The sequence below is a fragment of the Bradyrhizobium ontarionense genome, assembly GCF_021088345.1.
Taxonomy (GTDB): Bacteria; Pseudomonadota; Alphaproteobacteria; order Rhizobiales; family Xanthobacteraceae; genus Bradyrhizobium; species Bradyrhizobium ontarionense.
Genome location: NZ_CP088156.1, coordinates 1 through 57,671, shown reverse-complemented (window position 1 = coordinate 57,671; position 57,671 = coordinate 1). Strand labels below are relative to the sequence as shown.

General features: G+C 63.0%; 38 protein-coding genes, 2 tRNA genes and 3 rRNA genes. 14 read left to right on the top strand and 29 right to left on the bottom strand.

Annotated features, from left to right (window positions below; all coding sequences use genetic code 11):
* The first annotated feature begins 404 nt into the window (after nt 1-404).
* Nucleotides 405-2,765, top strand: coding sequence for a polysaccharide biosynthesis tyrosine autokinase (locus tag LQG66_RS00215; RefSeq protein WP_231322079.1), 2,361 nt, complete (start codon nt 405-407; stop codon nt 2,763-2,765).
* Between the two features lie 29 nt (nt 2,766-2,794).
* On the opposite strand, the gene LQG66_RS00210 is transcribed toward LQG66_RS00215, so the two are convergent.
* The 3 genes from LQG66_RS00210 to LQG66_RS00200 all read right to left on the bottom strand — a co-directional run bounded on the left by LQG66_RS00210 (nt 2,795) and on the right by LQG66_RS00200 (nt 5,672).
* Nucleotides 2,795-3,007 (bottom strand): hypothetical protein, encoded by a 213-nt coding sequence (locus tag LQG66_RS00210; RefSeq protein WP_231322077.1) that lies wholly within the window; start codon nt 3,005-3,007, stop codon nt 2,795-2,797.
* A 167-nt stretch (nt 3,008-3,174) separates the two neighbouring features.
* The gene (opgC, locus tag LQG66_RS00205) at nt 3,175-4,206 is read right to left on the bottom strand and encodes an OpgC domain-containing protein (RefSeq protein ID WP_231322073.1); all 1,032 of its coding nucleotides are present in this window, start codon (nt 4,204-4,206) and stop codon (nt 3,175-3,177) included.
* A 260-nt stretch (nt 4,207-4,466) separates the two neighbouring features.
* Nucleotides 4,467-5,672 (bottom strand): WecB/TagA/CpsF family glycosyltransferase, encoded by a 1,206-nt coding sequence (locus LQG66_RS00200; RefSeq protein WP_231322071.1) that lies wholly within the window; start codon nt 5,670-5,672, stop codon nt 4,467-4,469.
* A gap of 211 nt (nt 5,673-5,883) precedes the next feature.
* Here LQG66_RS00200 and LQG66_RS00195 point away from each other — a divergent pair, with 211 nt between their 5' ends.
* On the top strand, nt 5,884-7,353 hold the full coding sequence (locus LQG66_RS00195; RefSeq protein WP_231327640.1) for an O-antigen ligase family protein: 1,470 nt from the start codon (nt 5,884-5,886) through the stop codon (nt 7,351-7,353).
* Between the two features lie 43 nt (nt 7,354-7,396).
* Here the strand turns inward: LQG66_RS00195 and LQG66_RS00190 are convergent, their stop codons facing one another.
* On the bottom strand, nt 7,397-9,454 hold the full coding sequence (locus LQG66_RS00190; protein ID WP_231322068.1) for a right-handed parallel beta-helix repeat-containing protein: 2,058 nt from the start codon (nt 9,452-9,454) through the stop codon (nt 7,397-7,399).
* A gap of 141 nt (nt 9,455-9,595) precedes the next feature.
* On the opposite strand from LQG66_RS00190, the gene LQG66_RS00185 reads away from it, so the two are divergent.
* The 4 genes from LQG66_RS00185 (at nt 9,596) to LQG66_RS00170 (ending at nt 15,137) form a co-directional block, all read left to right on the top strand.
* Nucleotides 9,596-10,546, top strand: a complete 951-nt coding sequence (locus LQG66_RS00185) for a glycosyltransferase family 2 protein (RefSeq protein ID WP_231322066.1) — start codon at nt 9,596-9,598, stop codon at nt 10,544-10,546.
* Between the two features lie 70 nt (nt 10,547-10,616).
* Complete coding sequence (locus LQG66_RS00180) at nt 10,617-13,115, top strand: acyltransferase family protein (protein ID WP_231322064.1); 2,499 nt, start codon at nt 10,617-10,619, stop codon at nt 13,113-13,115.
* Between the two features lie 25 nt (nt 13,116-13,140).
* Nucleotides 13,141-14,346, top strand: coding sequence for an NAD(P)-binding domain-containing protein (locus LQG66_RS00175; protein ID WP_231322061.1), 1,206 nt, complete (start codon nt 13,141-13,143; stop codon nt 14,344-14,346).
* A complete protein-coding gene (locus tag LQG66_RS00170) occupies nt 14,343-15,137 on the top strand; it encodes an alpha/beta fold hydrolase (RefSeq protein ID WP_231322059.1) in 795 nt (264 codons plus the stop codon). The genes LQG66_RS00175 and LQG66_RS00170 overlap by 4 nt, the downstream gene beginning before the upstream one ends.
* 82 nt (nt 15,138-15,219) lie before the next feature.
* Here LQG66_RS00170 and asnB read toward each other — a convergent pair whose 3' ends face one another.
* The 11 genes from asnB to LQG66_RS00115 form a co-directional block, all read right to left on the bottom strand.
* The gene (gene asnB, locus LQG66_RS00165; protein WP_256460597.1) at nt 15,220-17,160 is read right to left on the bottom strand and encodes an asparagine synthase (glutamine-hydrolyzing); all 1,941 of its coding nucleotides are present in this window, start codon (nt 17,158-17,160) and stop codon (nt 15,220-15,222) included.
* Between the two features lie 28 nt (nt 17,161-17,188).
* The gene (locus LQG66_RS00160; RefSeq protein WP_231327639.1) at nt 17,189-17,803 is read right to left on the bottom strand and encodes a hypothetical protein; all 615 of its coding nucleotides are present in this window, start codon (nt 17,801-17,803) and stop codon (nt 17,189-17,191) included.
* 47 nt (nt 17,804-17,850) lie between these two features.
* Entirely contained in the window at nt 17,851-18,882 is a 1,032-nt protein-coding gene (locus LQG66_RS00155) for an NAD-dependent epimerase/dehydratase family protein (RefSeq protein ID WP_231322054.1), read from the bottom strand.
* Complete coding sequence (locus tag LQG66_RS00150) at nt 18,879-19,937, bottom strand: Gfo/Idh/MocA family protein (RefSeq protein WP_231322051.1); 1,059 nt, start codon at nt 19,935-19,937, stop codon at nt 18,879-18,881. The genes LQG66_RS00155 and LQG66_RS00150 overlap by 4 nt, the downstream gene beginning before the upstream one ends.
* The gene (locus LQG66_RS00145; protein WP_425601320.1) at nt 19,934-21,238 is read right to left on the bottom strand and encodes a glycosyltransferase family 4 protein; all 1,305 of its coding nucleotides are present in this window, start codon (nt 21,236-21,238) and stop codon (nt 19,934-19,936) included. The genes LQG66_RS00150 and LQG66_RS00145 overlap by 4 nt, the downstream gene beginning before the upstream one ends.
* Before the next feature lie 141 nt (nt 21,239-21,379).
* Nucleotides 21,380-22,879 carry a lipopolysaccharide biosynthesis protein gene (locus LQG66_RS00140; RefSeq protein ID WP_231322047.1) on the bottom strand — a complete coding sequence of 500 codons (1,500 nt, stop codon included), beginning with the start codon at nt 22,877-22,879 and terminating at the stop codon, nt 21,380-21,382.
* A 205-nt stretch (nt 22,880-23,084) separates the two neighbouring features.
* Nucleotides 23,085-24,233, bottom strand: coding sequence for a glycosyltransferase (locus tag LQG66_RS00135; protein WP_231322044.1), 1,149 nt, complete (start codon nt 24,231-24,233; stop codon nt 23,085-23,087).
* Between the two features lie 11 nt (nt 24,234-24,244).
* Nucleotides 24,245-25,627, bottom strand: coding sequence for a DUF4910 domain-containing protein (locus LQG66_RS00130; RefSeq protein WP_231322042.1), 1,383 nt, complete (start codon nt 25,625-25,627; stop codon nt 24,245-24,247).
* Between the two features lie 14 nt (nt 25,628-25,641).
* The gene (locus LQG66_RS00125) at nt 25,642-26,184 is read right to left on the bottom strand and encodes a dTDP-4-dehydrorhamnose 3,5-epimerase family protein (RefSeq protein WP_231322040.1); all 543 of its coding nucleotides are present in this window, start codon (nt 26,182-26,184) and stop codon (nt 25,642-25,644) included.
* A gap of 114 nt (nt 26,185-26,298) precedes the next feature.
* Nucleotides 26,299-27,561, bottom strand: a complete 1,263-nt coding sequence (locus LQG66_RS00120; RefSeq protein WP_231322038.1) for a class I SAM-dependent methyltransferase — start codon at nt 27,559-27,561, stop codon at nt 26,299-26,301.
* Nucleotides 27,562-27,621: 60 nt separating this feature from the next.
* A complete protein-coding gene (locus tag LQG66_RS00115; RefSeq protein WP_231322036.1) occupies nt 27,622-28,659 on the bottom strand; it encodes an NAD-dependent epimerase/dehydratase family protein in 1,038 nt (345 codons plus the stop codon).
* Between the two features lie 381 nt (nt 28,660-29,040).
* On the opposite strand from LQG66_RS00115, the gene LQG66_RS00110 reads away from it, so the two are divergent.
* Nucleotides 29,041-30,135 carry a hypothetical protein gene (locus tag LQG66_RS00110; protein ID WP_231322034.1) on the top strand — a complete coding sequence of 365 codons (1,095 nt, stop codon included), beginning with the start codon at nt 29,041-29,043 and terminating at the stop codon, nt 30,133-30,135.
* A 215-nt stretch (nt 30,136-30,350) separates the two neighbouring features.
* Here the strand turns inward: LQG66_RS00110 and LQG66_RS00105 are convergent, their stop codons facing one another.
* A complete protein-coding gene (locus LQG66_RS00105; protein WP_231322030.1) occupies nt 30,351-31,004 on the bottom strand; it encodes a PIG-L deacetylase family protein in 654 nt (217 codons plus the stop codon).
* Nucleotides 31,001-31,798 carry a glucose-1-phosphate cytidylyltransferase gene (locus tag LQG66_RS00100; protein ID WP_231322028.1) on the bottom strand — a complete coding sequence of 266 codons (798 nt, stop codon included), beginning with the start codon at nt 31,796-31,798 and terminating at the stop codon, nt 31,001-31,003. Before LQG66_RS00100 ends, LQG66_RS00105 begins: the two co-directional genes overlap by 4 nt.
* Before the next feature lie 414 nt (nt 31,799-32,212).
* Here LQG66_RS00100 and LQG66_RS00095 point away from each other — a divergent pair, with 414 nt between their 5' ends.
* Nucleotides 32,213-33,673, top strand: coding sequence for an undecaprenyl-phosphate glucose phosphotransferase (locus LQG66_RS00095; RefSeq protein WP_231322025.1), 1,461 nt, complete (start codon nt 32,213-32,215; stop codon nt 33,671-33,673).
* Between the two features lie 196 nt (nt 33,674-33,869).
* Here the strand turns inward: LQG66_RS00095 and LQG66_RS00090 are convergent, their stop codons facing one another.
* The 3 genes from LQG66_RS00090 to LQG66_RS00080 form a co-directional block, all read right to left on the bottom strand.
* Nucleotides 33,870-34,253, bottom strand: a complete 384-nt coding sequence (locus tag LQG66_RS00090) for an H-NS histone family protein (protein ID WP_231322022.1) — start codon at nt 34,251-34,253, stop codon at nt 33,870-33,872.
* A 782-nt stretch (nt 34,254-35,035) separates the two neighbouring features.
* Nucleotides 35,036-35,344, bottom strand: a complete 309-nt coding sequence (locus LQG66_RS00085) for a hypothetical protein (RefSeq protein ID WP_231322019.1) — start codon at nt 35,342-35,344, stop codon at nt 35,036-35,038.
* Between the two features lie 474 nt (nt 35,345-35,818).
* Complete coding sequence (locus LQG66_RS00080) at nt 35,819-36,097, bottom strand: hypothetical protein (protein ID WP_425601273.1); 279 nt, start codon at nt 36,095-36,097, stop codon at nt 35,819-35,821.
* A 580-nt stretch (nt 36,098-36,677) separates the two neighbouring features.
* On the opposite strand from LQG66_RS00080, the gene LQG66_RS00075 reads away from it, so the two are divergent.
* Nucleotides 36,678-37,982 (top strand): polysaccharide biosynthesis/export family protein, encoded by a 1,305-nt coding sequence (locus LQG66_RS00075; protein WP_231322017.1) that lies wholly within the window; start codon nt 36,678-36,680, stop codon nt 37,980-37,982.
* Nucleotides 37,983-38,201: 219 nt separating this feature from the next.
* On the opposite strand, the gene LQG66_RS00070 is transcribed toward LQG66_RS00075, so the two are convergent.
* From LQG66_RS00070 to LQG66_RS00060, 3 genes are read right to left on the bottom strand one after another with little or no spacing between them, the layout of a single operon-like run.
* Nucleotides 38,202-41,282: an efflux RND transporter permease subunit gene (locus LQG66_RS00070; RefSeq protein WP_231322015.1), complete on the bottom strand. Its 3,081-nt coding sequence runs from the start codon at nt 41,280-41,282 to the stop codon at nt 38,202-38,204.
* Nucleotides 41,279-44,452 carry an efflux RND transporter permease subunit gene (locus LQG66_RS00065; RefSeq protein WP_231322012.1) on the bottom strand — a complete coding sequence of 1,058 codons (3,174 nt, stop codon included), beginning with the start codon at nt 44,450-44,452 and terminating at the stop codon, nt 41,279-41,281. The genes LQG66_RS00070 and LQG66_RS00065 overlap by 4 nt, the downstream gene beginning before the upstream one ends.
* A 4-nt stretch (nt 44,453-44,456) precedes the next feature.
* Nucleotides 44,457-45,734 (bottom strand): efflux RND transporter periplasmic adaptor subunit, encoded by a 1,278-nt coding sequence (locus LQG66_RS00060; RefSeq protein ID WP_231322010.1) that lies wholly within the window; start codon nt 45,732-45,734, stop codon nt 44,457-44,459.
* 336 nt (nt 45,735-46,070) lie between these two features.
* Here LQG66_RS00060 and LQG66_RS00055 point away from each other — a divergent pair, with 336 nt between their 5' ends.
* The 3 genes from LQG66_RS00055 (at nt 46,071) to LQG66_RS00045 (ending at nt 48,266) form a co-directional block, all read left to right on the top strand.
* Nucleotides 46,071-46,373, top strand: coding sequence for a hypothetical protein (locus tag LQG66_RS00055; protein ID WP_231322008.1), 303 nt, complete (start codon nt 46,071-46,073; stop codon nt 46,371-46,373).
* 115 nt (nt 46,374-46,488) lie between these two features.
* The gene (locus LQG66_RS00050; RefSeq protein ID WP_231322006.1) at nt 46,489-47,376 is read left to right on the top strand and encodes a sterol desaturase family protein; all 888 of its coding nucleotides are present in this window, start codon (nt 46,489-46,491) and stop codon (nt 47,374-47,376) included.
* Nucleotides 47,367-48,266: a CE1 family esterase gene (locus LQG66_RS00045; protein WP_425601272.1), complete on the top strand. Its 900-nt coding sequence runs from the start codon at nt 47,367-47,369 to the stop codon at nt 48,264-48,266. Before LQG66_RS00050 ends, LQG66_RS00045 begins: the two co-directional genes overlap by 10 nt.
* Nucleotides 48,267-48,326: 60 nt before the next feature.
* On the opposite strand, the gene LQG66_RS00040 is transcribed toward LQG66_RS00045, so the two are convergent.
* Nucleotides 48,327-48,725, bottom strand: a complete 399-nt coding sequence (locus LQG66_RS00040) for a DOPA 4,5-dioxygenase family protein (RefSeq protein WP_231322000.1) — start codon at nt 48,723-48,725, stop codon at nt 48,327-48,329.
* 197 nt (nt 48,726-48,922) lie between these two features.
* Here LQG66_RS00040 and LQG66_RS00035 point away from each other — a divergent pair, with 197 nt between their 5' ends.
* Together LQG66_RS00035 and LQG66_RS00030 are read left to right on the top strand one after the other, a co-directional pair.
* Complete coding sequence (locus LQG66_RS00035; RefSeq protein WP_231321997.1) at nt 48,923-51,010, top strand: toll/interleukin-1 receptor domain-containing protein; 2,088 nt, start codon at nt 48,923-48,925, stop codon at nt 51,008-51,010.
* A gap of 12 nt (nt 51,011-51,022) precedes the next feature.
* Nucleotides 51,023-51,757, top strand: coding sequence for a hypothetical protein (locus LQG66_RS00030; RefSeq protein WP_231321994.1), 735 nt, complete (start codon nt 51,023-51,025; stop codon nt 51,755-51,757).
* A 108-nt stretch (nt 51,758-51,865) separates the two neighbouring features.
* Here LQG66_RS00030 and rrf read toward each other — a convergent pair.
* The 5 genes from rrf to LQG66_RS00005 all read right to left on the bottom strand — a co-directional run bounded on the left by rrf (nt 51,866) and on the right by LQG66_RS00005 (nt 57,450).
* Nucleotides 51,866-51,980: ribosomal RNA gene (rrf, locus tag LQG66_RS00025) — 5S ribosomal RNA — on the bottom strand.
* A gap of 103 nt (nt 51,981-52,083) precedes the next feature.
* Nucleotides 52,084-54,972: ribosomal RNA gene (locus tag LQG66_RS00020) — 23S ribosomal RNA — on the bottom strand.
* 535 nt (nt 54,973-55,507) lie between these two features.
* A tRNA-Ala gene (locus LQG66_RS00015) sits at nt 55,508-55,583 on the bottom strand.
* An 82-nt stretch (nt 55,584-55,665) separates the two neighbouring features.
* A tRNA-Ile gene (locus tag LQG66_RS00010) sits at nt 55,666-55,742 on the bottom strand.
* Between the two features lie 219 nt (nt 55,743-55,961).
* Nucleotides 55,962-57,450 (bottom strand): 16S ribosomal RNA (locus tag LQG66_RS00005).
* Together the 16S, 23S and 5S rRNA genes with 2 tRNA genes alongside form the textbook arrangement of a ribosomal RNA operon.
* Nucleotides 57,451-57,671: the final 221 nt, after the last annotated feature.

Below are 57,671 nucleotides of genomic sequence, written 5' to 3'. Positions count from 1 at the left end.
CTGTTACACACCGTTACGAGACGGCCAACCTTCGAGACCGAGCCACATCGACGGTGCATCCGGGGCAGGACAACGAACCGAGGCGCCCAAGTCTTGGCGCCCAAGTCTTGGCGCCCGAGTCACGGTGCCCAAGTCACGGTGCCCGGCTCATGGCGCCCGGGTTACGGCGCCGCCATCCCGACCGACCGGGGCGATGGCCGCGAGACGGAGACGGCCGCCGGGCCGAAACCTTGCTCGTTCATCCACGATATTTAATTCACGGAGACACTTGCTGCAAAAAATTAAATTTAATATAAATTAAATGACCTGCGCTCCAGACCATTTATGGCCCAGAAAATCATATCCTCGTTTTGGCAGCCCGCCGGACGGCCTCGTGCGTCCGCAACCAGTGAAGTTTCATAACCATGCTGCACAACCCAAACACGAGCACGCTTGCCTACAGCCCTCAACAGGACCACGGTTGGGAGCGTAACGGCCCCGGCCCGTTCAATCTGGCGCTCGGCTTTCTGCGAAGACGCTATCTGGTGATTGCGATCACCACGGTGCTCTCGCTTGCGGCCAGCTTTGTTCTTCTGAAGATCGCACCGCCATCCTATACGGCGGACGTGAAGATCATTCTCGGCAACATGAAGGCCCCGGTCGTTCAGCCGCAATCGTCCTCGGACGAGACGCCGCTCGACATGGAATCCCAGATCGAGATCCTGAAATCGAAGACGATTGCAAGCTCGGTCATCAGCAGGCTCAGCCTCGCCGATGACCCCGATTTCAACGGCAAGGCCAGCCCGCTTCACAATGCGCTGGAGGCTGTCCGCAGGCTCGTGAGCGCGGCGCCGACCGAGTCGGACGCTCCGTCGACGGACGATCTGCTCGAAGAGTTCCAGCGCCGGATGCAGGCCTACAGGATCGGTACCAGCGCCGTCGTTGCAGTCGAGTTCAGCGCCAGTGACGCGAAACGAGCGGCGATGATCGCCAACGCGATCGTCAAGGAATACTTCGATCAGCAGTTGAAGGCGGACACCAACGAGCACCGAACCGTAACGGCCTGGCTGCATGAGCGCCTGCAGGATCTGGGCAACGACGCGACCGCAGCCGAGCGCGCGGTGAACGACCTGAAAAGCAGACACAACATCATCTCGGCCGACGGCAAGTTCATGGACCAACAGCAGGTCACCGAGCTCACCAACCGGCTGGTGGCAGCCCGCACCCACACGGCCTCGCTCATGACCCGGCTGAACCGCTTCGACGAAATGCTTGTCCAGAGCAATGTCGACGCTCCGCTGGAGAGCATCGGGACCGTTTCGGACTTTTCTCCGGCCGAGCTCAGCGGCAATCTCAACCCGCCCGACGGCCTGTCGCTGAGCAACTCGAACAGCACGCAGATCATCAACAGCCTGCGCCAGCAATATCTCGAAAACGCCAAGCGGGAATATGAATATTCCGCCAAATACGGCAACGACCATCTGGCGGTGATCAATATCCGGGCCACGATGAAGAGCATCCGCCAGGCGATCCTCGACGAAGTGCGGCGCCTCGCCGACGTCGCCCGGCACGATTACGCCGAAGCCAAGCAACAGCAGCAGGAAGTCGAAAAGCAGTTGGCGCAGGCTGTGGCACAGTCCCACGATACGCGGGCCGCGGAGGTCAGCATCCGCGAACTCGAGACCAGCGCCAAAGGATATCGCGCCCTTTATGACGGCTTCCTGCAGCGCTATATGGGCTCCGTCCAGCAGGACTCATTTCCGATTGCGAAGGCGCGCGTCATCTCGCCGGCGACACCGCCGAAAAAGAAGACCAAGCCGAAATCCATCCTGCTGATGGCGGTCGGCCTGTTCGGCGGACTTGCGCTGGGCGGCGGACTTGGACTGTTGGCGGAAATGAGAGACCGCAGCTTTCGAACGACGTCCCAGGTCGAAGACCGTCTGCGTCTCCCCTGCCTCTCGGTCGTCCCCCTCCTCAAGGAGGGCGAAGTGACCCGGGTCACCCGGGAAGCGGCCCGCGCCACGGCAAAGCCTGGCGGGGACTGTCCTCAACGCACGCTGTCGAGGAGCGCCGGGACGTGCTGGGCGGCGACGGCCATGCCGTCATCCCGTTTCGCGGAATCGATCCGCTCGCTGAAAGTTGCGATCGATCAGGATCCGAGCCGAACGTCGCGCAAGGTCTTCGGACTGACGTCCGCGCTGCCGAACGAGGGCAAATCGATGATAGCGGCGTCGCTCGCCCAGCTCATCGCGAACACGGGCAAACGGGTCATCGTGGTCGACTGTGACCTGAGGAATCCGTCGCTTTCGGCCGCTCTTGCCCCCGAGGCCGGCGGAAGCATCATCGACATCCTGACAGGCGTGCGGTCCCTCCAAGACACCGTCTGGACCGACCCGGTGTCGGGACTGCATTTCCTGCCCGGAAAGGGTGCCGCACAATCCGATACGAGCGACGTTTTGTCCAATGACCGGACGAGAAAGCTGTTCGAGCAGCTGCGCGAAGCCTACGACTACGTCATCGTCGATCTCCCGCCGCTTGCGCCCGTGGTCGACGCGCGCGCCATCTCGGCACTGCTCGACAGCTTCGTCCTCGTGGTGGAATGGGGACGCACGACCGCCGAGGTCGTGGAGCATGCGCTGAACACCGCGCCGAACGTCTACGACGCCCTTCTCGGCGTCGTGCTCAACAAGACCGACATGAAGGCCCTGAAGCGCTACGCCTATCATTTCGGCGACTACTACAACCACGAATACTATGCCCGTTACGGCAGCGTCATGGCCGAGTAGGTCGTCTTCGGGTGCTCGCCTCGAAAAGATCAGCGCTGATGCTCGGGCCGGATCGAAGGATGCGCGATCCCTGCGCGCTCCAGTGCGCTGCGCAGATACATGCCGGCGAGATAGCCGACCTGAACGGCGACCAGACCTGCAGCCAGGTACAGCGCGGCTGACAACCCGCCGGTTATCGAAGCAGCAAGGCATTCGACGAGATTGATCGCGACCAGGGCCAGCAGCGTGCGAACAGTGAACATCGCACCTGCAACCACTCCGGCACCAAGATGAAGCGCTATCACCCACATCGATCCTTGCCTCCTCGGCGGTTCGAGAGGCTATCCGGTATTGGTTAGCGGAGAGCTAAGCCGGTCGGAACGATTCAAGCAAGCGCAGCGGGGCAACACTCCGTCCGGGATAAGGCCGCCTATCGGCTACCGAGCGGGTGCAACACCGGATCCCGACGCTGCCAGTGCGCCCGATAGAGCCAGAGCATCATTGTCACCAGGACCACGTCGAGGAGACCCGCCACGGTCTGACCGTAGACCTGCGGGTGAATTCCCCCCATCAGGAGCGCCAACTTGACCGATTGGCGCACGACTTCCGATCCCAGGAACGCGACCAGCGAATTCTGGCCCACATTGAGGATGAGTGCGACCGCCGGCCAGTGCCTGGTGTTCGCGAATGCGGCCCACAACAGCGCCAACAGCAGCGGCAGCGTCCAAAGCAGGTTGACGAGCTTGTCGAACCGATAGGGATACTTTTCCCCGTTGCTGGGAAACCCGAGGTAGCCGTCGAGCAACAGTCCGAAGACGAAGATCGCGCCTATCACGGTGTAGAACGGCCGGCCGATCAGACGGTTGGATCGATGCAGGTCTCCGAGCCAGGTGCCCAGGATGAGAAACAGCTGCGCCTGCAACGAGAACAGCAACAGAATCGCTGCCGGATTCTCGAACGCGAGAGCCTTCGTATTGGCGAACCAGGTGCAGACCACAAAGATCGAGGCCGACAGCGCCAGCACCACGAGCCTATTCCGCTTGAAGGCCGGGAGAATCAACGGCAGCAGCAGGAACGTCAGCCCATAGAACTTCAGGATGGTGATAGCAGTCGGCTCGGACTGGAACGTCAGGACGTCCAAGATCGCCTGCCCCACCGGTTCGCGCTTCTTGCCGAGCACCGCCATGCCGATCGCGACCGGGACCGAGACGACGAAATAGGCGGCGAGGACTCTCAGCCCGCGGACAAGCAGAGGCCGATAGCTGTCCTTGTGGAGATAGACGAACCCGACCATGAACCCCGAAATCGCGATGAACAATTCAGCGAAGGGATTGAACTTCGTGAACAGGTCGATGGAATCCGGAAATACATTCGCGGTGTGATGGTAGAAGACGAACAGCATCGAGCAGCTTCGATAGAAGTCGATCAGGACTTCGCGCCGTTTTTGGCCTGAAGCGTCCAACGCTGATTCTCCGAACACCAACCGCTTTGTGAAAAGTGGTCAGCCGAAAAGCGGGGTTTCGCCAATCAGCCCGCCGGGCCCTTCCAAATTGGAAGCGTGCCGGGACAGACGAACCGCCGGAACATTTCGCCAACGATGGCTCGGCGCCGTCGTAGCGCTGTGAGCAGCGGTGACGGACGCCGCGGCTGCACGGATCGACAAAGCGATGGCTCTGAAAGAGGCGCGAGCTGGCCGGCCTTCGTCGGTGCAGAAGCCGAAGATCATTGCAGCTCCAGTCCGCCGAAGCGGAATATTCTCGCCATCAGCGGCGAGACGCCCACGAATGTCGCAACACAGCCTTGCGCTTCCAATTGCTTCCTCAGCATCAGCAGCAATCCAAGGAAGCGCGCGTCGATGGCGCAGACGTTGGATAAATCGAGCACGATCCGTTTGTGCGACGCGGCCGCTGTACGGAAGACCGGAACGGCCCTGTGCACGTGCCGCGCATCGGCCGGCCCTGAAAGGCTGAGCGTAACCGCCCGCGAACCGTAGTCCTGCGTGATGGTCAGGGCTTCCCCCCGTTCATGCGTCCGCCGCATCCACCAGGTCCAGAGCACGAACGGCAGCACGTGGGTGAGCAGCAGGCGCAACATCGCCGTCCCATCGTTCCAGTACCGCCGCCAAAGATAGGGCTCCTCCTTGATGCGCCACAGCCACTCAAATCCCAGCTTTCGCAGAATTGGAGGAGCGCGCTTGACCGTACCGGCCTGGAAGTTGAGCGCGGCGCCCAGGTGAGCGCGAACCGGAATCTGGAGGCGCTGATGATTACGCTGGAGCCATGATTGGCCTTTCAGGCTGCTCAGCGAAGCAACCAGAAAGTCGGCGCCACTCGCATTGATTTCTTCGATGATGTGATCGCGGCTCAATTCCTCGGCCGAGCAGTAACCGGGGTTCGACCAGCCGACGCATCTCAGCCCGCCGTCCAGCCTGTTCAGAGTCCCGGCGGCTCGCTCGGCGGCACCTTCCGGGCCCCCGAACAGAAAGACTCCCAGCGAATGCGCCGAACCGACATCGGATTTCAGGGCCTCGAAGATATCAGCGCCTGCCGTCCGGCTCTTGATCGGGATCCCGATGAGCCGGGCGATCCAGACGACCGGCATGCCATCGACGGTGCAGAGGTCGCTGAGGATCAGCGACTCCCTGAAGCTCCTGTTGGATTGGCTCGCGACCAGAAAATTGAGATTGGGAGTAGAAATGAGAAGACGTGTCTTGCGCCGCGCGGCGTCCCGGATGCGGTGCAGGACGCCGCGCATTCCGATGGCGTCGATCGGTATGCCGAGGACACAGTAGACATCGCGAGACAGATCGTCGGGAACCGCCACTTCGGCCCTTGGCGCTTCGACCTCGGATCGGTCGCGGCCAGCGCCGGAGCGGCCCGTGCGATAATATGAGCGTCCAGCCTCCTGCAATTCCTGCGTGGTCAGCATCGACAGCTCTCCCTCAATCTGCCCCGCCGCACGAGGCTGCCGGGTCGCGGACGCCTGCCGCGGCTCCCGCCTGACCAGAAGGGGCGGCTCAAATTACGCTATTTAATTTAAATCATATGATTTATTTAATACGGTTTATTTGTGGATAAGCGAACATATTTACGGCGACTGGCAGCCGCGCGTACCGTTAAGCGCTTTTATTTAATTGAACATGCGGGTAGGATTTATCCGGCTAGAGCCGGACCGGCTCGCCGAAGGTTCAATTCTGATATTTGAAACAGAGCCGCGAATGCCCGGAATTCCAGCGACGACTTTCACATCCGCCGAGCCGCGGAGTTCTGCGGGGACGTTCGACATCTGCGCGCTGATCCCGGTGCTGGCATTTGCCTATTCGTCCGTCATTCAGCCGCTGATCTATTTCAGTTTTCCGCCGTCTCCTGGGCTGCAGGGTCTGCTGGAAAGTCGCACGGAGAACCGGGTTTTTTGGCCGGCCCTGGCCGCCGTCACCCTCGCCGTGGTGGCACAACGTATGTCCCGCAGTCGCCGGCCGGCTTTCCCGCCGAATATCATCGGCCTCGGCGCCTATTTCGCGTTCGCCGGCGCCAGCGCCGCGTGGGCGCTCAAACCCGAATTCACCATCGTCCGCTTCGTGCAGGAAGCGATGGTGCTCACGGCCGTCGTGCTGCCCGCTCTGTTGTCGCGCCCGAGCGCGGACATCCTGCGCGGGGTCTTCCTATGTTTCGCAGTCGGCGTGATCCTGAATGTCCTCTTGATACCCGGCGGATACGCAACGCTCGCGCAGTATGGCGCGACGCTGGTCGACATCGGCTACCAGGGCTATTTCTCGGGCAAGAACCTGCTGGGGGAGTTTGCTGCGATCGCATTTCTGCTGTCCGTGCACGAATTGCTCCATGCCGGTCACCGTCGTGCGCTGGGGATCATCGTGGCCGTTGCGGCGGTGGTCCTGATCTTCCACAGCAACTCCAAGACCGCGCTGGGTCTCGCGCTCGTTGCGCCGGTTCTGGCCGCCCTGACACTGCTGATCGCGAAGACATCCCGGATGGCTCCGGTGCTGATTCTGGCAGCAATGGTTCTCTGCTACTACCTGTTCTGCCAGCTCGCCGGCTTCAGCACCAGCCGCATCGCCTATCTGCTGACCGGGGATTCCAGTTTCACGGGTCGCACGACGATATGGAGCTTCTCGGAAACCGAGATCGCGCAAAGGCCGCTCCTGGGATGGGGGTATCAGAGCTTCTGGCTCGTCGGAGCGGATGCGCCGAGCGTGACCGAGGCGCCCGGCTGGGTGAAGGGCATGCCGAACTCGCACAACGGCTATTACGACGCAATTCTGGAACTGGGCTATGTCGGCCTCGCCTTCCTGGTCGTCTTTCTCGTCACCACCGTTCATGTCATCGGGCGCGTGATGAACTACGACTACAAGCGCGCGTGGATCCTGCTGTCCGTCGCCCTGTTTGTCATGATCTACAATTTCCTCGAGACGTTGTGGCTGCGCGCCTTCGACGTGTCCTGGGTCGTCTTTGTGCTCGTCACCGTCGAGGCTGCCCGATATTGGCGCAGGTCGCAGCTGAGCATGCCCACCTATCAACCGGCGCCCACGAGACCCGTCCGTTTTGGCCGCTCACGATCGACGTGGCGCCCTCGCCTGGGCGTCCGGTTCTGACCGGCACCACCGTCTAAATTCAACGCTTTCGGCCGCAACGGGTCTATTGCGTAGCGCCCGGCGCCGCGGCAAACGGCGTACCTGCGTCGAGCCTGGCTTTGGCCGGCAGCATATGCAGCTTTGTGTCGCCCGCGGGATCGACCCAGGGCCATTGATAGTGGCCGAAGAAGCCGGGCTTGGCGGTCAGATAGAGCGAGGCCGGAAGCGGCTGCGCCTGCAGGCGCTCCGTCCACACCAGCTTGTTGGTCAGATAGTCGAAGTTGCCGCCGCGAATGACCGTTTCCAGCGTCTTCCGATCCGGCGTCATTGTCCATCGCTCGGGATCATAGCCAAGCATCCAGACGTTGCCCACGCCACCATTGCCCCACATCGCGGCATTCATCCCCATGGATGGATCGTCGTAGTTCCAGCCGCTCATCCGTCCCGGGCGTCCCAGCACGTTTCCGACGAACGAATCCCACCACGATCCATACGCCAGACCCACGGCCCGGAGACCGGCTCGGTCGACGAAGCGCTGGCGCTGCCCCGTCAGGTGGTTGCGGAAGAACGTCAGATAGATCGCGTTGCCATGGGTATAGTCGCTGTCGGCATTGTGGGACAGATTGCCTTCGAACAGCACATGGTGCGAGCCGGCCATGTGCGATGCATTGATGCCAACCTCGACCCAGCCCGGATTGTCGAAATCGAAGGAGTCATCGGCATAATTGTAGGCGACGACACTGCCGGCTCCGGATGACCGGAACACCATGTTCTTGCAGACGTCGACGAGGATGTTGTTTTCGATCAGAACGTCCGAAGAGCCCGCTGCAAGGCTGATCGCGTATCCGGCTCCGCCAGGCTGGGGCCACGAGCCCGCGTGAATATAGGAGTCGCGGAGCTCGACCCGGAACGAGTTGTCGATCGCCACGCCTTCGCCGAGCCATTGTGTCACTTCGACGGCCTTGGCCCATGAATAGGTGGCGGTTTCAAATCTCAACGCACCGTCCGCTCCGCCGATGATGCTGAGATCTTCCACGCCGGCCTTGGCAACGTGAATGTCCAGCTTGTTGCCGGCGTGGCCGCCGCTGTTCGGATCAGTGCTGTAGGGCGTGAGCTGCGCCTGGTGGCTTGCGCGATAGCCGATCGTCAGCGGCGACGTGAACGTGACCGTCGATGCCGCGATCGATGCGATCTCCTTGATTTCGGCGGTCGCCCGGTCGGTTCGCCCGAACCACGACATGGATTTCGGCAGCACGCCAGGTTTGTCATCATACGGACCTCCGACATCGGACGCGCCATTGTCGTCTCCGGGCTGAACCGGATCATGCATGTTCCAGGCGACACGATCGCCCTGCCAGACCCGCGCGCCGCCCGGAAAACCCGCGGGCGTGGGTTGCCAGGACGCGCCTGAAGCCTCGTCGAGCAGAACGAAATCACCGGCCTTGAAAGCCGCCGCATTGGCCACCGTCACGGTCGTCGTTCCCTGAGCGCCATCCGCCAGCAGGTTCTGGGACGCCGTGCTGTCAGGGCCATTATTCCACCTGGAGGGGCCGACGATGATGACGGGCTTCGGATCATGGCCGTACGAGCCGGGATCGACGGGCGCCTGGATCCCCCTGGTACCGGCAATGACCGCAGACGTTCTGGCGCGTGCGCCGTTCGGCTTCACCAACCTCGTCGTGCCGGCACCCGAGCCGCGCAATGTGATCGAGCGGTTGATCAGCACGGGCTCGTTGACGATGAACGTGCCGGGGCTGAGCATCACCACCTGGCCCGCAGGCGCACTGTTCAGCGCAGCCTGGATCGCGCCTGCATCGTCCCCGCCGCCGGGAGAAAGCGTCCGGTAGATGGTGGTGCGGATCGGAATGCCGCCGGCGGACATCAGGCCCGGAGTCCAGGCCGTCATGCGATCTGCGGGCAGCAGGCTGGCGCGTGGCGGCGATGGCTGTGTATCGGCGGCTCCGGCGCCCCCATTGACGGGGCCATGAGCAATCAGCAGAGCCAGCCCCGCCGCGCAGAAGGTCCTGATCCGCTCGCCGCAAGCCCGAACCCAGCCCGGGCCGGATGGCGGCGCCCCAAGCCGGCCTTTGCCGGCAGAGAACGCCCGCGAAGCAGAGGCCATATTTAAACTCGTGATTATTTTGACATGGGCCATGACATGATATTAAATCATTATTTAATTTATTGAAAGCCGAGAGGGACGGCGAGGCTCGCGCGACACGCGCAGCGTCCGTCTCCCGGCTCTCGGCAAAGGATTTGATACGTGACCCCATCGCGGCGCTACCTGCTCATCTCGCCCTGTCGGGACGAGGCGCAATATCTCCGTCGGACGCTGGACAGCGTCGCGGCGCAATCGGTGCCCCCCGCGCTGTGGATCGTCGTCGACGACGGATCGAGCGACGAGACGCCGGCGATTCTCCAAGAATACGCGCGGCGACTGTCCTACCTGCGGGTGGTGCGTCGCGCCGATCGCGGCGGACGCAAGGTCGGCCCGGGCGTCATCGAGGCCTTCTATGCCGGCCTCGATACCGTGCAGCTGGAGGACTTCGACTACGTCTGCAAGCTCGACATGGACCTCGATCTGCCCGCGCGCTACTTCGAACTGCTGATGGAGCGGATGGAAGGCGATCCGCGGATTGGGACCACGTCTGGAAAGCCGTGGTTCGTTCATCCGCAGACCGGCGCCTTGGAGCCGGAGATCTGCGGCGACGAGATGTCGGTCGGCATGACCAAGTTCTACCGCGTCGCCTGCTTCAAGGAGATCGGCGGCTTCGTCCGCCAGGTCATGTGGGACGGCATCGACTGCCACCGCTGCCGCATGCTCGGCTGGATCGCCGAGAGCGTCGACACCGAAGCCTTGCGCTTCGTCCATCTGCGGCCCCAGGGCGCCAGTCACAACGGCATCTGGACGGGTCGCCTGCGCAAGGGCTTCGGCCAGTACTTCATGGGAACGTCGCCGCTCTATCATCTCGCCGTGGCGGTGTATCACCTTCCCGCCTATCCCGCGCTGATCGGCAGCATGGCGATGCTGTGGGGCTATTTCCGGAGTTGGCTGAAGGGCCTGCCCCGCTACGACGATCTCGAGTTCCGACGTTTCCTCCGCGCCTATCAGCGAACCTGCCTGCGCCTGGGCAAGCGCGCCGCCACGGCGCGGGTCAACGCGGAGCGAGCCCGGCTCTGGCAGGCGAGCCACCCCGTTGCAGAGAGCCGGTGACTGGGACGAACGGATCAGGACGCGACGCCGAATTCCAAGCAGATCTTCTTTTTGATTTTTGACGGGCAGCATGACGAACATCCTTCATTTCCGGCCATCCGACGTCGTGTCCGGGGCCGCGGCGATCCCGGCTCCAAAGACCGAGAAAGCAGCTCCGGTCGTCTCCTCGACATCGGTGCATGCCCACCAATCCGAGATCATCCCATCACTGGATGGCATCCGCGCGCTTTCGGTCCTGATCGTCGTGGCAGGCCATTGCGGCCTTCAGGCGCTGGTGCCCGGCGGGTTCGGCGTCACCATCTTCTTCTTCCTGAGCGGTTTTCTGATCTCGACGCTCATGCTCGCCGAGCACGCGCGCACCGGCCGCATCAATGTTCCGAACTTCTACGCGCGGCGCATGTTCAGGCTGATGCCGCCCCTGCTGCTCTCCCTGGCGGTTGCCTACGGTCTGACATATTCGGACGTGCTGGGCGGAGGGATCACAGGCCAGGGCATTGCGGCACAGCTGCTGTACTTCGCCAACTACTACGGCCTGTTCTTCGATTCCGGCAACACGGTGCCGGACGGCACCGGCATCCTCTGGTCGCTTGCGGTCGAGGAGCATTTCTACATCGTGTATCCGCTGCTGATGACGCTGTTGCTCGGATGCGCGCTTCGGCTTCGCACGATCGGTGCGCTGCTCGGCCTCATCTGTCTCGCCGTTCTCGCCTGGCGCATTCATCTCGTGCATGCCCCCGACTTCTTTCCAGACCGCACCTATTACGCGTCGGATACGCGCATCGACTCGATTGCCTATGGATGCATTCTCGCGCTGATCATGAATCCCGCGCGGCAGAGGTCCGGGGCCGTCGCGATGTCGCTCGCGCAATGGGCGCTCCTGGCGGGCGCGGCAGGCGCATTGCTGTTCACCCTGCTCTATCGCGATCCGACGTTTCGGGAGACAGCGCGCTACAGTGTCCAGGGATTGGCCTTGATGCCGGTCTTCTACCTTGCGGTCCGCTTCGCCGACGCGCCGCCGTTCCGGCTTATCAACAAATCCTGGATGATGACGCTCGGCATCTATTCCTACGCGATCTACCTGATCCACTATGTGATCATCATGGCCATCGCCCACACTCTTCCGGCGGTGGCCGCCAAGCCCTATGTCGTCTTTCCGGCGACGCTGCTGATCTCGATCGGCTATGCCGCGGTGATCGAGCGCTTCGTCGAACCGTATTTCAGGCAGCTCAGACACAAATTCCGCACGGAACCTACAAGAGAACCGGCGGCGCTCGCGGCGACTGAGGGACTTTCGGTCATCTTGGCGACCGCCGCTGCCGGCGGCACAATTGCAGCCGTCCGTAGTCTCGGCACCAGGGGCGTCGACGTCGATGTCGTCTCGAGCGAACGACTTGGAGCAGCAGCATGGTCGCGCTACGCGAAGCGCACCTTTTCCGCGCCGCCCGAGAGCGACAGCCAGCGATTCCTCGAGCGGCTGCTCGCGATCGGCAAATCTAATCCCGGACGAATTCTGCTGCCGACGTCTGACGAAACCGCGTGGATCTATGCGGAGAACGCGCATCTGCTGCAGCGGCATTTCCGCTTGTATCATCCCCCGATCTCAAGCCTTCGGCGCATCCTCGACAAGAAGCTGTTCTCGGACGCAGCCATCAGCGCTGGTCTGTCGGTGTTGCCGAGCTGGGATCCGTCCAGCCCCGAGGAACTCGCCGCGCTGGCGCCGACCCTGCCCTTCCCGATCCTCATAAAACCGCGAACGCACGTTCACCGCGTTCGCAACGACAAGGGCGTGGTCGTCGACTCTCCGCATGAACTGCTCCTGCAATATCGCAGGTTCGTTGATCGCGAGCAGGAACGGGTCGCCGACACTCCACTGCTGCCTGACGCCAAGCGACCTCTGCTGCAGAAATTTGTTCACGTGAGCGGCGAAGGCGTCCTGTCGATCACCGGCTTTATCGACCGGTCGGGCGAGCTATTCGTGACACGCGCCGCAAAAAAGGTGCTTCAGCGTTCGCAACCCGTGGGCGTAGGCGTCTGCTTCGAAGCCCAGCCTTCGCCCGAGAATTTGTCCGATCTGGTTCGCCATCTCTGCCACGAGCTGGATTATTTCGGATTGTTCGAGGTTGAGTTCGTCCGCTTCGATGGTCGTTGGGCCATCATCGACTTCAACCCGCGCATGTTCAGCCAGGTTGGAATGGACATCCGCCGCGGCATGCCGCTTCCGCTGCTTGCCTGCCTCGATGCAGTCGGTGACTCCGCCTCTTTGCGCAGGGAAGTGGCAAAGGCGCAGGTGGGGGACGACGAGCAGGCGGTCTTTCGTGATCGATTTACCCTGCGAGCGATCCTTCTCGCGCGGGTCCTTACGGCAGGCATATCGAACCAGGAGCTCTCAAAGTGGCACGGCTGGATGAAACAACATGCGGGCCATGCCGTCGATTTTGCCACCGACCGCGACGACCTCATGCCCGGCATCGTCCATGCGTTTTCCGAGGTCTACCTCGGTCTCAGATCCCTTCCGCGCTTCCTGCGCGCGAAGCCGAGAACAGGGATCGCCGACGCGGTGAGCATTTGACGAACATGTTCGAAAGGCAGCAGTCGTGAGCAAGGTCTCAGTCGCAATCATCGGAGCGGGACCCTACGGTCTGTCGTTGGCCGCGCATCTTGCGGCGCGCCAGATCGATCATCGCGTTTTTGGGCGTCCAATGCAGTTCTGGTCGCAGATCGCCGAGGCCGGTGGCGAACGATATTTGAAATCGTATTGCTTCGGAACGAACATCTCGACGCCGGCACCAGGCTATACCTTTGCCGACCATAACGGGCCGCGGGGGCTCGAAACATTCGAGCCCTGCTCGATGCAAAACTTCGTGGCTTACGGCCGCTGGTTCCAGCAGCACGTGGTCCCATGGGCCGAAGACGTCAATGTCGAGCGTCTGGATCGGCAAGCCGGAAGCTTTGTTCTCAGCCTCGCCGATGGCAGTCGCTGCACTGCAGACCGTGTCGTGATCGCGACCGGCTTGTCGGGATTTGCCTACGTCCCCACCGCGCTGGCAGCACTGCCCGCACCGCTCGTCGTCCACACCTCGGATATCCGTAGTTTCGCCGCGTTCAAGGGGCGCGACATCGCCGTCGTCGGGGCCGGGCAATCGGCGCTCGAAGCGGCCGCATTGCTGTTCGAATCGGGGGCGCGGCCGCACCTCCTGGTGCGCGAGGATGCGATCCTCTGGCAGACCCGCATCTCGCGCGAGCGCAGCCTGTGGCGGCGCGTCCGCTCGCCCATTGCAGGGTTGGGGACCGGCCCGAAGGCGTGGACGCTGACCCATCTTCCAGGTGCCATGCACAGTTTGCCCGACGCGTGGCGCACACGCTTCACGCAAAGCCATCTTCCGGCAGAGGGAGCATGGTGGCTTCGCAGCCGTGTCGAGGACAGGTTTCCGATCCATCGCGGTGTCGCGGTGGTTGAAGCGCTTGAAGCGGACGGGCGTGCGGCGCTCACCTTGCGCAGCACGTCAAAGAACGGCCCTGAACGACGGCTCGTCGTTGACCACGTCGTGGCTGGAACCGGTTACAACATCGACGTCGAGCGCTTCTCCTTCATCGAGGAAGGGCTGCGCGGCGCGATCGCGCGCCTCGAGCGTTCCCCCAGGCTCAATGCCTCGTTCGAGTCGTCGGTGCCGGGACTCCATTTCATTGGCCCGGCATCGGCGATGAGTTTTGGGCCATTGTTCCGGTTCGTGGTGGGCGCGGAATACAGCGCGCAGGTCGTGTCCGGTCGTCATGCGCCGAGAGCCTCGCAAGCCGCATGACTCCGCGCCACGCGATCGCCTTCCTGCCGGGCGCCGGCGGTGACGCACCCGACCTCGATGTCTTTCGGGAGGGGCCCGATGATCCCAATAGGGTCGAACTGATCGACTATCCGGGATGGAGACGTTATGTCACGCGAGGCTATTCGGCAGATGCGCTGATAGACGATCTGGCGATCGAAATCGCCAGAAGAATACCGACAGGACCTATTCGTATCGTCGGCGTTTCGATCGGCGGGCACTTTGGCTACGCAGCCGGGCTTCGGCTTCGGGCCCAGGGCCGCGAGATAGCAGGTCTGTGTGCCATCGATTCCATGATGATCGAATCGTCCGGACCGTCGGCAGGATGGCGGCGCCGCGCCCTTGAACTCGTGCTGGAACAGCTACGTCAGCGCCGCTTGGGCGACCTCGCGCGTTTCATGCGTTCAAGATTCTGGCGCGGTCTGGCAAGGGCCTTTGGCGACCGATTGCCTCGGATGGCCGAACGATACGCCGCGAGCTTTTCGGCAGTTGCCGCGCTCGATCCGATCTTCGAGCAGGAGCTGAGCATGCGTCTCCTGATCAGGACAGTCGCGCCTTGGATGGCGTCGGTTGATCGAAATCCGGTCGCGCTGGACGCGCCCGCCATCCTGCTGCGGACCGGACTGGCGGCAGGTGACGATGAGGCCTGGCGACGGCGATGTCCCGATATCAAGATCTTCGAAATACCGGGGAAGCATCACAGCCTGTTCGATGCCGGAAACGTCGGAACATTGCATGAGGTGTTCGTGAGTGCGACCACCGACTGGCGTTAGACTGGAGCAGCAAAGCTCCGGTTGAATCGTCGTCGCAGCCGCACCAGGATGGCGTCCTGGTCCCTGGCCCACCGTTCGCATCTCAGCGGAACACGCGGTGGCGGTGACACCAGCGGACGAACACATAGATCGACCACACACGCGACCAGTAGATTCCGGGCGCGCCGTCGAGAAAGGCGCGCCAGAGACGCGCCACGGCCGCGGGGTCCAGTCCGACCGGCGCGATAGCCTGCGGATCGCGCAAGGTCTGGTCCATGGCATCCTGCAGACCGCGGCGGATCCAGCGATCCAACGGCAGCACGAAGCCGCTCTTCGGCCGGTCGAACAGCGTGGGATCGAGCCCGCGCAGGCCGATCCGCCGCAACATCGCCTTGCTTCGCAGCGGCTCGTAGCGCATCTGGTCAGGCAGCCGGTCGACGCTTTCGAACAGCACCTGATCCACCAGCGGCACGCGCTGCTCCAGCGAGGCCGCCATGCTGGCGACGTCGTTGTCGCGCAGCAGCCGTTCGCCGAGGAACAGCCGCTGCTCCATGACACTGATCGCCGACAACGGCGTGCGCGCGCGGGTCTCGGCCGTGATCTTCGCCTTCATCGCGGTCGGCAGCCCGTCGCTCAGTCTATTCACCAGGTCCGGTGCGAGCAGCTCGCGCTGAAAGCCGGGAAGGAACAGCGCATAGGCCATCTGGTAGAGCGCCAGGAGGTCGTCGCCGCGACGGATCATGTCCGGGAGCTTGGCCCAGCGCGTCTGCGACGCGACGGCGCGACCAGAGGGCGATAGCATGCGGGAGGCCAGTGTGGCCGCCGCGACCTTCAGGCCTCCCGGCACCCACGCCGTGCGTTGCGACCATTGCTGCAGCACCGGCAGATCGCGGAACGATGTGTAGCCGCCGAACAGCTCGTCGCCGCCAGTGCCCGACAGGGCCACGGTAAAGCCCGCGCCGCGGATGGCATGCGACATGTAGTAGGAGTTCAGGCCATCGAAGGTCGGCTGATCGAGGCTGTCGAGCGCTGCATCCAGATTGTCGACGAAATGCTGCTCGGTCAGCACCACCTCGTGATGCTGCGTTCCTATCGCGGCTGCGATCCGTCGCGCGATCGGCCCTTCGTTCAGCTCCTGCTCCTCGAAGGCCAGGGTGAAGGTGTGGATCGGGCTCTTCGCTGCGCGCTGCGCCAGATTGGCCATGACCGAGGAATCGATGCCGCTCGAAAGAAAGACCGCCAGCGGCACGTCGCTGGCGAGATGCAGCCTCAGCCCCTCTTCCAGGACCGCGGCCAGCTCCTCCTCGTCCATGGTCGGCGCGGGCGCATGGTCGGGGATCGACCAGAAATCCTCGTCGCGGATCGTGTTGCCGACGCCATCAAATGCGGTCAGATGGCCGGAGGGCAGCAGCTCGACACCCTTGACCGCCGTCCCCGGGCCGACGACGAAGCCGTTCCACACACAGCTGGCGACGGCCTGCGGATCGAGCTGCGGCTTGCCCAGAAGGCCTGAGGCCAGGAGCGCGCGCAACTCGGACGCAAAGGCCAGCGACCAGCCGGCGTCGGGACTCGCTGCGCGAGCCACGTAGAGCGGCTTGATGCCGAGGGAATCGCGCGCCAGCAGCAGCCGGCGCTGTTTCGGGTCCCAGCAGGCGAATGCGAACATGCCGCGCAACCATGCCACGGCTTCCGGCCCGTGGAGCCCGAGGGCGCGCAACATCACCGCGGTGTCACCGGTCGAGCTGAACTGCTGTCCCTCAGCCATCAGGCGCTGCCGCAAATCGGCAAAATTGTAGATCTCGCCATTGAAGACGATCACGTGCCCGGTCACCGGATCCGTCATGGGCTGCGCGCCGGCAGGAGACAGATCCAGAATGGCGAGGCGGCGGTGCGCCAGCAGCGCGCCCCAACCACGCTCGTCCGGCGCAGACACCCACGTGTCCCCGGCGTCCGGACCACGGTGGAGCATGGCATCGTTCATCCACTGCAGTGCCGCGCGGTTGTCGTCGTCCACGCGTCCGATGATCCCAGCAATGCCACACATCAGAGAAATCCGCTTGCAATGCGCGAGGTCAAAACGACAGGGGGTGCAGAACGACGTCGAGGGCGAGCTTCTCAAGTTCGATGATGGCCGTCCGGATGCCGCCGCGGCTCTGCCACCAGCACTCCGGATCAAATCCCGAATAGCGCTCGGCCTGGACCATCACACGCGTCGCATGCCCCTTCATGTCGCGATCGAGCACGCGCCGCATGCGCCGCGAGTGATCCCTGGCTGCAACGAACACGATGGAGCGGATCGCATGCTGTTCGGACCACGGCGCAAGCACCTCGCCCTCGCCGCCGGATCCGGCCTCGTCTCTCGCAATCTTCACGACGTCCGTGATGCCGAGCCAGCCGAGCTGCCGGATCTGCCTTGCCGCCATATCTTCGTAGGGAAGCCCACGGCGGATGAACTCGAGATCTTCGCCGCCCGGAGGGTCGGTGAAGACGGCGACGCGGCTCGCAATGCCGTCATGGATCAGGTCTGCCGCGTGCAGCACGCCGGCGCCGCCGGAATCATTGGTGATGACGATGATATCGGCCGGCGCGACCTGTTCGCTCACGACCAGCACCCGCCCTGCCGCGCGCAGGATCGGCTTGGCCACGGAGGGAACCGCAGCGACGGCCACCGCGGCCAATGCGATCATGAGCACTGCCGCGCTCCACCTTGGCCGTCTCAGGATCATCGCGGCCCTCAAATGGAAGCAGCCGTTTTGGATGGCCACGGCGCCGGTGCTATCGCCTGCGTCGGCATCGGGCCGTAGGTCCGCGCCAGGCATTGCCTGTAGTCGAGCGGCGGCGTCCAGCCGAGCGTCTCCCTCAGCTTGCGATTGTCGAACCGCAGCGGCTTGAGCATCGCATCGAACTTCTTGGGCGTCAGGATCGCCGGCACTTTCGTGGCACGCCTGAACACGGTGACGAAGGCCAGCCGCACGATTGCGCTGGCGAGCCAGTGGGGGATCGGCAGCCGCAAGCCGCGCTCGCCGGTGCCGCGCATATGGTCGGACAGATAGGTCCAGACGTGCTCACCGGGACCATCGACGATATTCAGCGTCTGGCCGCGCGCACGCGGATCTGCGGCCGCCAGCGCGAAGACGTCGGCGCAGTTCTCGACATGCGTCATCGGGATGCGTGTCAGTGGCCCGATCACGACGTGATGCCGTCCGATCTGCTGTCCCAGCGCCGCGAGGTAGCCGTGGTCCCGGCCCCAGATGAAGCCGGGACGAAGGACAGTGAGATCCCAGCCGTGCTTCTCGACGTAACGCCGCGTCACCCGCTCCTGCCACCATTTGGCAACGGTGTAGCCGCCGCGTGTGTAGACGTCAGGCGTCTGTTGCAGCGGCGAATTCTCATCGAGGACATCGCGCGTCGCCGTGTAGTCGTAGACCGAGAAGCTGCTGCAAAGCACCAGCCGGCGACAGGCACTGCCCGACATCGCGTCGAGCAGCCGCTCGGTGCCGCCCACTGTGCCAGCAAACTGCGCGTCCTCGCCTCCGGCGACCACGGCCGCCAGATGGATCAGCACATCCACGTCGTCGAAGGCGCTCACGAGCTCACGCGAGGTGCGCAGGTCGGCCCTGACGATGTCGACCGACGACGGCCAGCCCAGCGCGTCCACGCGGGTCGCAGGACGCACCATGGCGCGAACCTCGATGCCGCGAGCGAGCAGCGCGTTCACGACATGCCGGCCGAGAAAACCATTGGCACCGGTGACGAGAGCCTTCATATCCGCTGCTCCCCCATATGCCCCTGCTCTCTCGGCTTCATCGCTTCCACCATGCGGTTCACCGCGAGAACATCTTCGCCCGTGATCGGCAACGATGCTTCCGCGGCGAGCGCCTGATAGGTGCGGGCCAGGCACTCCCACAGCCCCTCATAGGCGCCGGGGCCCTTGAACTTGCGGAGCAGGGTCGACAGTGCCGCACGACGGATGTCGCTGCCCTCCTCCAGGCCGCTGAAGAACGGGCGCAGCGGCTTCGGCACGTTGCGCGGACCGTCGAAGGTGAGCCGCGTCTCGAACAGATTGGCGGTCGCCTGCATCCGTTCGCCATAAACCCGCAGCCAGAAAGCATCCGGTTGCGCGCTGGCGCTGAAGCCGAGCGTCGCCGTGCCGCGCTCGGCCTCGACGACGGAGCGAAACTCGTCGAACGGCAGCGGCGACGGCTTACGCTTGCTCCAGACCGTCTGCACGCTCCGGTGCGAACCGACGAACACGTGCGACAGCGAGGCGAGATGAGGCAGGAAATCGGCGATCGCGCCGCCGGCCAGATTGAGCGCCGGATGCGGCGAGTTCGGATCGGCAAATCCGTCAGGTCCAAGGATGTCGAGGCAGATCAGCACGTCGACATGCGTGACCGCGCCGAACTCGCCCGTTTCGATGCGGCGCAGGATCTCTTGCGGCGCCTGGTTGAAGACGTAGTTGTAGTCCTCGACGACATGGCGGCCCTTCTCCTTGGCACGCCGGGTCAAGGTCTCGAGCTCCTCGAAGGTCGAGGTCGCCGGCTTCTCCACGATCACATGCGCGCCGGCCTCGAGCGCATCCATCGCCAGCCGGAAATGCGAGGTCGGCGGCGTCGTCACGTGCACGACGTCGGGACGCACCTGCTCCAGCATTGCACGGTGATCGGTGAACCAGGACGGGATGGCATAGCGCTCCGCAGCCGCCTCCGCGGTGGCCGGCGACAGATCGCAGATCGCAGCCAATTCGACTCCCGGCAGGGTGTTGAGGCAGGCCAGATGCTGGCGGGCGATCTGCCCGGCTCCGATGAGCGCGGCCTTCATGATGGACTGGTCTCCAAAATCTGGCGATAGAAGGTTTCCAGCGCCTGCGCCGCCGCGCTCCAGGCATATTTCTCGACCGCCACCTGCCGCGCCGCGGCGCCGATCCGCGCCGCGAGATCGGGCTCGGCGAGCAGACGATTGGTAGCGTCCGCAAAGGCTGCGGGCTCGTTCTCGATGAGAATGTCGCGTCCGGGCACGGCCTCGATCCCCTCCGCGCCCAGACCGGTGGAGACGATCGCCTTGCCCATCGCCATGGCCTCGACGATCTTCAGTCGCGTGCCGCCGCCGAGCCGCAGCGGCACGACGACGGCGGCGGCCGATGCGAGATGCGGCCGCAGGTCCGGTACGAAGCCGGTCAGTTCGACACGCGGCCCCGCCAACGCCTGCAGCGACGGCGGCGGCCGGCCGCCGATGATCTTGCAGCGCGCGTCCGGATTGTGCTCGGCGATGCGTGGCCAGATGTCCTGAATGAAGTGCGTGACGGCATCGATGTTCGGGACCGTCGACAGCAGCCCGAAATATACGATCGTGCGGCCGTCCGGCGCCGGATCCGTGCTGCGCGGCTGGTAGAAATCGACATCGGCTGCATTGGGAATGACTGCCGTGCGGGCGCCAGGAACGTCGTCGTGCAGACGCTTCTCGTCATCGGTGCTGCAGAGATAGACGCCGTCGGCATCACGATAGGCCGCCAGTTCCTCGCGTCTCAGCTTGCGCCAGTTCGCGCCGGCATAGAGCCGGCGGCCCAGGCTTGCGCCAGTGTCGGCGAACTGCCGCGCCAGATCGTAGGCGATCTCGTGCGAGTCCACGATCAGCCACGGAGGCTTCTCTCCGGCCGGGGCCTGACGGAACTTGCCGTGGCCCAGATAAGGAAATTCCAGATTGACGAGATCGAACCGCCTCGCGCGCAGCACGCGATCCAGCACCTCCTGCAACTCCGGCAGCGCCACGCGCAGCCGATCGAAGCTCCGCGTCGAAACCAGCGAGCGCAACTGCAGGAGACGCTTTGCCAGACCATCGCGGCCAGAAGAGTTGCGAACCAGCACTACGTCCCGACAATAGGCCTGCATGGCCCGGCGGCACTCGTCGAGATCGAACGTGTCGTCCGCCAGCATCACGGCCGTGAGATCGTGATGCCGCGCGAGCTGCGTCATCAGCCCATGCATGCGCGCCTGGGCCCCGAAGCGCGGCGGGCTTGCGGGCATGTGCGAGACGAAGAGGATGCTGAGACGCTGCGGGTTCACGAGTCCGGCCCTGGACCGCCCGGCGTCGTGTTGAGCCGGAGGCGCGAGCGCGTGGTCCATCACATCCGAGGCTGTATCGTCTTGGCCCATGGTCACTTTAAATATATTAAATCACGGAACGATTATATAACTGCTTTAATTTTGGCGATAGACAATTGAGACGAACACATCTCGTTTTCTTTCGCCCGTCAGATCTCTCGATTACCGCTTGCCGACAAGTTCCTGGATAATCGTACCAGCGACCCTGAGCGGCTCCCAGCGCCGGAACAGGCCCACGACGACGGCGAGGTAGATGCAGGCGCAGAAGCACCCCGACAGGATCATGCGGGGCAGACCGGAGTGGCCGGCGAGAAGCGTGGCCTGCAGCCACCAGCCGGCCGCCGCGGTCACGACGGCACCGATCGTCTGCGGTCCCACGGCGCGGATCACGAGCTCAGTGCCGATGCCGATCGGACGCCCCGCATAGATGACCGACGGCAAGGCAATCAGCGAGCATCCGATCACCACGCCCCAGGCAACGCCCACCGGTCCAAACGGCAGGCCGGCGAAGACCGCCGCTCCCTGCACGACGAGCGAAACAATGCCCCATGTCTGCCAGCGGTCCGCTCTCCCGAGCGACAAATGCAGCCAGCCCTGGGAGCCTTCGACGACATGGGAAATACCGCGCAAGGCGATGATGCTCAGCAGCGCACCTGCGGCCTGCCATTTCTGCCCGAGCAGGATGACGGTCAGATCCTCGGCCGTCACCGACAGGATCGCCGCGACCGGCATGACGAAGAAAGCCAGCAGCGACAGCGCGGCTTCGTATTTCTGCCGCAGGGCATCCGGGTTGGACTGCAGCTTGCTGAGCGCGGCACTGCCGACGGCGTGCATCTGATTGAGCGCCGAATAGATCGAGTTCTCATACAGATTCATCGCGTTCTGGTAGAAGCCGACCTGGTCCGGCCGATAGAACAAGCCCAGCGCGATCCGGTCCACCGCCCTCGACAGCGTATACGCAACCGTGAAGCCGACCACGTGGAGCCCGAACCGGACCATCGATCTCACCTCGTCGTCGAAGACCGGCGCACCGGGCCGCCAACGGCAGGCCGACCACGCGGCAGCGACGATGCAGAACGAGCTCACGATGGGGCGAAGGACCAGCGCCCAATAGCCGTATCCGGCGATCGCGGCGGCGATGGCAACGACAGTTCCGGCGAGTGTGCCGAACAGCTGAATCTGTCCGATGCGGCCGAACTGCATCGTGCGCCGTAACAGCGCCATATGCTGATTTGTCAGCCCCGACAGCACGAAAGTGACCGCGACGCAGAGCGCGATGGGCTGCAGCCGGGGCTCGTCGTAGGCCCACGCAATCAGCGGGCTGCAGGCGGCAACGATGACCGCGACCACGACTCCAATGCCGGTGCTGACCCAGAAAAGACCGCTGACCTGGGCCGGCGTGATCCTGCTTCTCTGCGCGGTCGCGTCGAGCAGGCCGAAGTCGATCAGCAAAGGTGCGAAGCTGGTCAGAACCGTGATGATGGCAACGAGCCCGAAATCCTCAGGCGCAAGCAGCCGCGCCAGCACGATGGCAGCGGCGATCTGGAGCACGGCATTGCCGTACTGAATGATGATGGAGACGATGCCGCCGCGCAGCGCGCGACGCCCGAGATCCTTCGATTCCTTATGGTCTTCGAAATAGGCTGCGACGGCTTCCGACATGTCCGGTCAATGGCCTCCAAATATCAAGGCCGGCCTTCGGAGAACATGTCGCGATCCGGTCAAGTCCGTCAGTGGCATGAAACATCCAGCTGTAAAAATGGAGCCATCGCGAAAATCGGCGCCGCAAGCGCTTGCGGCGCAACAGCAGACCGATGACTTTACTTTATGGCGACGACAAGGATTAAATTGTTCGACGCCACATTATTCACGAGCCAATTAAATCGAACTCCGCCGGGGACGACATCGGTGAATGGCCCGACGCCGTCTCGGCGAGCGTCTTGAGACGCTGTTTCCGTGCGGCGAGGCCCGGCAACGGCTGCAGACCTGCGGCGTCGAGGATCGCCTCCCACCGATACGCCCAGTCATGCCGCATCAAGGCTTGCGCGACCCCGGTTCGCCGTATCCGGTCCTGACGTTCTGGCTCACGGTCGAGCTCCCTGATCGCCCGGTCGATCTCACCGGAATCCGGCGGCACCTGGATGACGGCGTCCGGCCAATCGAACAGCTTGGGAAAGACCTCGTTGTTGGGGCGCTCGCCGAGCATGATGGCACCCGACGCAGCGCCTTCGAAATAGCGATAGCCAAACTCGACCTGATGTCCCGTCTCTTCGGGACTGTCGAACTTCCCGGAATTGACCAGAAAGTATCTACTCCGCTTGGCGAGGTTCGCGATCTGCGCCCGGTGCTCCCGGGAGTCGATCGCCTGACTTCCGCTGATCGTGTCATGGACGTAGAAAAGGCCGCTGTCCCGGGCCATGGAGAGAAGCTTCTGGTGCGTCAGCTTGGGCCGGCGTCCCATGCTGTAGACGTCGATGGCCCGCTCCGGCGGATCGGGATAGGGACAGAACAACGTCGCATCCACGCCCGGCGCGAGATACCTGCAGCGCGGACCGATGACGTCGCTCAGCGGCTTCACGGTTTGACTGTGGTACTGCATCACGACGTCGAACTTGGCCAGAATGGGCAGGAAGTGACGATGCTTGTGGATGTCCCTGGCCCAGAGCTCGTCCAGCAGGCACACCGACGTCTTGCAGACGTCTCTCAGGTTGCTGACCGCATTGAACATGATCAGATCCTGCGGAAAGCCGCAGATCGTGAACAGGAGATCGTAAGGCCCCTTGGCCTGCGGTTTCGGGATGCCTGGGTTCAGCGCCAGCGGCGCGTGATAGCCGAGGCGGGTAGCGACGCTCGCCCGCCGGCTGGCTGGATCGACCGTGGGCGCCAGCAGCTCGGCGGAATCGATCTCGCAGATGATATCTTCGAACTCGTAATGCGGGCAGCGGTTGAGAGCCCTGCCGAAGATATTCCTGAGCGAGAACACCAGCACGCGGGGTTTAACCGGGGGGCTGATCATCGATACCTCCCTCATCCTTGCTCCACGTCTGGCAGCGCGGTCCAGGAACTGAGCTCGAACGGCGGCATTTCAGCGCATGGTCCAACGACGGGACGAACGAGCTCTGCGTCCAAGGCCAGCCGTGCGGCGGCCTCGAGCCGCGCGAACGGCACATTGGCGCGGATCGCCATGTCGAGAAGGCTGTGCCGGCCATCGGCGAGATTGAGAAGCCACAGGAGGTCCATCTGGGTGGCGCCGCCGGCTTCGCGCTGCCCCGCAATCGCCCGGTAGAGCCCGCGCCGGCCGAGCTGCGGTTCGCCGCGCCCGTCGACGCGGCGATAGGTGCGGTTGCCATCGAGAAGATCGAGCAGCGTCTCCAGAACCGCGTATGAGCCGTCGAGCGCCGCGGGCCTTACAAAATCGAGGTTGTCCGCCGAGGTGTGATATTCGGGAAACGTGCCGTGAACGCCGCGCATGAAACAGCCGACCGGAAGGTCGAAGCCGGGCGAGCAGAACTGACGCTCATCATAACCGTAAGGGTTGAACGGCATGATCTCATGCGGCACGCCCGCCTGCGCGAGGACATGCGCGACAGCGCGATCAATGACCGCCCCCTCCCGGCGGCTCTGCTTGTAATGGAACGGACCATCGTCTCCGAGGCAGGTCAGAACAAGCCCATGCACCACGCGGTCGAGCATCGCCTCGTTGCGCGCGAGCCACGTGATGGCGCCGATCGTGGCCGGCAGGAACAGGAAGCGATACCCAAGCCGCCCTCTTCGCTTCGCCCGCCGCATGGCCAGCGCCGTCGCGACCGCAATTCCCGACAGATTGTCGTCGGCAAGGCTGGGATGGCAGACGTGGCAGGTGATCAGAACCTCGTCCTGCGTCTCGCCCGGAATGAAGAATTCACCATAGGTCATCGCGCCGGGCGAGAGATCGCTGTCGATATCGACCTGATAGGACTCGTCCATCATCGTCTGCCAGAGCCGGTCCGGCAGGCAGAAGCCCCAATCGTCGGCATAGTAGCCGGTCCGGTATGGTATGAGGTCAGGTTGGTCGGGCAACGTGTGGACGTGCCGGGCCAGTTCGGCACGACTGAGCACCCCGTGGACCGGCTTGCTGTATCCCATCACATGCAGATTGTGCTCGGCGAAATCAACGAGGCATTGTCCGTCGAGCGTCCTGATCGTGCCACCGCGGATGTTCCATTCCATCGGCACATGCCAGTCCAGCACCGGAGTTCCCGTCGCGACCTCATGGACGGCGAGATCGAGATGGCGGGCGACGATCGCGAGCGTCTGGCGAACGCCGGTCCCGGTGAGGCTCCGGTTGATCGGATACATCTCCGCGACCATCGCATGAAGGTCGATGCCGGGCCTGCGATCCGAGGCAGGACGATCTGACGTCAGGGACATCTGCACGCGCGGGCTCACCACGGCTGTCGTTCTGCAAGCAACGGCCAGGCAGCATCCTTCGCCGACAACACCGTCACGGGGTCGGGCCAGGTGATGCCGATCATCGGATCGTCGTGCCGGAAACCGTCCGACAGGTCCTCGACATAGTCGATGCCCATCAAATACTCGACCGTCACGTCATCTGTCAGTGTCTGGAAGCCGTGGGCGAATCCTGCGGGAATGTAGAGCATCCTTGCAGTCGACGGCCCCAGCTCGCAGGCGTGGACCTCACCCCGCGTCGGAGAATGCGGCCTGATGTCGACGATGACGTCATGGATCAGCCCGGCCGTGCAGCGGACGACCTTGGCGTCGGCCTTGGGCGCGCGCTGAAAATGCATGCCCCGCACGCTGCCGCGGATACGCGTCACCGAACTGTTGCCCTGAACCGGCTGGAAATCGAGTCCCTCATTCGCAAAGGTTCTTGCGCACCAGGTCCGCGTGAAGCTGCCGCGATCATCGGAGCGAACGTTGAGCTCGATCAGCCGCGCATCCGATCGTCCCAGTTGCACAAACCTCATGGTGAAAACTCTTTCGCACAATATGCCGGCAAAGCCGCTGAACTGACCATCGCCGCCTCTGCGATGTGGCCCTGTACACCCCCAGGGCCACGCGCCGACGAGGACCGACGTCGCCTACTCCTCGATGGTCGCCTTGGGCACTGGCACGATGAAGCGACCGCCCCAGTTGCGGATATCGGCCATCTGCGCCTTGATCTCGTTCTTGATGTTCCACGGCAGGATCAGGACATAGTCCGGCCTGGCCTCGAAGATCGCCTCAGGCGGCAGGATCGGAATACGGACGCCAGGCATGTAGCGTCCCTGCTTGGACGGCGCGCGATCGACGGTGAAATCGAGAAAATCAGTTCTCACTCCGCAATAATTGAGCAGCGTCACGCCCTTGGCCGGAGCGCCGTAGCCGACGATCTTCTTGCCGGCGCGCTTGAGCGCCGTCAGGAGTTCGAGCAGCGCCCGCTTGGTCTCTTTGACCTGCTCGTTCCAGGCGATGTAGATCGCGTCGTCATGCAGGCCGTAGGCCCGCTCCCGCGCCAGAACGTCGGCCACGTTCGGGCTCTCCGGATGCGAGGCCTGCTGATGGCAGACGAAGAACCGGATCGAACCACCGTGGGTCTCGGGAAGCTCGACGTCGAACACGCGCAGGCCGGCCCTGGCGAAGATGCGCAACCCCGCGATCAGCGACAGGTAGGAAAAATGCTCATGATAGATGGTATCGAACTGATGCCGCTGCATCAGGGTCAGAAGATGCTGCACCTCGAAGGTCGCGACCCCCTCGGGGTTCAGCAGGATTTTCACTCCGCCGACGAAGTCGTTGATATCAGGAACATGAGCGAGCACGTTGTTCGCGGTGACGAGATCAGCCGACCAGCCTTCTTCGCGAAGGATGGTCGCATAGGCGCGGCCGAAGAACTCGACGCGGGTGTCGATGCCCTTGGCGCGCGCCGCCAGGGCGACGCTCTCACAAGGCTCGACGCCCAGGCAGCTGATCCCCTTCGCGATCGAATATTGCAGCAGATATCCGTCATTCGAGGCAATTTCGACGTGACGCGAGGCCGGGCCGAGCTTGAAGCGATCGGCCATGGTTTGGACATACGTCCGCGCGTGGTCGAGCCATGACGTCGAGTGCGAGGAGAAATAGGCATAGTCGGCGCGAAAGATGTCGGACGCGGCCAGGAGGTCGCGGGTCTGCGCCAGACGGCAGCCACGGCAGACGAAGGTCTCCAGCGGATAGAACGGCTCCGCCTTCGTGTAGTTGGCGGGATCGACATAGTCGTTGGCGACCGGCGAGGCGCCGAGATCGATCAGCTTGAGCGTCAGATCATCGCCGCAATGCCGGCACTTGGGCGCGGTGTCTACGGCCGCGGGGAGGCTCAGTTCCATGGTTTCTCCGTCACTGTACGGTCTGGCGAAGTAAAGTCCTGCTCTGGGCGCCGGACGCCATCAGGTCCATTCGAGCCTGTCGTTGATCCTGCCTGCTTCCATGTGGTCCTGCAGGACCTTGAGGCGGATCAGATCGGATGAACGAAATTCGGCATCCTTGAAGTTCATCCGCTTCAGGCCGTCGACCAGGTTCTGGATCGACTGCTCCAGCGTCACCTTCGGCTGGTGGCCGGGCGCCAGCGCCCGGTACAGGCCGAAATCGACCTTGTAGGACCGGCTGTCGACCGGCGCGGACGTGTTGATGGACACACCGGTCCCCGGCACTCTCGCGGCCACCGCATTGGCCAGGTCCCTGACTTGGTAGTTGCGGTCGTCGGAGCCTGCGTTGATGGTCAGAAAGCGGCCTCCCGTATCGGCCGGCCGGTCGATGGCCCAGTCGATCGCCCGCGCCATGTCGGCAACGTCGATCAGGGGCCGCCAGGGCGTGCCGTCGGAGAGCACGCTGATCTGCCGTCGGCTGAGCGCGCAGGCCACAAAGTCATTGAGGACCAGGTCGAGCCTCAACCGATCCGACATGCCACAGGCGGTCGCAAAGCGCAGACAGGTGATGGTCATGTCCGTGCCGACAGCGGCGAGCTCCTGCTCCGACCCGATCTTCGACTTTGCATAGGCGGTGATGGGATTGAGGGCGTCGCCTTCCTTGCGCGGCGGCCCGTCGGCGATCCCATAGACGCTGCAGCTCGACGCGAAGACGAAGTTCTTCACGCCCGCGGCAGCAGCCGCCCTGCCGAGGGCCACGGTCGTATTCTGGTTGATGTCCAGCGTCACATCCTGGAAGCGGTTGCCCATCGGATCGTTCGAGATCGCCGCCAGCTGGACAACGGCATCATAGCCGCGCAGGTCCAGCGACATGTCGCGGACGTCGCCATAGAACTGCGCGTCGAGCGATCGTTCGGGAAGAACCGGGGCGCCGGTCAGACAATGTGCAAAATAGGCATTGTCGAAGCCGTGCAAAGTGGCATCGGGCCGGCACGCACGCAGATGTTTCGCGACCTCCGGGCCGACATAGCCCATGTTCCCGGTGATGAGTATCTTCAAAATGGCCACCCTCTATACCGTCAACCAAAAACGGAATTAAATCTGATCTGGCCGATTATATTTTATTATTCATGCCGTCGTCCAGTGAATCCGTGCGACCGGCCCCCGTTCGCGCGCTGCAGAGGCACGCGACGCGCCGTCAAAGCAGGGTAATCCACGACAGCGGCCTGATCCTCGTACCGCCATGGATACCGCGCGTGCGGGGCGGCCCGCCGGTAGCGATTATATTCCGCAAATTAAATGATCCGCCACGAATTAGCCTCACCGGAACCGCAAATCTCGTCAGCTTTAAATTGGACTTCGCAGATTTTGGAGCGCTCCGCTTTACGGGACGCGGCTCCGTCGTGACGAACGATTGGTTCAGGAATTGAGAGACAGAGCATGACACTATCTGCCGGCGACTGGGTTGAAGTACGCAGCAAGGAAGACATTCTGGCGACGCTCGATGCGAATGGCCGCCTCGAGGGCTTGCCGTTCATGCCGCAGATGTTCAAATGGTGCGGCCAGCGCTTCCAGATTTACAAGCGCGCGCACAAGACCTGCGATACGGTGACCGGATACAACACCGGCGAGTGGCTCGGACGCCGGCTCCCGAACGCGGTCCATCTCGACCTGCGCTGTGACGGCGAGGCCTATGGAGGCTGTCAGGCGGCCTGCCTGATCTTCTGGAAGGAGGCCTGGCTGTCGCCGGTCGATCCGGCCCAATCGGCGTCGGTCGACCACGACCGCGCTCGTCAGGGCTCCCACGGATGCTCCGCGCGCGCCGTGTGGGATGCGACCAAGTCGCCGGATCAGGTGCCCGGAAAGGGCATCCGATACGCCTGCCAGGCGACCGAGCTGCCGAGCTATACCCAGCCGCTCAAATGGTGGGACGCGCGGCAATACGCCGAAGACATCACGTCCGGCAATATTTCCCCGGGCAGGATGTTGAAGAGCTTTCTCTACTTCGCGTATGTGGGCACCACGATGGCGCGACGCCCCCGGCTCGGGCGGCCAGCCCGCTGGATCTACGACCGCGTCCAGTCGCTTTGGGGCGGCATTCCGTTTCCAAGGCGACGGGGAGACCTCGCGACCGACAAGGACGCGCCGATCGCTCACCTCGGGCTGCAGCCGGGTGACATGGTTCGGGTACGCCCGCACAAGGACATCCTCGCGACCATCGACAAGCAGACCAACAATCGCGGCATGGGCTTCGACGCCGAGATGGTGCCCTACTGCGGCAAGGTGTTCCGGGTCCGAACCCGGGTCGAAAAGTTCATCGACGAGCGAACGGGCTACATCAGGCGGATGAAGACGCCCGCGGTCATTCTCGACGGCGTCTACTGCCAGTCGCGTTACAGCGAAAACCGATTGTTCTGCCCGCGAGGCATCTTTGCCTGGTGGCGCGAAGTTTGGCTGGAGAAGGTGCCGGCCACCGCGACCGGGCGTCCGCCGGCGGACGAAACCGTCGACCTGCCGAGGAGGGCGGCGGGTTGACGCCGCGCGGGACATTTGCCTGATAGTGGCGCGAAGCTTCGGAGCTTCGCGCACGGAGCGGGGCCACGAGAACCTCGCGAACGAATTCAACGTGGGCGCCTCCGCCCATCGTTTGGCGGCGCCGGAGGCGGTGACCACATCCACCGTCGATGACGACGGGCGGCGCGAGACGCAGCGGCCCGCACCTTCAAACCGCCGCCTTCAAAAACGACAAATCACCCCAGTGAGAGCTTGCGCGCGACGAAAGCCTCGGCGTAGCGCTCGGCGGCGCGGCTCTCCATCCCGCGCAGTCGTGCCAGACCCATGAACGTCTCGGGGTCGAACCACTGCTTGGAGCGCTGGCTGCCGAAATGCGACATCAGCAGCGCGACCTTGCGCTTCATGACGAATTCGGAAACGGGCATGTAAAAATTGGGCCGCCCGAGGTCGCCGTCCCATTTCGGAATCTCATATTCCAGAATGAGATGATCCCGGAACGTATTCCACACGAGCCGATTGACCTGGCGGTGATCCTGGTGCGCATCGTCACGTCGATGGGTGAGGATGACGTCGGGATTGATCCTGCCCTTCAGCGCCTCGAACCAGGCCTTGATCTCCTCGCCCTGCTCCGGGAAGAAGCCGTCACGAAAGGTCTTGATCTCGATCGTACGACCTGCCGCTTCTGCCAGAAAGTCATCCGCGGACGCTCGCGCTTCGATGCCGCGCCCATCGTTGCCGCTGAGCACGCACCAATGAACGTCGAGGCGAACGCCCTGGTCGAGCCAGGTGAGAAGCGTGCCCCCTGCCCCGATCTCGATGTCGTCCGAGTGCGCACCGAGGCACAACACGGATAACCGCTCTCCGCGGCCCGCGAGCTGCAGGGCTCTCATCCGTTCACCACCGCCGGGACGTTCGTCCCGAGATGCCAGGGCGTATCACCCCGCTCGATCATCTCCTCCAGCACCTGGCGGTCCCTGATCGTATCCATGGCCCGCCAGAACCCTTCATAGCGGTAGGCCATCAGATCCCCACGATCGATGAGCCGCTTGAAAGGTTGCACGACGAGTTCGTCCCCTTCCTCGATGTAGTCGAATATCTCTTTTCGGAAGATGAAATACCCGCCATTGATCCAGATATCGGAATCGTTGCTCGCCGCCATGCGGCCGACCTTGCCGTCGGCATCGAACTCGGCCAGATGGAAACTGATCGGCGGATGGATCGCGATGAAGCAGCCGATCTTGCCGCTTCGCTTGAAGCGGTCGATCATGTCCGGCAGCGGCGCGTCGGTCAGGCCGTCGCTGTAATTGGCGAGGAAGATCTCTTCGTCCTGGACCAGGTGACGAACCGCCCGCAGGCGCTGACCGATGTTGCGCCAGATGCCGGTATCGACCAGGGAAACCCGCCAATCCGCCGGACGTTCGCCGAGCAATTCGATCTTCTTGCCGAACTGCGAGATCGTGCAGTCGGTCGTCGTCGCCTGATTGTAGTTCAGGAAGTAGTCCTTCACGACATTGGCCTTGTACCCGAGGCAAAGGACGAAATCGCGGTGGCCGTACTGGCTGTAATACTGCATGACGTGCCACAAGATCGGTTGATGCCCGATCGGGATCATCGGCTTGGGAATGCTCTCGGAATACTCCCTTATCCGGGTGCCAAGTCCCCCACAGAACAGTACAACCTTCATGGCGCGACGTCCTTCAGATTCATAATCTCGGAAATGGCTGCATTAATTTATTAAGCCAGCGGCATTTATTTTTAAATGATCTTTTCAAGGAGTCGAGGGCAAAATATTCGATTAATAGACATCAATCAGCCGCATGGCTGGTGTGACGCGTGCCGGATCAGGAATTCCTGCCGGAGATTCTCGTCCGCGCTGGCTCGCCGAGTAACGCAGTCTGCCCATTCTCGGCTGAAATCGAGCTACACGGCACGAATATCACCGGGCTCCGGGGCCCTCGCGGGGAGGTCGCAAAGCCTCCATGGTATATAACTACTCCATGGCGCACACTTATTTTTTAATTGTTTAATTTAAATGTTTGATTATAGATTAAATGGCAGAGCCGCTGTCTTTAACCGAGTTTTGAACAAGCCATATCCCATGCATTACGTGGAGCAGCCCGAGACTCTCGATCGGACCGGCATTCCGGCTGCCGTTATGGCAGAAGGGCGCAAATGGCCGGTCCATTATTCCGCGGTCGAACCGTTCGCCATCGCGGCCGACATTGCCACGATCACCGCGACCAGCGTCGCGTCCGGCCTGCTCTATCATTTGCAGGATCCAAGCGCGAACGACATCAGCAAATCGCTTGGGCTGGCCATTCTCGTCTCGGCATTGTTCGTCTCGCTGATGAAGATCCGCGGCATGTATCGGCCGGCCGAACTCCTGATCCTGTCACGCCAGATACGCGCAACGTGCCTGACGTGGGTCACCGCCTTCCTCGTCCTTGCCGGCGCAATATTTGCGCTGAAGATCGGTAGCGAGATATCGCGCGGCACCAGCGTCGTCTTTGCGATGCTCGGCCTGACGGCGCTGATCGTCCATCGCCGGATCGCCGAATATCTGCTGGCGAAAGGCCTTGCGGAGAAGCGGTTTTCCGGTCGAACCATCGTCCTGATCACCGACGATTCGAGCAAGGACAATGCCGGTCTGACGCAGGTGCTCACGGCGACCGGCTTTCGCGTCAAGCGCCATTTCCTGCTGCCCGAGCCTGGTTCGGACCCGGATCAGAGGCAGCGCATCGTCGCAAGCGTGATCGATTATGTTCGCGGCTCCGATGTCGAGGAGATCGTGGTCGGCGCCGCTCCCCACCCATGGTCCGATCTACGCGCGCTCGGTGCGGAGTTGAGAGTTCTGCCGTTTCCCGTCAGCTTCGTTCCGATTGGAGCGGCTTCGGAGATATTCAAGCGTCCGCACCGCGAGCTCGGCAATGTGCTTTGCGTCGAGCTGCAGCGCGGGCTGCTGAGCCCGCTCGAACATGTCGCGAAACGGCTGATGGATCTGGTGTTGGCCGGACTGGCACTGACCGCGCTGCTGCCGCTGCTCGTCATCGTCGCCGTCGCTATCAAGCTGGACTCTCCCGGGCCTGTCCTCTTCCGACAACAGCGCTGCGGCTTCAACGGCAGATCCTTCCAGATCTACAAGTTCCGCACGATGTCGGTGCTCGAGGACGGCCCTTCGATCATCCAGGCGCAACTTGGCGACAGACGGTTCACGCGCCTGGGCGCATTGCTGCGCCGGACAAGCATCGATGAGCTTCCGCAACTGCTCAACGTGCTGAACGGCACCATGTCCCTGGTGGGACCCCGCCCCCACGCGGTGGCCCACGACAATGAATTCGACAAGGTCGTACGCAACTATGCGTTCCGTCGCCGCGTCAAGCCTGGGTTGACGGGATGGGCGCAGGTGCACGGTTGCAGAGGGCCAACGCCGACGCGCGCGTCCATCGAAGAACGGGTCGAGCACGACCTTTGGTACATCGACAATTGGAGCCTGTCGCTCGACATTGCGATCCTGGTCAGGACGCCGATCGAGCTGATCCGCGGCGACAACGCGTATTAGCATGCATCGTGGCGGACAACCGGCAGGGCTGCTCTCTCGACATCACGAGGCGCCGCCCCCTACGGGCCGGGCGCACTTTGCCCGAAGTCGAAAGCCGGGCTCGGAGTCTTGGTGGATCCTGAGAGAACAAGTCAGACACAAACCGCGCTAGACTTTTCGCTGGGCGCGCCGGGCGCCTGCGAAGATATGCACGGCATCATGCTCTGTGACGACGACCTCGCGAGGCGCCGGTCCCGTTGATCGCGAACTCCTCGATCCGATGCCCGGTCTTGATCGCAGCGACCAGCCAGCGCGGTTGCTTGCCGCGGCCGGACCAGGTTTCGGATGTCTGCGGGTTGCGATATTTCGGCAGGACCCTTGGATAGGCCCGCCGCGCCTTGCCGTTCGCCTTATAGGACGGCGCGTTATCGCTATCGGCCCCTTCGATCGCGCCCCGGCTCCGGTTGAGAACTGCCAGGCGCCGTTCGAGCTCGCGCTTCTCAGACGTGATCCTCACAGCCAAGATCTGGCTGATCTGCTCATGGAGCGACCAGAGGTCATCGAAAGACATCGCCTCGAAATCAATCTTCTTGGTAGACATACAGCGACCTTTATCTGTGATCTCTATCCTGCCGAATTAATGTCATATAATTCGGTATTTCGTTCCGCAAGAGGCTCGCCGTCGGAAAAACGGAATATTTGAGTTATACCCGAGTCACGCCTCTGGAATGGTTGTAGCGCATTAAAACAGCAACCCGCAACGTTATTTCCGGCTCGCTCGCGCTCGGCCTCCGATCCATATCGGCGCCCCACTCCACCCACAAAAAGAGCCCCAGAGCGACATCCTCTGCAACCTTTTCCCGCATTAAACGGCAGCATCGCGTCAAAATGGCGTGATTTCAATGCCGAGCGGAGACGACGGGGAATGCGGAGCGTTTGCAAAGCGGGCTCACGGCACAACCTATTCGCGCGCCAATGGCGATAACCCGGATCGGGATATTTTCGCTGTCGCACAAAATCGCAACAACGCGTTTAATACGCACGACAGCGGGAATATGCCACAATCTCGCGCGGCTGTACTATTCACCTGCCGCAATCACAGGAGTTGCTCGGGACGGAAGTGCATCGGAGAATCTGCCACAGGCTGCGCCGGCGATCATCGCAGCCCGCGCGCAACGTCCGGTGGGTGCGTCAAGAACGCAATCTCAGGGGGTGGTAGCGACACCCGGCCGCGGGGCATCGTAATGCGTTTCGTTGCGGCCGAAGGCCGTCGGGGCTCGCTTGGTCGGCGCCGACGACGATAGCAACGGGTTCTGCGCCCGTCTGCCCTGGTCGGCCTTGACGGGAAGGCCGTCGCTCCAGCTGCCCGAGGTGGAGGGGCGTCTATTTCCGTTGCTTCGTGCGGCCCGGTACGTCGCGGCACGGCGCGATCCGGTGGGACGCGCCCCGCTGGCGTCGCGTTGCCATCGGGCGCCGACTGACCACACTGCGATTCTCGACGCGCTTTTCCAGGCTGCTGCTGATCAATCGAATTTCGTCCAGGAGAGCGTCACAGAGTTCGATCTGCGACATCAGGGCGGCCTGGGTCGGGTTGCCGGACGTCAGCCGGTTGAAGCGCGATTTAGCAGCGCGGATCTTGTCCAATGATTTTAGAACAGCATGATTGAATAGGCCGCTCCGAACATCCGTCATGTTACCTTCACTCAACGCTACAACAGATTCGTCACACAAGGACGGACCCCACTCGTTGGCGAGATTTGAGGGATTTTCTCTCAAGGGCCGGCGAATTGCTTTCGCAACGCCCCTTGGTTCTGATGATCAGGATTAAATTAACCACTCGCGACAAGTTAATTTACCATCTGGGAGACAAGATAATTAAATACTTCCGGCGTCTGTCGCGGCTTGCAGTAAATTGTTACCGCGCTCCCCGAAAGGACTTATTAACTACCTTTGGTCGGCGACAATTGAAGCTTTAGTTTGTTCAGCGCAGCTTTTTTATGACAGGCAAGGCCGGGTCGAGCGGCCTGAAATTATTTAATTTTAGATTGCATAAAACCGGGACCGCAACCCGCCATTAAATACACCGCGGCCGGCACTGCCGCCGGGCGGATGCACGGCCACCGAGGCCGAACGGACGAGGAGGTCGAACGGAATTGGCCGGCGCGATCACCAGACCATCGGCCGGTCCGGCGCGCCGCACACCACGGCGTGGCGATACCGCACGCCCCGGGGCGTCTCGACGGCGACACGCCGAATGCATCCCGGATGGATCGCAAGATTGTAGTGAAACGGATTGGCTTCGAACGCCCCGTGCAGACGGCAAAGCCGGCTGAGATCAGGGCCGCATTCCGTGAGCGGATACAGGCCCCGCGCCCAGACCTGGCTCGATGCACCGGCCAGAGCGGCAACGAGCGCGGCGGCGGCGATCCTGGTGACCTTCGACAACGGAATGCTCCCTCGCTCAGCGCCGCAACGGGCGATGCAGGCACCATAGACGTGAACGGCAGCCTTCGACAACTGATGCGCGGCGTGTCGGTCCCACGCGCGCCCGATGGATAGACCCTCCGGGAATGCGCGGGCAGAGCCATCTGGACCGACCGGGCCGGTCCGCGATCCGGCGTGCGCAGGGATGCTGCCATCCCGGTCACTGGCCGGGCTGTCGGAATTCCCCTTATCGTGCCGCGCAGTGCCAGCCGCTTGGATTAGCGGTCCGTCGCGACTCGGACCCGACTCGAATAACCGATACTCAACGGGTTTCTGTTTCCAATAGTCTCTGATGGTCTGTTGGACGGTGCCCCGTTGCGGATGTCGCCGATATCGATGGGTCATCCTGGATGGACGGTACTTTGGTGAGGGCGGACTGTGACCTAATTGGCACGGTGGGCAAAAGCCCGTCTTGCCGGACAGTCGTGCGCTTTCACCTGGGATAGCCGCCAGATAGGTTAGAAACAGAGTGGGATGCGTCCTTCCTCCGTTCGTGAGGGGGCGACGTGGGGAAACTTTTTTGTTGTATCCGAGGATGCGTTTGAACGGCTTCATCAATCCGCCTGCGTCGGACGGATCGACCAGCGGTGCCGGGTCGCGCATCCGCAGCAGCGCGTCGAGCCGAAGCTGGTTTCATCCGCTTCGCCGGGGCGTGCGCACCCTCGTGGCCTCGGCGCTCCTGATCGCTCTGCCGGCCTGTTCGTGGCTTCCCGGGACTGGTCCCACCAGCGACGCGGTGAGTGACAACGCCACGGCCAGCGTCAGGTCGAATACCGCCCTGCCTTATGCGCTGGTGGACATCAGTCCCGAGACCATCGGTTTCCTGTCGCAGCCGAACCTGATCACGTTTCAGGGCGTGTTTCCGGACAAGCGGCCCAAGCCGGTCCAGGTCGCGGGCATTGGCGACGTCCTGAACGTCTCGATTTTCGAGGCCGCCGCTGGCGGCCTGTTCACGCCCCCAACGGCCGCCGGAGCTCGTCCCGGCAACTTCGTCGATCTGCCCGCGCAGGCGGTCGACCAGAAGGGCAACATCCGCGTGCCCTACGCAGGCGAGGTCAGCGCTGCGGGACGGACTCTCCCCGAGATCGAACAGGAGATCGTGTTCCGACTGCAGAAGCGCGCGCTGGAGCCGCAGGTCGTGGTGAGCCTGAACCAGCAGCATTCGAGCGTGGTCAGCGTTCTCGGCGACGTCAACACGCCGGGCGTCCTGCCCCTCAACAGCGTGGGCGAGCGCCTGCTGGCCTTGATCGCGCGCGCCGGCGGCCCGAAACACGAAGCCATCGAAAGCTACGTGACGCTGCAGCGGGACGGCAAGCGGGTGCGCGTCTTGTTGAGCCGCGTCGTGCAGGATCCGCGCGAGAACATCTTCATCCGCCCGAACGACGTCATCTACATCACGCGCGAATCGCCGACCTTCACGGCGCTCGGCGCGCTCAACCAGAACGTCTTCGGCTTCAACTCCGAGATCTCGTTCGATACCGAGACGCTGACGCTCGCGCAGTCCATCGGCAAGGCTGGCGGCCTGAACGACCAGCAGTCGGATCCGGCCGAGGTCTTCCTGTATCGCTACGAGGAGCGGCCGCTGCTGCAGAAGCTGGGGGTCGATACAACCCGTTTCGTCTACGACCGCATCCCGACGATCTATCACCTCAACCTGCGCGATCCCTCCGGCATGTTGCTGGCCTCGGGCTTTCAGATGCGCAGCAAGGACGTGATGTACGTCGCCAACGCCAAGGTCGTCGACTACTACAAGCTGCTGACCCTGATCAACAACACGGCGGCCGCCACGTCGAGCACGGCCAATGCCGTCACCAACGTCAACACCGCAGTCAAGACCAAATGGTGAATCCGACCGGGCCGACGGGCATGTGCCTGATCCGCCCGGCAATCATCGATAGCATCCGCCAGACGGATGCAAACCGCGGCTGACGGCCGCTGCTGCGCTCCAGCAAGTTCGACCTCCAAAGCGCGGAGGTGGTCCCGGACGCGTTCGATCTCGACCGGCCGCTTTAGCCTGGTTGCGGTCCGCGGTCTCATGGCGCCCGCGCTGCGGCTTCCCCTCGTGTCAGGCTGCGGGCGCTGGCTGCCTGCCGGCCATGACCGGACTGGCCAGCGACCGCGCCCTGCTCACCCGGTCCATCACCATGTAGATCACCGGCGTCGTGAACAGGGTGAAGACCTGCGCCACGATCAATCCACCGACGATTGCGATCCCGAGCGGCTGCCGCAGCTCGTGGCCCGGCCCGGTGCCGAACGCGATCGGCAGCGCGCTGAAGATCCCGGTCAGCGTCGTCATCACGATCGGACGCAGCCGCTGCGCGGCCGCGCTGCTGATCGCGTCCCGCGCCGCGTATCCCTCGTGGCGCTGCAGCTCGATCGCGAAATCCACCATCATGATCGCGTTCTTCATCACGAGACCGACGACAAGAATGCAGGCGATGGTGGTGATCAACGAGAACGGCAGTCCGACGATCTTGAGCGCCAGAAGCGCGCCGAACGCAGTCGACGGCAGGGTCGAGAGGATCGTCAGCGGGTGGACGTAGCTCTCGTAGAGCATGCCGAGCACGAGATAGATCGTGATGATGGCGGCCACGAACAGGAAGATCTGCCGCTGCGGCGACTTCTCCACCTCCCGCGCCTCGCCGCGAAATTCGGCGCTGACTCCGTCGGGCAGCCGCACGGCGGCCTCCTCGCCACGGATGGCGTCCAGCACCTGCTTCGGCGCCGCGCCGGGCTTGACGTCGAACGAGATCGTGCGGGCGGGAAATTGCGAACTATGATGTTCCCACATCGCACTATGCGCCCGCTTGGGGGTGGTCAACGCCGCCATCGGAACGGCAGCTCCCGTGGCGCTCGGAACGTAGAGGCGTGTGAAGATCGAGGGATCCGTGGCGGTCGACGGATCGATCTCGTAGATGACGCGCGCGAAATTTGTCGGGAAATAAAGCAGATTGACCTGGCGCTGGCCGAAGGCGTCGTTGAGCGTGTTGTCGATCCCGAACGGCGTGACGCCGAGCGAGGCCGCCCGGGCGCGGCTGATGGTGAGGCCGGCCTGCAGGCCGCCCGTCTCCCAGTCCGGAACGACATCGATCACGCCAGGCAGCGTGCGGAAGCGCCGCACCATGGCTTCTCCGGCGCGGTGCACCTCGGTCTCGTCCGTTCCCCACAGGCTGTACTGGTAGCGTGCGGAGCCACCCTGCGCGCCGACATTGAGGTCCTGCAGCGGAATGAAGAACACCCGCACGCCGTCGATACGGGCCGTGCGCTCGCGCAGCCGCTGGATCACCTGCTGGATCGGCGGCCGGCCGGATTCGAGCGACTTCAGCGCCACCACCAGGAAGCCGATGCTGCGCGGCGCATCGCTGATATAGGAGGTCAGGCCGGACACCGCAGGATCGCTCAGCAGCAGCTCGCCGACGGTGCGCTGGCGATCCTCCATCGCCGGGAACGAGATGTTGGATTGCGCGACGGTCCGCACCAGCATGACGCCGGTGTCCTGGGTCGGCATGAACGATTTCGGCAGCCCCAGATACAGCCAGACCGAGGCGCCGGTCAGCGTCAGCGTCGCCAGCAGCGACAGCACGCGATGATGCAGGGCCCAGTCGAGGCTGCGCGCATAGGCGCGCATCGGCCACGACGGATTCCGCTGCGATGACGGCGCGCCCTGCTCATCACGGACCAGCCAACGGCTGCACAACATCGGCGTCAAGGTCAGCGACACCAGCGCCGAGCCGATGATGGCGATCACGAGCGTCGCGCCGAATTCGAGGAAATAGCGGCCGACGATGTCGGGCATGAACAGCACCGGAATCAGGGCCGCCACCAGCGCGGCCGTCACCGAGATCACCGTGAAGCCCATCTGCCGCGATCCTGCGATCGCCGCCTGCAGCGCCGTCTCGCCCTGCTCCATCCGCCGGATCACGTTCTCGATCACGATCACGGCGTCGTCGACGACGAACCCGGCAGCAATCGTCAGCGCCATCAGCGACAGGTTATCGAGGCTGAAATCGCACAGATACATCGCCGCCAGCGTGGCCGCGAGCGACACCGGGATGGTGACGCTGGGAATCATCGTCGCCGCAAGCCGCTTCAGAAACACCGCGATGATCACGATCACCAGCACGACGGCGATCAGCAGGGTCTGCTCGACATCGCGCACCGACGCCCGGATCAGCGTGGTGCGGTCATAGACCGTGTGCAGCTTGATGGCCGGCGGCAGCCAGTGCTCGAATTGCGGGATCAGAGCTTTGACGGCGTCGACCGTCTCCACGACGTTGGCGTCGGGCTGCTTGTAGACATAGAGGATCACCGCGCGGCTCGTGCCGAACCAGCCGGCGACGCGGCCGTTGATCACGCCGTCGGTGATCAAAGCGATATCGGCGAGCCGGACCGGCGCGCCATTGCGCCATGCGACGACGAGATCGCGGTAATCGTCGGCCCACAGCAGCTGGTCGTCGGCCTCGATCGTGTAGCGCTGCGCATCGACCGCGAGCGCGCCCTTGGGCCGGTTCTGCGACGCCGCGACGATCGCGAGGCGAACGCGCTCGAGCGACAAATTCATGCTGGCGAGGAGATCCGGCCGCACCTGGATGCGCACGGCGTGGCGCTCGGCGCCGTAGATATAGACCCGCGCCACGCCGGGCAGCTCCGACAGCTTGGGCGACACCACGCTGTCGGCGAGGTTGTAGACCTCGCTCATCGGCACCACGTCCGAGGTCATGGCAAGCAGGATCGGCGCGAAGCCGTTGGGATTGGCCTTGAAGGCGTAAGGCGGCCATGGCCCCTTCGGCAGGTCCGGCGCGGCGTTCTTCATCGCCGCCTGCACCGCGCCATAGGCGGCATCGACGCTCTTCTGCAGCTCGAACTGGACCACGATGGTGGCGCTGCCGAGCTCGCTCGTCGCATACATCTCGGTAATGCCGGGGATCAGCCCGATGCTGCGCCCGAGCGGCTGCGTCAGCGCTGTGGCCACGGTCGTCGGGCTCGCGCCCGGGAACGGTGCATTGATGACGATGGTCGGGCGCTCGACCGACGGCAGCGAGGCGATCGGCAGCCGAAAGAACGCGACGAGACCGAGCAGCATTACGCCGATCATGATCAGCGATGTCGCGACAGGCCGCGCGATGAAGGGCTGCGAGATGTTCATGGCCCCGCCTCGGACTCGGTGGCGGCGCGCATTGCAGGCGCAGGCCTTGCCGTCACGGCGCCCGTCAGCGAAGCGAAGGCGAGATAGATCACCGGCGTCGTATACAGCGTGATGATCTGCGACAGGATCAACCCGCCCACGATCGAAATCCCGAGCGGCTGGCGCAGCTCCGCGCCGGTCCCGGTGCCGAGCGCGAGCGGCAGCGCACCGAACAGCGCCGCCATGGTCGTCATCATGATCGGCCGGTAGCGCAGCAGGCAGGCCTTGCGGATCGCCGCGAACGACGACAGCCCCTCTTCGCGCTCGGCCGAGAGCGCGAAGTCGACCATCATGATCGCATTCTTCTTGACGATGCCGATCAAGAGCACGATCCCGATCAGCGCGATCAGATCGAGATCGCGGCCGAACAGCATCAGGGCCAGGATCGCGCCGATTCCGGCCGACGGCAGCGTCGACAGGATCGTGATCGGGTGGATGTAGCTCTCGTAGAGAATGCCGAGCACGATGTAGACGGTGACGATGGCCGCGAGCAGCAGCCACGGCTCGCTTTGCAGCGAGGTCGCGAATTCCGCCGCCGAGCCTGCGAGGCTGGTCGTGACCGAGGACGGCATGCCGATGTCACGTTCGGTCCGGTGCAGCGCCTCGACCGCGGTGCCGAGCGCGACCCCGGGAGCAACGTTGAAGGAGATGGTGGTGGCCGGGAACAGGCCCTGATGGGCGCTGAGCAGCGGCGCGGAACGCCGCTCGACGCGCGCCACGGCCGACAGCGGAATCTGGGCGGCGGCCCCGGTGAAACTGGCGCCGATGCCGCTCGCCTGCTGATCGAGGCTCGCCGATTGCGCGCTGGCCGGACTGATATAGATCTTGCTGAGGATGTCGTCATCACGCCGGAACGCAGGGTCGACCTCCAGGATGACGCGGTACTGCGTCAGCGGGCCATAGACGGTCGTGATCTGGCGCTGGCCGAACGCATCGTACAGCGTCTGGTCGATACTGTTCATGGTGACGCCGTAACGTGCGGCCGCCTTGCGGTCGATCGCGACCGATAGCTGCAGCCCCTCGTCCTGCCGGTCGCTGGCGACGTCGGACAGTTCGCCGCGCTCGTGCAGTGCCGCCAGCAGCCGCTCGCTCCACACCCTGAGCTCAGCCCCATCGAGATCCTGCAGCACATATTGATATTGCGTGCGTGTCGCCCGGGTCTCGATCTGCAGGTCCTGCGCAGCCTGCAGATGCACCGTCACGTCACGCAGGCCGGCCGTCGCCGCGTGGAGGCGGTCCATCACCGCGCGGATGCCGTCCTTGCGGCCTTCCGGCGCGCCGATGTCGATGTAGATCCGGCCGCTGTTCAGGGTCGCGTTGACCGAACCCGCCCCGACGAAGCTGTCGACCGCGACCACGGCTGGATCGCGCTGGATGAGATCGGCGACCTCGCGCTGGCGCGCCGCCATCGCGGCAAAGGAAATGTCCTGCGGGGCATCGGTGGTGGCCACGATCAGCCCGGTGTCCTGCAGCGGCAGGAAGCCCTTGTTGACCGTCCAGAACAGCAGCCCGGTCACGAGCATGGTCAGGATCGTGAACAGCAACGTCACGCTGCGATAACGCAGCACGACATCGAGCGTCCGCTCATAGAGCCTGGCCGAAACGTCGAACGCGGCCTCGCTCCAGCGCAGCAGCCCGCCTTTCGGCGCATCATCGGCGCGCAGCAGTTTCGCGCACATCATCGGCGTAAGGGTCAGCGACACTACGGCCGAGACCAGAATCGCAATCGACAGCGTGATCGCGAACTCCCGGAACAGCCGTCCGACCACGCCGCCCATCAGCAATAGCGGAATGAATACCGCGATCAGCGACACCGTCAGCGACACGATGGTGAAGCCGATCTGGCGTGCGCCCTTCAGCGCCGCCGCCAACGGCTCTTCGCCCTCCTCGACATGGCGCGCGATGTTCTCGATCATGACGATGGCGTCGTCCACGACGAAGCCGGAGGCGATCGTCAGCGCCATCAGCGACAGGTTGTCGAGGCTGAAGCCGCACAGCGCCATCGCACCGAAGGTCGCGATCAGCGACACCGGCAACGCGATGCCTGGAATGACCGTCGCCCATAGCTTGCGCAGGAACAGGAAGATCACCAGCACGACCAGGATCACGGTCAGCACCAGGGTGAACTGCACGTCCCAGATCGCGGCTCGGATCGTCGCCGTGCGGTCGGTGACGACGGCGACCTTGATCTGGGCCGGGAGCGATGCCTGCAGGCGCGGCAGCGCGGCGCGGATCGCATCGACCAGCTGCAGCGTGTTGGCGCCCGGCTGGCGCTGGATGTCGAGCAGGACGGCTTGCCGGCCCATGTACCAGGCCGCCTGCTCGGCATCCTCGACACTGTCGACGGCGCGGCCGACGTCCTTCAAGAAAACCGGAGCGCCATTGCGATAGGCGATGACCGCATCCTGATAGGTGTCGGCGCTGAACAGCTGGTCGTTGGCATCGACCAGGAACGACTGGCGCGGACCGTCGAGCGATCCTTTCGGGTTCGACACCGTCGTCGCGGAGATCCCACTCCGCACGTCCTCCAGAGACATGCCAAGACCCGCGATGCGGGTCGGATTGATCTGCAGCCGCACCGCGCGGGTCTGGCCGCCCTCGATCGTTACCTCGCCGACGCCGGACACCTGTGACAGTTTCGGCACCAGGATCGTCAGCGCATAATCATTGACCTCGTGCAGCGGCATCGAGTCCGAGGTCAGCGCCAGGATCAAGACCGGCGTATCGGCCGGATTGACCTGATGATAGACTGGCGGGCTCGGCAGCATGCTCATCGGCAGCCAGCCGGCGGCGGCATTGATGGCCGCCTGCACGTCCTGCGCCGCACTGTCGATGTTGCGGTTGAGGTTGAACTGCAGCGTGATCTGGCTGACGCCGAAGGAGCTCGTCGAGCTCATCAGCTCGAGCCCCGAGATCACGCCGAAATAATGCTCCAGCGGGGTCGTGACCGAGGTCTCGACCACCTGCGCCGACGCGCCCGGATAGGACGTCACCACCTGGATGGTCGGATAATCCACGCTCGGCAGCGGCGCCACCGGCAGCAGGCGATAGCCGAGCGCGCCGAGCAGCACGAGGCCGATGATGAACAGGGTCGTCGCGACCGGCCGCAGGATGAAGGGCGTGGAGATCACGGGCCTATCCCCTTTCCGTGGCCGAGCTCGTCTGCTTCTTCGCCGGCGGCGGCTTGTTGGCCGGCGGATTGGCCGGCGCCGGTCCATCCTCGATGATCTCGATTTTCGCGCCGGGCTCGAGCCGGAAGAAGCCCTCGACGACGACCTGGTCGGCGCGCGCCAGGCCGCGACTGATCAGCGCCCGGCCGTCATGGATCTGGGCGACGCCGACGCCACGTACGGCAACGGTCTGGTCGGGCCGCACCAGCCAGACGAAATCGCCCAGCGTGCCGTGACGGACGGCGACGGCAGGCACGGTGACGCCGTCGCGGCGTATGTCGAGCGTGATGCGGCCATTGACGAAGTTGCCAGGCCACAGCTTCTGCGCCGCGTTGGGAAAGCTCGCCTTCAGCTTGATGGTGCCGGTCGCGGGATCGACCTGATTGTCGACGAGCTCGATGCTGCCCTTGTCGAGCTCGGTGACGTTGTCCTGGTCATAGGCCGAGACCGGCGCCTTGGCCTGCCCGGGCACCAACTGCGTCTGCGACAGCGCTGCGGCCGAGACGGTGAAGATCACCGAGATCGGCTGCAGCTGGGTGATGGTGGCGATCGTCGACGGCGCGCTGGCGCGGACGAAATTGCCCTGGTCGACCTGGCGGATGCCGATGCGGCCGGAGAGCGGCGCGCGAATCGTGGTGAAGCCGAGCTGGGTGCGCGCGTAGTCGATCTGTGCATGATCGTTCTTGATCTGCGCCCTGTACTGGTCGACCAGCGCGCGCTGCTGCTCGAGCTGCTGGCGCGACACCGCGGACGTTTTCGACAGCGTCTCGTAACGGTCGAGATCGAGCTCGGCGCCGGCGAGCAGCGCCTCGTCCTTCTGCAGGATCGCCAGCTGTTGATCGAGCTGCGCCTTGAGCGGCCGCGGATCGATGATCGCGAGCGCATCGCCCTGCTCGACCTTCTGGCCCTCCTGAAACAGGATCTGGGTGATTTCGCCGTCGACCCGGCTCTGCACGTTGACGGCGTTGTAGGCCTGGACGTTGCCGATGCTGTTGAGGAAGATCGGCATGTCCTCGCGCCGCACCGCCACGACCTTGACCTGTACGGCCGGGCGCGGCGGCGCAGGGTCCTCGACGGCGGGGCGCCATTGCGCCATCAGCCAGTCTGCCGCGGTCCGAGGCAGGGTCGGCACTGCCGTCTCGACATAGAGAATCGCCGCGGCAGCGGCGGCCACGACGATGGCAATTGCAAGCCGGCGCGCGAAGCCGCTGCGCTTCGCTCGACTCTGGTCACCTCCGCCCATCGGTCCCCGCCAACCCTGAAAAGGCGCCATGCAACCAAAGCACTGTTCGGGGCGCGCGCCTCTGCCCCAATCTGCTACAGAACGTAGCAGGTATCTGGAACCGCAGCAACCATGCACCGCCGGCATCGCGCCCCGGGACAGGATCGGATAGTCGTCGAATTGTGCGACGAATTTGCCGACCGCGGCAACTCGCGGGCTCGCCCGTTACGCGCCGTTACAAGACATCCAATCACCGCAACCAAACGATATCGTCGGTGCATCTGGACGAGACATCGAACACGCAGTGTCCCCCCTGCAGGCGACGATCGCCTGAGGGATCAAGCTCGGGAGACTGACATGAAGAAATCCATCGGTACCTTGTTGCTCGTAGCTGCCCTTTCGGCAGCGGCCGCGGTGGACGCCAATGCCTGGACGCGCAGCGGCTCCGTCACAGGACCACGCGGAACGGCCTCCTTCGGCGGTTCCGGCAGCTGCTCAGGCGGCGCCTGCTCCTGGCAGGGCGGCGGCACCGGCCCGGCCGGCAACAGCTGGTCCCGCTCGGGATCGGCAAGCTGCAGCGGCGGAAGCTGCACCCGGCAGGGCCAGGGCACGGGGCCGCGCGGCAATGCCTATAGCTACAGCCGTACCGTGACCCGCTGAGCGAGGGTGCGGCGCCGACAGCTCTCGGCGCCGCTGCCGCGCCTCTCGCCGGTCTGCTCGCCGCCCCGGCGGCGGATCGGCACCATCACCGTACGACAAGGTCGGATGCTCCGTCATGCATGCTTTCTCCGCCGTCACGCCGTCGACGCGCATGATCGTGCTCCTGACCGCGCTCGGCTTCATGGTGCTGGAATACGGGCTCGGCCGGCTCGCCCGGCGCGACACCCACGACCTGCGCGAGACCGTGGCCTCGTTCGCCGTCGCGATCGGACAGAACCTGATCCGCGCGGGTCTGGCCGTGGTCGCGGCATTTCCATTCGTCGTCATCTATCGCCATCGCATCTTCGACTTCGATCCGATCCGCCCTGCGGCTCTGCTCGGCCTCTTCTTGGGTAGCGAGTTCTTCTACTACTGGCATCATCGCGCCTCGCACCGGATCCGCTGGCTCTGGGCCACGCATGCCGTCCATCATTCGTCGACCCGTCTCAACCTGACCGCCGCGATACGCCTCGGCTGGACCGGGGAGATCTCGGGCCATTTCGTTTTTTATCTGCCGCTGGCGCTGCTCGGCTTCCACCCGCTCGCCGTTATCGGCATGCTCGGGCTCAACCTGCTCTATCAGTTCTTGATTCACACCGAGCTCACGCCGCGTCTCGGCCCACTCGAATATGTACTGAACACGCCGGCACATCATCGCGTTCATCACGCTTCGAACGAGTCGTGCCTCGATCGCAACTATGGCGGCGTTCTCGTCATCTTCGATCGCCTGTTCGGCACGTTCGCGGAGGCTCCCGCCGCCGAACCGCTTCGCTACGGCCTCGTCGGCGTTGCACCGAGCTTCAATCCGTTCCGGATCGCGCTGCACGAATGGATCGCGATGGGCCGCGACGTCGCCAGAGCCCCGAACTGGGGCTCGCGTTTGCGGGTGCTGCTGGCTCGGCCCGGCGACGCTCGCAGCTCTTCACCGCACCAATTTCCAGACAGACAGGAGACATGCTCGTGACATCGCGCTTTCTCTCCGCCGTGGTCGTCGTGGCCGCGGCCACCCTCGCCTCCGTTGCGGCACAGGCGTTCGATCGCGACATCACCATCGACACGCAGGATGGGCCGCGTCATGCACTGGTGGTTCAGGCCGGCGGCGGGCCGCATCCCACCGTGATCGTGCTCCATGGCGCACTCGGCAGCGGCACTGGGACCGCGCGCACGACCGGCTTCGCCGAGGCCGCCGCGCGCCGGGATTTCACGGCCGTGTTTCCCGACGGACTGGATCGGCAATGGAATGACGGCCGCACCGGCAAGGCCGGAGGACCTGACGATGTCGGCTTCATCCGGATGCTCGTCCGGCAGCTCGTCGCCGACCACGTCGCCGATCCCAGGCGCATCTATCTCGCCGGCATTTCGAACGGCGGCATGATGAGCTTCAGGCTTGCCTGTAAGGCGCCCGAGCTGTTTGCCGGCATCGGCACCGTCATCGCCAACATGCCCGAGGGAATCGTCCCCTGCGCCGCCAGGCCCGTGCCGGTCGTCATGATCAACGGCACGGCCGACCCCATGGTGCCCTATCGCGGCGGCGAGGTCGGACTGCGCGGCGGCCGCGGACGGGTGTGGAGCGTGGACAAGACGGCCGAGTTCTTTGCCCAGCGTGCCGGGTGCGGTTCGCGCAGCGCGGAAGCACTGCCGCATCGGGATTTCGCGAGCGGCACGACCGTGACGCAGATCACCTGGCGCAACTGCAAGGTGAATGGCGGGGTGTCACTATATCGCGTCGAAGGCGGTGGACATGCCCTACCCGGCCGCCGTGCGCTTGCCCCGCGCCTGCTCGGCGCGAGCAATTTCGATATCGAGAGTGCAGACATCATCCTGGAGGCGTTCGACCTCGACCGGCCTCTGTAGGGCTCAGGCCTGCGGCCTCAGCGGCCGCACCAATTTTAGTCGGCGGCGACGCATCGCACATCATGCCGGATGGCTCGGCGCCGTATTCGGCTCGCGCGGCAGCTCGGCCTCGCTTTGCTCCGGCAGCTTCTCCTCGCGGATGCCGAGCGGCGGTCCGATCCACAAGGCGTGCGCCGTATGATCGGCCAGCGGCTGCGTCGTGTTCGGATGGACGAGCACGCTGAGGCGGCCGTGATTGAGCATCAGCCACGGCACCAGGGCTGGAAACACCTCGACCGCGAAGGCAACCTGATACATGGAGCGCTCGTGAGGCCCGACCAGCGCGTCGTGCCATCGCCCGAGCGTCACCACGAAGCGCTCGGCGATCCAGCGGCGCAACTGCTCGGCCTCGGCGCGCGTCTCCTCGTCATAGTAGATGTGAGCGTGAAAACTCGCGATCGTGCTCAGCTGCTGCGGCATCTCCCCACCCCCCGCTTTTGGGTTCCATTGGCAGGGCTGCGCATCCGCCCACGCAAGGGCAACGCTACCACATCGCCAGAGCCTCCGAACTCTCTGTCGAATGATAGTGTAATGCAGCCAGGACCGCTGCAAAACGGCTTGTCGAGATCGTGACGCGGTGCTCTGCTGTCGCGGCTCGACCCGAGGTTGCGATCGCCATGACCGTATCCGCGCCCCAAGATGAGCAGCTGACGCCAGAGCGCTTCATGACGCGGCTGGTCGATCGCGTGTTCGGCTACGATTTCTTTCTGTCCTACAGCCGCGCTGACGGCATGCATCTTCCGCAGCGCCTCAAGGACCGGCTCGAGCAGGCCGGCTTCCGCGTTTTTCTCGATCAGACTGAATATGTGGCCGGCGCAGATCTCCGGCGCGAGACCCGCCGCCAGGTGCTCAAGAGCCGCAAGATCGTCGTCATCGGCCGTCCCGGCGCGTTCCGCTCGGAATGGGTCCGGCGCGAGGTCACGGCCGCCATGGCCGGCGACGTCGGTCCTGTGATCCTCGATCTCAACGGCGCCTTGGCGGGCGCCCCGGCCGATGCCCCGCTGGCGTCGATCGCGCGGCAGCGCGACTGGCTGCGCCTTGCGGAAACGCTGGATGATCCGGACGGCGAGCCGAGCGACCGGATCGTCGCCGAGCTGGTGCGCAGCTTCAACCACACCCGCCAGGAAACGATGCGGCAGCGCATCTTCTCGATCGCTGCCCTGGTGCTGTTGATCACCGCCGCCGCTGCGCTCTGGCAGGCCTGGGCGGCGATCCAGGCCAGGGATCAGGCTGAGGCCGAGCAGCGCCGTGCCATGCGTGCGCTGAACCAGGTCCAGGGCACGGCCGATCGGAGCGTGCAGGCGCTCGCGCTTCGGATCCGGAAGACGCGCGAGACGTCGGCTGCCGCACCGCAGGCACCGCCCTGCATACCCGAGTATTTCCCGGACTACGATGCCGTCGCGGTAACTGCGCTCAAGGTTCGGGATGGCGATGCCGCGCTCAAAATCCTGATTGCTTGTCTGGCCATCGCCGAACCGCAGGCCATTGCCGGGTCGGACGCCCCGACCTGGCAGAAGGGCGCTGCCGTCCTGCACCAACGCATCGGAGAACTGTCCGACCCGCCGGAGCGGGAACGGCATTTCCGCGAGGCCGTCGCGCTGTGGCGCGAGCTTGCGAAGGACACCGCGATGCAGCCGCTCGCAGCAGAGCAATTGGGCGGAGCGCTGGCTCGCCTTGGCAGCCTAGAGCTGGACCTCGGACGGGCCGAGGACGCGCTCGATCTCTATCGTGAAACGGTGTCGCATCTCGAGCCGCTTGCCGCTTCCGAACCTGCGCGAGCCGATCTGAAGCGCGCCCTCTCCACCGCCTATCAGGGCGTGGCGGAGGCGCTGCTCAAGCTCAGGAAGGCCGACGAGGCATTGCGCTGGGCCGACAAGGACCTGCAGACCTATGGCGATCTCGCCGAGATCGACCGCGCGGCGCACGCCACGCAGCGTGACGTCGCCTCGAGCCTGGACCGACGCGCACAGGCGCTCGATCTGCTCGGCAGAAGCAATGACTCGCTCGCCGATTTCAAGCGCGGAACCGAGCTGCTCGACCGCGCCATTGCGGCCGACACCGCTGCGCCGAGCTGGCATCGCGACGCCGCCGCGATGCGCGAGAACATGGGAAAGCTCCTGGGGCAGATGGGCAAGTCCGACGCTGCCATCGATCAGTTCTGGCGCGCGCTCCAGATCCGCGAGCAGCTGGCGACGTCGGTCGAGGACCCCGGCTGGATGAGCGAGCTGACCGAGGCCTATCGGCGCTCCAGCCGGCTGATGCTGCAGATCGACCGGGTCGCCGAGGCACGCGAAATGGCCGAGCAGTACCTGCTTGCGGCCAGCATCGATGCCGATGCCAACAAGGACAAGCTGACGCGGATGCGCCGTGCGCTGGGCACGGTGTGTTGGTACGCGCTCAATGACGGGAAGTTCGAGCGCGCCTTGTGGGTCGGCCAGCGCGCCGTCGAATTGTCGCCGCAGCTCGACTGGGTGAGACTGAACTACGCCCATGCCCTGATGCTGTCGGGTGACACCGACACGGCAAGGACCGTCTACCGGCAACTCAGCCAGGCAGCGCCGGACGATGCCGCCGGCCTGCGGCGGCAGATGCGCGAGGATTTCGCAGTCCTTCGGCAACGCGGCCATGTCCACCCGCTGATGGCAGAGCTCGAAGCCGGACTAACGGCGGTCAATGCCGCGGCGGAAGCGCCGCAGCGGCAATAGAGGGAGGGTCTCATGATGACATTGCGAGCTGCCGCTCTGCTCGGCCTGACCATGGCGCTCGCGCCGGTAGCGTGCCACGGGGCGCGCGCCGACGATGCGAAGCTTGCGCTGATCGACATGACCGCGCGTGATCTGGCCGATCAGGGCATCGCGATACGCGACCTGCGCATGCGTCCGTTCCCGAACTCCTGCGAGGGCGCCGGCAACCCGAAGCTGTCGGTGTCGAACGAACTGCTGCAGCACTTCCGCGCACGGCGATTCTCGCTGGAAAGCGTCTGCCTCGGGTTGAGCTCGCACATCCACTACGATCCGGAGAGCGGTCGCCAGCTCCCGCTGGCCAATCTGACCGGGCTCGGGCACGGCCGGGAGATGGTGATTCCCTTGAATCTTCCGGACTGCTTCAAGAACGCCGTCCCGGACCTGGAGTGCGATTCGAAATACGATACCTGGGAACACTACCGGCTCAAGCCGCGCGACGATCCGCGGCCGTTCGCACGAAAGTTCGATGCGACGGTGCGCCAGTATCTCGAAAGGACCAACGCATCGGGCGTATTCCACGTGCCGGATCTCGGACAGGGCATGTTCACGAGCTCCTACGAGTGGCTGCTGGCGTCGCCTGCGCTGCCGCGCGGCTACGGCTACGCACTGCACGGCCCGGAAGGCGATGATCCCGAGATGGAGAACCTCGACCTCAGCACCTACCGAAAGAAGGCCGATGTCGGCTCGCTATGGAGCGAGCAGCGGTGAACTCCGCGCAGGAATTCAAGCTGACGCCATGACAAACGACAACGCCGCGCTGAGGTTTCAGCGCGGCGTTGTCGTTTTGAGATTGTGAAGAGGGGATGTCCTTTGCAGGCCTGGCAGCGACCTACTCTCCCAGGGCTTGAGCCATAGTACCATTGGCGCTGAGGAGTTTAACGGCCGAGTTCGGGATGGGATCGGGTTCAGGCTCCTCGCTAAGACCACCAGGCCGGCGAAGGACATCGAGGTAAGAAGCAAGCCGAAGATCTCGTGCGAGATCTTCGTGAAGGTCGTTTCGTCTCAGTTTGCAGTGATGGACACTGAAAATGAGAGCAATCAAGCCAATCGAACGATTAGTACCGGTAAGCTACATGCATTGCTGCACTTCCACACCCGGCCTATCAACGTGGTCGTCTTCCACGGTTCTCAAGGGAATGCTCGTTTTGAGGTGGGTTTCCCGCTTAGATGCCTTCAGCGGTTATCCCGTCCGTACATAGCTATGCTGCACTGCCGCTGGCGCGACAACAGCTCCACCAGAGGTACGTTCACCCCGGTCCTCTCGTACTAGGGGCAAATCCTCTCAACATTCCAACACCCACGGCAGATAGGGACCGAACTGTCTCACGACGTTCTGAACCCAGCTCACGTACCACTTTAATCGGCGAACAGCCGAACCCTTGGGACCTTCTCCAGCCCCAGGATGTGATGAGCCGACATCGAGGTGCCAAACGACGCCGTCGATATGGACTCTTGGGCGTCATCAGCCTGTTATCCCCGGCGTACCTTTTATCCGTTGAGCGATGGCCCATCCACGCGGGACCACCGGATCACTATGACCGACTTTCGTCTCTGCTCGATTCGTAGATCTCGCAGTCAGGCAGGCTTATGCCATTATACTCGACGAACGATTTCCGACCGTTCTGAGCCTACCTTCGCACGCCTCCGTTACTCTTTGGGAGGCGACCGCCCCAGTCAAACTGCCCACCATGCGCTGTCCCGATCCCGGATAACGGGATGCGGTTAGATATCCATAACCATCAGGGTGGTATTTCACATTGCGACTCCACCCGAGCTGGCGCCCGAGCTTCAAAGTCTACCACCTATTCTACACAAACAGTCACGAATACCAGCGCAAAGCTACAGTAAAGGTGCACGGGGTCTTTCCGTCTGACCGCAGGAACCCCGCATCTTCACGGGGAATTCAATTTCACTGAGTCTATGTTGGAGACAGCGGGGAAGTCATTACGCCATTCGTGCAGGTCGGAACTTACCCGACAAGGAATTTCGCTACCTTAGGACCGTTATAGTTACGGCCGCCGTTTACCGGGGCTTCAATTCAAGGCTTGCACCTCTCCTCTTAACCTTCCGGCACCGGGCAGGCGTCAGACCCTATACGTCATCTTACGATTTCGCAGAGCCCTGTGTTTTTGTTAAACAGTTGCCACCCCCTGGTCTGTGCCCCCACGACGTGCTTGCGCACGCAATGGGCCCCCTTATCCCGAAGTTACGGAGGTAAATTGCCGAGTTCCTTCAACATAGTTCTCTCAAGCGCCTTGGTATACTCTACCAGTCCACCTGTGTCGGTTTCGGGTACGGTCTAATGTGGAGGCTATTTCCTGGAACCCCTTCGAAGCCCAACCAATCCAGTAAGGTCGGACAACACACGGGATTCGTCACCATCCACTGGCTGCAGAATATTCACTGCATTCCCATCGACTACGCCTTTCGGCCTCGCCTTAGGGACCGGCTAACCCTGCGAAGATTAACTTTACGCAGGAACCCTTGGACTTTCGGCGACACTGTCTTTCACAGTGTTTGTCGTTACTCATGCCAGCATTCGCACTTCTGATACCTCCAGGCGCCCTCACGGGTCGCCCTTCGCAGGCTTACAGAACGCTCCGCTACCGCGCATCCAATGAAGGATGCACCCTAAGCTTCGGCTCGTGGCTTGAGCCCCGTTACATCTTCGGCGCAGAAACCCTTATTTAGACCAGTGAGCTGTTACGCTTTCTTTAAAGGATGGCTGCTTCTAAGCCAACCTCCTGGTTGTTTTGGGATTTCCACATCCTTTCCCACTTAGCCACGAATTGGGGGCCTTAGCTGTAGGTCAGGGTTGTTTCCCTCTCCACGACGGACGTTAGCACCCGCCGTGTGACTCCCGGATAGTACTCTCAGGTATTCGGAGTTTGGTTGGGTTTGGTAAGACGGTAAGTCCCCCTAGCCCATCCAGTGCTCTACCCCCTGAGGTATTCGTCCGAGGCGATACCTAAATATCTTTCGCGGAGAACCAGCTATTTCCCAGTTTGATTGGCCTTTCACCCCTAACCACAAGTCATCGGAGCCTTTTTCAACAGGCACCCGTTCGGTCCTCCAGTGAGTGTTACCTCACCTTCAACCTGCTCATGGCTAGATCACTAGGTTTCGGGTCTAATACAACGAACTTGACGCCCTATTCAGACTCGCTTTCGCTACGCCTACGCCTATCGGCTTAAGCTTGCTCGTTAAATTAAGTCGCTGGCCCATAATACAAAAGGTACGACGTCACCCAGAACGCATCTTGGGCTCCGTCTGTTTGTAGGTGTCCGGTTTCAGGTCTATTTCACTCCCCTCGTCGGGGTGCTTTTCACCTTTCCCTCACGGTACTGGTTCACTATCGGTCGCTGAGGAGTACTTAGGCTTGGAGGGTGGTCCCCCCATGTTCAGACAGGATTGCTCGTGTCCCGCCTTACTCGAGCATGAATGCTTGCATTACCCATACGGGGCTATCACCCTCTGAGGCCCTGCTTTCCTGACAGGTTCTGGTTGGCTTGCATTCATGACTGGCCTGGTCCGCGTTCGCTCGCCACTACTAGCGGAGTCTCGGTTGATGTCCTTTCCTCCAGGTACTTAGATGTTTCAGTTCCCTGGGTTCGCTTGAAACCTCCTATGTATTCAGAAGTCTCATACCTTCTCTTGATAACCGGAAATCCAAAACCTCAGCACTTACGTGCCTCGATCTGGCTTCCAAGCATCTCTGCTTAAAACACCAAAACATCGCGTCTCCGACCGAAGTCAGTTCACACGAGGTCTTGGAGTTCCGGCTATCGAAGGTGGGTTTCCCCATTCGGAAATCCGCGGATCAAAGCTTCTTCGCAGCTCCCCACGGCTTATCGCAGCGTAGCACGTCCTTCATCGCCTCTCAGCGCCAAGGCATCCACCGAACACCCTTAAGGCACTTGATTGCTCTCATTATCAATGTCCACACACTCGGCAGAATGTTCACCGCTCCCACCCGCCCCGAAGGACAAGGCGTAGAGCAGCGCGGACAATGATTAGAAAGACCAGCTTGCTTCTTAAGATCGAACCGATAGCCGTGCGGTCAAGCGCAGCTAACAGAGTCATTTACAACAGACGGGATGCTTCACAGCTTCCAGCCTGCGCCGAAATGACCCGGAGATAGTGAAGGCGTCAGTGCAAAGTCGAAACGCGGACCGCTTGCGCGGTGGCACTTCATTGCACGACCCTACTCGGATCGATCTCCTCTTCACGATGTCAGATAACACGCAGTCTTCTGTAGTCCCGGTGAGGACCAGAAGATGCGAAGTGTTGTCTCGCGGACGAATTGTTTGTCGGTCACAGCCAGCCCAGAGGCACAGCCCGCCTACGCCCTATCGGGCTTCGGCGCGGCAGCCTTCGCGCATCATCGACTGCATTCAGTCGAACTAGCCGGGCTCGATCGGCTGGCTTGCCGAGCCGAAGCGCCGCAGGCGCGAAGGCTGGTGGAGCCTGTCGGGATCGAACCGACGACCTCATGCTTGCAAAGCACGCGCTCTCCCAGCTGAGCTAAGGCCCCATAACCGGAAAGACGAATGCAAAGCAGCGCGATCGTCGAGACGATTGGCTTGCCGAGCCGAAGCGCCGCTAGGCGCGAAGGCTGGTGGGCCTGGGAAGACTTGAACTTCCGACCTCACGCTTATCAAGCGCGCGCTCTAACCAACTGAGCTACAAGCCCGTACCGCTTGAAGCGCGTTGCCACCCTGCCCGTGAAGGCCGATGCAGCGCAGCCCCAGGCAGCGTGTTCGTCCGCGAAGAAAGAGAAACGAAGACGGCGAAATCCCGCCAATGGAGCTCATCCAAGATCTGGCGATCTCGGTGGCCCCTGATGTTTCTAAAACAGCTCGATAGAAGCAGACGATCCGAAGATCGAAGCTTGCTGAAGAGCCATCCTTAGAAAGGAGGTGATCCAGCCGCAGGTTCCCCTACGGCTACCTTGTTACGACTTCACCCCAGTCGCTGACCCTACCGTGGTCGGCTGCCTCCATTGCTGGTTAGCGCACCGCCTTCAGGTAAAGCCAACTCCCATGGTGTGACGGGCGGTGTGTACAAGGCCCGGGAACGTATTCACCGTGGCGTGCTGATCCACGATTACTAGCGATTCCAACTTCATGGGCTCGAGTTGCAGAGCCCAATCCGAACTGAGACGGCTTTTTGAGATTTGCGAAGGGTTGCCCCTTAGCTTCCCACTGTCACCGCCATTGTAGCACGTGTGTAGCCCAGCCCGTAAGGGCCATGAGGACTTGACGTCATCCCCACCTTCCTCGCGGCTTATCACCGGCAGTCTCCTTAGAGTGCTCAACTAAATGGTAGCAACTAAGGACGGGGGTTGCGCTCGTTGCGGGACTTAACCCAACATCTCACGACACGAGCTGACGACAGCCATGCAGCACCTGTGCTCCAGGCTCCGAAGAGAAGGTCACATCTCTGCGACCGGTCCTGGACATGTCAAGGGCTGGTAAGGTTCTGCGCGTTGCGTCGAATTAAACCACATGCTCCACCGCTTGTGCGGGCCCCCGTCAATTCCTTTGAGTTTTAATCTTGCGACCGTACTCCCCAGGCGGAATGCTTAAAGCGTTAGCTGCGCCACTGGTGAGTAAACCCACCAACGGCTGGCATTCATCGTTTACGGCGTGGACTACCAGGGTATCTAATCCTGTTTGCTCCCCACGCTTTCGTGCCTCAGCGTCAGTATCGGGCCAGTGAGCCGCCTTCGCCACTGGTGTTCTTGCGAATATCTACGAATTTCACCTCTACACTCGCAGTTCCACTCACCTCTCCCGAACTCAAGATCTTCAGTATCAAAGGCAGTTCTGGAGTTGAGCTCCAGGATTTCACCCCTGACTTAAAGACCCGCCTACGCACCCTTTACGCCCAGTGATTCCGAGCAACGCTAGCCCCCTTCGTATTACCGCGGCTGCTGGCACGAAGTTAGCCGGGGCTTATTCTTGCGGTACCGTCATTATCTTCCCGCACAAAAGAGCTTTACAACCCTAGGGCCTTCATCACTCACGCGGCATGGCTGGATCAGGGTTGCCCCCATTGTCCAATATTCCCCACTGCTGCCTCCCGTAGGAGTTTGGGCCGTGTCTCAGTCCCAATGTGGCTGATCATCCTCTCAGACCAGCTACTGATCGTCGCCTTGGTGGGCCATTACCCCACCAACTAGCTAATCAGACGCGGGCCGATCTTTCGGCGATAAATCTTTCCCCGTAAGGGCTTATCCGGTATTAGCACAAGTTTCCCTGTGTTGTTCCGAACCAAAAGGTACGTTCCCACGCGTTACTCACCCGTCTGCCGCTGACGTATTGCTACGCCCGCTCGACTTGCATGTGTTAAGCCTGCCGCCAGCGTTCGCTCTGAGCCAGGATCAAACTCTCAAGTTGAACTTGAAGTCTTGAACCGGCTGATCACAACGTTTGACGAGGTCCCACCAATCGATCTCCACGCTTCACAGCGCGAAAACCATGGTGTTACCTTTGAAACATTGTCCGCCGAAGTCTTCTCGTCCGATCCCGAAATCAAAAGCCGAAGCCCTCAATCCCGAGACCCGCAAGGACTCCGCCGTCCACGTTTCTCTTTCTTCATCTTCACTTGTCAAACAGCC

What these genes read in the sequence shown, in the direction of transcription:
- LQG66_RS00055 (WP_231322008.1), top strand. Translation starts at nt 46,071, where the DNA reads ATGAAGAAATCCATCGGTACCTTGTTGCTCGTAGCTGCCCTTTCGGCA.
- LQG66_RS00110 (WP_231322034.1), top strand. Translation starts at nt 29,041, where the DNA reads ATGACACTATCTGCCGGCGACTGGGTTGAAGTACGCAGCAAGGAAGAC.
- LQG66_RS00070 (WP_231322015.1), bottom strand. Translation starts at nt 41,282, where the DNA reads ATGAACATCTCGCAGCCCTTCATCGCGCGGCCTGTCGCGACATCGCTG.
- LQG66_RS00095 (WP_231322025.1), top strand. Translation starts at nt 32,213, where the DNA reads ATGCATTACGTGGAGCAGCCCGAGACTCTCGATCGGACCGGCATTCCG.
- LQG66_RS00120 (WP_231322038.1), bottom strand. Translation starts at nt 27,561, where the DNA reads ATGGAACTGAGCCTCCCCGCGGCCGTAGACACCGCGCCCAAGTGCCGG.
- LQG66_RS00155 (WP_231322054.1), bottom strand. Translation starts at nt 18,882, where the DNA reads ATGAAGGCTCTCGTCACCGGTGCCAATGGTTTTCTCGGCCGGCATGTC.
- LQG66_RS00045 (WP_425601272.1), top strand. Translation starts at nt 47,367, where the DNA reads ATGCTCGTGACATCGCGCTTTCTCTCCGCCGTGGTCGTCGTGGCCGCG.
- LQG66_RS00130 (WP_231322042.1), bottom strand. Translation starts at nt 25,627, where the DNA reads ATGTCCCTGACGTCAGATCGTCCTGCCTCGGATCGCAGGCCCGGCATC.
- LQG66_RS00180 (WP_231322064.1), top strand. Translation starts at nt 10,617, where the DNA reads ATGACGAACATCCTTCATTTCCGGCCATCCGACGTCGTGTCCGGGGCC.
- LQG66_RS00125 (WP_231322040.1), bottom strand. Translation starts at nt 26,184, where the DNA reads ATGAGGTTTGTGCAACTGGGACGATCGGATGCGCGGCTGATCGAGCTC.
- LQG66_RS00210 (WP_231322077.1), bottom strand. Translation starts at nt 3,007, where the DNA reads ATGTTCACTGTTCGCACGCTGCTGGCCCTGGTCGCGATCAATCTCGTC.
- LQG66_RS00200 (WP_231322071.1), bottom strand. Translation starts at nt 5,672, where the DNA reads ATGCTGACCACGCAGGAATTGCAGGAGGCTGGACGCTCATATTATCGC.
- LQG66_RS00040 (WP_231322000.1), bottom strand. Translation starts at nt 48,725, where the DNA reads ATGCCGCAGCAGCTGAGCACGATCGCGAGTTTTCACGCTCACATCTAC.
- LQG66_RS00140 (WP_231322047.1), bottom strand. Translation starts at nt 22,879, where the DNA reads ATGTCGGAAGCCGTCGCAGCCTATTTCGAAGACCATAAGGAATCGAAG.
- LQG66_RS00195 (WP_231327640.1), top strand. Translation starts at nt 5,884, where the DNA reads ATGCGGGTAGGATTTATCCGGCTAGAGCCGGACCGGCTCGCCGAAGGT.
- LQG66_RS00085 (WP_231322019.1), bottom strand. Translation starts at nt 35,344, where the DNA reads ATGACGGATGTTCGGAGCGGCCTATTCAATCATGCTGTTCTAAAATCA.
- LQG66_RS00145 (WP_425601320.1), bottom strand. Translation starts at nt 21,238, where the DNA reads ATGGACCACGCGCTCGCGCCTCCGGCTCAACACGACGCCGGGCGGTCC.
- LQG66_RS00100 (WP_231322028.1), bottom strand. Translation starts at nt 31,798, where the DNA reads ATGAAGGTTGTACTGTTCTGTGGGGGACTTGGCACCCGGATAAGGGAG.
- LQG66_RS00190 (WP_231322068.1), bottom strand. Translation starts at nt 9,454, where the DNA reads ATGGCCTCTGCTTCGCGGGCGTTCTCTGCCGGCAAAGGCCGGCTTGGG.
- LQG66_RS00105 (WP_231322030.1), bottom strand. Translation starts at nt 31,004, where the DNA reads ATGAGAGCCCTGCAGCTCGCGGGCCGCGGAGAGCGGTTATCCGTGTTG.
- LQG66_RS00215 (WP_231322079.1), top strand. Translation starts at nt 405, where the DNA reads ATGCTGCACAACCCAAACACGAGCACGCTTGCCTACAGCCCTCAACAG.
- LQG66_RS00060 (WP_231322010.1), bottom strand. Translation starts at nt 45,734, where the DNA reads ATGGGCGGAGGTGACCAGAGTCGAGCGAAGCGCAGCGGCTTCGCGCGC.
- asnB (WP_256460597.1), bottom strand. Translation starts at nt 17,160, where the DNA reads ATGTGTGGCATTGCTGGGATCATCGGACGCGTGGACGACGACAACCGC.
- LQG66_RS00035 (WP_231321997.1), top strand. Translation starts at nt 48,923, where the DNA reads ATGACCGTATCCGCGCCCCAAGATGAGCAGCTGACGCCAGAGCGCTTC.
- LQG66_RS00170 (WP_231322059.1), top strand. Translation starts at nt 14,343, where the DNA reads ATGACTCCGCGCCACGCGATCGCCTTCCTGCCGGGCGCCGGCGGTGAC.
- LQG66_RS00160 (WP_231327639.1), bottom strand. Translation starts at nt 17,803, where the DNA reads ATGATCGCATTGGCCGCGGTGGCCGTCGCTGCGGTTCCCTCCGTGGCC.
- LQG66_RS00050 (WP_231322006.1), top strand. Translation starts at nt 46,489, where the DNA reads ATGCATGCTTTCTCCGCCGTCACGCCGTCGACGCGCATGATCGTGCTC.
- LQG66_RS00150 (WP_231322051.1), bottom strand. Translation starts at nt 19,937, where the DNA reads ATGAAGGCCGCGCTCATCGGAGCCGGGCAGATCGCCCGCCAGCATCTG.
- LQG66_RS00090 (WP_231322022.1), bottom strand. Translation starts at nt 34,253, where the DNA reads ATGTCTACCAAGAAGATTGATTTCGAGGCGATGTCTTTCGATGACCTC.
- LQG66_RS00030 (WP_231321994.1), top strand. Translation starts at nt 51,023, where the DNA reads ATGATGACATTGCGAGCTGCCGCTCTGCTCGGCCTGACCATGGCGCTC.
- LQG66_RS00135 (WP_231322044.1), bottom strand. Translation starts at nt 24,233, where the DNA reads ATGATCAGCCCCCCGGTTAAACCCCGCGTGCTGGTGTTCTCGCTCAGG.